The organism is Nocardia sp. NPDC003693 (assembly GCF_053981095.1).
The window spans coordinates 1-57,671 of sequence record NZ_JBSFNO010000038.1 but is presented as its reverse complement, the minus strand read 5'-3'; the positions used below and the strand labels follow the sequence as shown (position 1 = coordinate 57,671).

The following is a 57,671-nucleotide window of genomic DNA, read 5'->3' as shown; positions in this document are numbered from 1 at the left end:
CCGCCCTTGAGATTGAACATGGCGACCACGTAGGGGCGGACGCGCCCCGGGACCACGCTGTTCTCCCATACCCGCTGGGTCCGGTCGAACTGCAGGGCGCGGGTGGCTCTCCCCTGCGGCCATTCCCAGCCCAGCCCGCGGCTCGCGGCGCCCGCCGCCGACTGCGCCCGATCCTCGGGCACCACATCGCCACGCAACTCCACCAACTCGACACCCTTCATCACCCGCGACCGTCTCGACGGTCGGCTCAGCCTAGACAGCCGGGCCGTTTTCGGGGGCGTACGACACGGATTCGATCTCGGTGGCTCCGGACACCCCGCGCGTTTCCCCGGCGAGTCCTCGGCGGCCGATCACGAACCCGGTGTTTGGATGGGACCGATAGGTATGCGGTACAGGACAATCCGAGAGGATCCGAACATGCGTCGTACCCGCTTCACCGGTCGTCTCGTCGCAACGCTGCTGGTAGCGGCGGCATTCGCCGGATTCAACAGCGGTGTCACCACCGCCGAGCCGACACTGGATTGGACCGTCGCCGTATCGCGACTACAGGTCGCGGCCGCCGGGAATCCCGCCGCCGAACAGGCGGTACGGGATCTGATCGCGTCCGGGCAGCGTGTCACCGAGGTGGCGCTACCCGCACAGCCCTTCCAGATTCCGGCCGAGTCCGACATCGGGCGCGGCGGCGGGCCGGGCGCCTACGGCTCCGGAATCGCGCTCGGGCTGGACGGCTTCCGGGTCGGTTTCTTCGGCGGGCCGGGCACGATCTCGCCGAATCAGGGCGGAGCCAAGCTCGAGGTGATGTGGTTCAACCTGTCCAACGGCCGCAGCGGCACCACCGTCCTGACCGAACACCAGGATGTGCCGGTGGACACCACCATTCGCACCGCGGTCCTCGATCCCGGCCCCGGCCTGATCGTCGCGGCGGTGTACGGCAGCCTCTGGCACCGCTGGCCGGTGCCGGTGAGCGACGCCAATCCCGATGGCTTCCAGTACCAGAAGGGCACCATCTCGATTCCGTCGTTCGGCGCGGTCTACAACTGAGTGGTCCGGGCGGTCCACCCAGGTGGGCCGCCCGGGACGGCTACTTGATGATCCTGGTGATCTGGCCCGCGCCCACAGTGCGACCGCCCTCGCGGATGGCGAACTTGAGTCCGACCTCCATCGCGATCGGCTGGATCAGCACCACCGACATGGTGACGTTGTCACCCGGGAGCACCATCTCCACCTCCTCGGGCAGGGTCACCACCCCCGTCACATCGGTTGTGCGGAAATAGAATTGCGGGCGGTAGTTGTCGAAGAAGGGCGTATGCCTGCCGCCCTCCTCCTTGGACAGGATGTACGCCTGACCTTCGAACTCGGTGTGCGGGGTCACCGAACCGGGTTTGATGACGCACTGGCCGCGCTCCACGTCCTCGCGCCGGATACCGCGCAGCAGCAGGCCGACATTCTCCCCCGCCTGGCCCTCGTCCAGGAGTTTGCGGAACATCTCGATACCCGTCACCGTGGTTCGCGTTGTCCTGGGGCGGATTCCGACGATCTCGACCTCGGCGTTGACCTTCAGGATGCCCCGCTCGATCCGGCCGGTGACCACGGTGCCGCGCCCGGTGATGGTGAAGACGTCCTCGATCGGCATGAGGAAGGACTTGTCCACCTCGCGCTCGGGCGTCTCGATCCAGTCGTCCACCGCTTCGAGCAGATTCACGATGGCCGCGCCCCAGGGGCCGGAGGGCTCCATCAGCGCCTGGTAGGCCGAGACGCGCACCACCGGGGTGTTGTCGCCGTCGAAGTTGTACTCGCTCAGCAGTTCCGAGACTTCCAGCTCGACCAGCTCGAGAATCTCGTCGTCCTCGACCATGTCGCATTTGTTGAGGGCCACCACCATTTTCGGCACCCCGACCTGACGAGCCAGGATGACGTGCTCCTTGGTCTGGGGCATCGGGCCGTCGGTCGCGGCGACCACCAGGATCGCGCCGTCCATCTGCGCGGCGCCGGTGATCATGTTCTTCACGTAGTCCGCGTGCCCGGGACAGTCGACGTGCGCGTAATGCCGTGCCGCCGTCTGATATTCGACGTGCGCGATCGAGATGGTGATGCCGCGCTGGCGCTCCTCCGGGGCCTTGTCGATGGCGTCGAAGGGCGTGAAGGGATTCATGGCCGGGTTCTGGTGGTGGAGGACCTGGGTGATGGCGGCGGTCAGGGTGGTTTTGCCATGATCGATATGGCCGATGGTGCCGACATTGACATGGGGCTTGGTGCGCTGGAATTTCGCCTTCGCCACTGGAGTCCTCCTGTGCGATCCGGGGCGGGCGTGGCGGCGGGAGACCGCGTGGAATGCCCGACGGCGGTGTCTTTTCCAGGGTATTTGCCCGAACCCGCGCGGGAGCCGGGAACACCGTCAATCCGGTGTCGATCCCTGTTGACGTGGCATTTTCCCGATCCGGGCCGGCGGCGGGCCGCCATTGGAATTCGGTTAGCGCGTCATTGGTCGCACGGGGTTATCTGGTGGCGGGAATCATCGCCACGCACAACCGTTTATACCTGACCCCGGGGCCGAATCCTGCCGACGTTCCGGGTCACCGGTCGGCGCTCCGCCCTCCGTCTGCCCACGGGCGGCGGGGCGCCGGCCATCCGCACGGCATCGGATCGCACGGCGCAGGCCGGGGTCGCCCGGTGCGGCACAGCGGCTCAGTCCAGCGTGAGGTACTGGGGCGGAACCGAATCCACCAGCCACACACCGTTTCCGGTGACGAAGAACTCGTGCCCGTCCCGTCGCATGGCGACGGTGTCCACCCGCAGAATCGCGGGCCTGCCGTGCCTGCCGCCGACCTGACGCGCGGTGTCCAGATCCAGGGACAGGTGCACATCGTGCCGGTTCATGGGCCGCAGCCCCTGCGTCAGGATCAGCCCGACACTGCGCTCGCCGGTCCCGTGGTAGAGCACCGGCGGCGGTTCGGCGGGCTCGTATCCCAGCTCGACGGGAATCGAATGTCCCTGCCGGGCCCGAATTCTCAGTCCCGTCTCGTCGAACTCGAAGCGTTTCTTGTTGTTCTGTTCCACCACGGCGTCGAGCTGGGCGCGGGTGAAACCCTTACCGTGCGCGGCCGCCTGCCGCAGGAACGCCGCCACCGGCACCCAGCCCGCCGAATCCGGCGTCAGGCCGATGGCCTCGGGGTGGTGGCGTAGCCAGTTCGACATCCGCTTGGACAGTCGTGTGATCTCTTTCTCGTTCATTCGTGCCAACCGTGGCGTATCGCGCGGCCGGGCGCAAACCGATTTCCGGCGCGATTCCCGATCAGCTCGAGCCGAAGTACCAGGCCCGGGGCCCGAACCGGACGACCTGCCGCGACCCCCGCATCGCCGTCGGGAGCCGAGGCGCGCCGGACGGGTGAGCGTCGCTCACGCGCGCTAACGTGGGCGGCATGACAGCTGTTGCAGATCGTTCGCTCGGACCGGAACTGGCACGTACCGAGAGCATCGGCGAGGCCGATGTACTCGTCGTCGGACTCACCTCCTCCGATGACGGGCCCGCGATCGCCCCGGCGGACGCGTTCGGTGATGTGCTGGATGCGGACACCCGGGCGGCGCTGCTGACCGCACTGCGGGCGGTCGGCGCGAAGGGCAAGGCGGAGGAGCTCACTCGTGTTCCCGCACCCGCCGGCCTGACGGTGGACAGTGTGCTCGCGGTCGGGCTCGGGGCCGCCGACAAGATCGACGCCGAACAGATCCGCAAATCCGCGGGCGCGGCCGGGCGCGCGCTGACCGGCGTCGGCACCGCCGTCACCACGCTCTCGGGCCTGGATATCGGCGCCGCCGCCGAGGGCTTCTACCTGGGCGCGTACCAGTTCTCGGCCTTCAAGTCCGGCAAGTCCGCGCCCAAGGCCGGCGATCAGCCGATCCAGCGGGTCGAATTCCTGGTCCCGGACGCCGGTTTCGGCGACGAGGCGCTGTTCCGCGCCCGGTCGGTGGCCGAAGCCGTCGCCACCGCACGGGATTTCGTGAACACCCCGCCGAGCGATCTGTTCCCCGCCGAATTCGCCAACCGCGCAGCCGAGTTGGCCAAGGCCGCCGGACTGCAGGTCGAGGTCCTGGACGAGAAGGAACTCGCGGACAAGGGCTACGGCGGCATCATCGGGGTCGGCAAGGGGTCGTCCCGCCCGCCGCGCCTGGTGCGCATCACCTACGCGGGCGGTGACCCGAAGGTCGCGCTGATCGGCAAGGGCATCACCTTCGACACCGGCGGCATCTCCATCAAGCCCGCCCAGGGCATGGAGAACATGACCTCGGACATGGGCGGTGCGGCGGCGGTCATCGCGACCGTGCTGCTGGCGGCCCGGCTGAGCCTGCCGCTGACCGTCACCGCGACCGTGCCCATGGCCGAGAACATGCCCTCGGCTACCGCGCAGCGACCTGGCGACGTGCTGGTGCAGTACGGCGGCACCACCGTCGAGGTCATCAACACCGACGCCGAGGGCCGGTTGATCCTGGCGGACGCCATCGTGCGCGCGAGCGAGGACGAGCCGGACTACATCATCGACGTCGCGACGCTCACCGGCGCGCAGATGGTGGCCCTGGGCACCCGCACCCCGGGCGTCATGGGCACCGACGAGTTCCGCGACCGGGTCGCCGCGATCTCCCGGGGCGTCGGCGAAAACGGCTGGGCCATGCCCCTTCCCGCCGAGCTTCGGGGTGACCTCAACTCCCGCGTCGCCGATCTCGCCAACGTGGCGCCGCATCGCTGGGGCGGCATGCTCTCGGCGGCGCTGTTCCTCAAGGAGTTCGTGCCCGAGGGCGTGCAGTGGGCGCATCTCGACGTCGCGGGCCCGGCGTACAACACCGGCGGGCCGTTCGGCTACATCGGCAAGGGTGGTACGGGCGTACCGGTTCGCACCCTGATCGCGACCCTCGAAAGCATCGCCGCGGAGTAGCTGGCCGGAGCGCGGGGCCGTTGTACGCGGCCCCGCATATTCGGACATTTACCCCATGTCGGGCCTCGATTGCCGAGTCTGGCGACACCCGCGCCCGCCGCCCGAGCCTGCCCGTAGGGCAAACCCGGAGCGAACCATCGCAAGGGTCGGGCAACGGGTGTGACCCATACGGCGAACCCATCCTCTTCGTGCTCACAGCCGGTTTTCGGACCCTGACAGGTCCGCTGAACGGCCGCCCTGTGACACGCCGCACCCGAACGAGTGCAAGGATGGGGAACCGGAACAACAACCTAATGATCTACGGGGCAGCCGAATGGTCGGCTGCCATACGGGCTTCCGCCGCGACCCGCGTCCGGACGGCCCGCCGGAGATAACTGTTTAACCCGACGAGCAGTCAGAGGAGTCAACGGACATGGCCTTCTCCGTCCAGATGCCAGCTCTTGGTGAGAGCGTCACCGAGGGCACTGTGACCAGGTGGCTGAAGCAGGAAGGAGACACGGTCGAGGTCGACGAGCCGTTGCTCGAAGTCTCCACCGACAAGGTCGACACCGAAATCCCGTCTCCCACCGCGGGCGTGCTGGTCAAGATCTCCGCCCAGGAAGACGACGTGGTCGAGGTCGGCGGCGAACTCGGCCTGATCGGTGAGGCCGGAGAGGCTCCGGCTCCCGCCGCTGCCCCCGCCGAAGCTCCTGCCCCGGCCCCCGAGCCGGAAGCCCCCGCACCCGCCCCGCAGCCCGAGGCCGCCGCCCCGGCGCCCGCCGCCGAGCCCGCGCCGGCCGCCGCTGCCGCCGGATCCGGCACCCCTGTGAAGATGCCCGAACTCGGCGAATCCGTCACCGAGGGCACCGTCACCCGCTGGCTCAAGCAGGTCGGCGACACCGTGGCGATCGACGAGCCGCTGCTCGAGGTCTCCACCGACAAGGTCGACACCGAGATCCCCTCGCCGGTCGCGGGCACGCTGCTCGAGATCTCCGCGCAGGAGGACGACGTCATCGCCGTCGGCGGTCAGCTCGGCGTAATCGGAAGCGGCGCACCGGCTTCCGCGCCCGCACCGGCTCCCGCCCCGGCCCCGGCTCCCGAGCCCAAGCCCGAACCGGCGCCGGCCCCCGCGGCCGCCGCACCGGCTCCCGCGCCCGCTCCGGCTCCGGCGCCCGCCCCGGCCGCCAAGCCCGCCCCGGTCCCCGCCGCCGCCACCCCGGCCGACGAGCCCTCCTCCAACGGCGGTCCGTACGTGACCCCGCTGGTGCGCAAGCTCGCCGCCGAGAACGGCGTCGACCTGGCCACCCTGAAGGGCTCCGGCGTCGGCGGTCGCATCCGCAAGCAGGATGTGCTGGCCGCCGCGGAAGCGAAGAAGGCTCCGGCTCCGGCCGCGCCCGCCGCCGCACCGGCCGCCGCCCCCGCGGCAGCCAAGACCCCCGATCGCAACCTGGCCAACCTGCCCGGCACCGTGCAGAAGGCCAACCGCATCCGGCAGATCACCGCGACCAAGACGCTCGAGTCCCTGCGGACCACGGCGCAGCTCACCCAGGTGCACGAGGCCGACCTCACCAAGGTCGCCGCACTGCGGAACAAGGCCAAGGAGGCGTTCAAGGCGCGCGAGGGTGTGAACATCACCTTCCTGCCGTTCTTCGCCAAGGCCGCCATCGAGGCGCTCGGCGTGCACCCGAACGTCAACGCCTCGTACAACGACGAGACCAAGGAGATCACCTACCACTCGGTGGTCAACCTGGGCATCGCGGTCGACACCGAGCAGGGCCTGCTCTCGCCGGTCATCCACAACGCCAACGACCTGTCCCTCGCGGGGCTGGCGCGGGCCATCGCGGATATCGCCAACCGCGCGCGCAACGGCGGCCTGAAGCCGGACGAGCTGTCCGGCGGCACCTTCACGATCACGAACATCGGGTCCCAGGGCGCGCTGTTCGACACCCCGATCCTGATGCCGCAGCAGGCGGCGATGCTCGGTACCGGCGCAATCGTCAAGCGCCCCATGGTGATCACCGACAGCGGCAGCGAGTTCATCGGCATTCGCTCGATGGCCTACCTGCCCCTGACCTACGATCACCGCCTGATCGACGGCGCCGACGCGGGCCGCTTCCTCACCACCATCCGGCACCGGCTGGAAGAGGCGGCTTTCGAGGGCGACCTCGGGCTGTAGGGCGCTATCGGCATGAAGGTCGTGGTCGCCGGGTCCTCCGGATTGATCGGGACGGCGCTCGTCGCGGCACTGCGCCGCGACGGGCACGAGGTGACCCGCCTCGTGCGCCGTCCCGCCCATGCCCGCGATGAATATCGCTGGGACCCGGCGCGCGGCGAACTCGACGCCAAGGCGCTACGCGGGGCCGACGCCGTGGTGAATCTCTGCGGCGCCGGCATCGGGGCGCGGCGCTGGAACGGCGGCTACAAGCAGGAGCTGCGCGACAGCCGCATCGTGCCCACCGACGTACTCTCCTCCGCGGTCGCCGCCGCGGGCGTGCCGACGCTGGTCAACGCCAGCGGCGTGCACTACTACGGCGGCGGCTCGGGCGACCGGGTGATGACCGAAACCTCCCCCGCGGGAACCGGATTCCTGGCCGGGCTGTGCCGTGACTGGGAGGCGGCCACCGCACCGGCCGCGGCCGCCGGAACCCGGGTGGTGTGCCTGCGCAGCGCGGTCGTGCTGGCCCGGCACGGCGGCATGCTCGGAATGCTGTATCCGCTCTACTTTCTGGGGCTGGGCGGCCGTCTCGGCAATGGGCGGCAATACGTTCCGTGGATCTCGCTCGACGACGAAATCGGCGCGATCCTGTTCGCGCTCGGCGATGAATCGGTATCCGGCCCCGTGAATATGGTGGGTCCCGCCCCGGTCACCAACGCCGAATTCACCCGCGCGGTGGGGCGCGCGCTGCATCGTCCCACTCCCCTGCCGGTACCCGCGTTCGCGTTGCGCCTGGCCGTCGGGGAATTCGCCGACGAAGGAATCCTGCACGGGCCCAGGGCCATTCCCACCGTCCTCGAAGCGGCGGGATATCAATTCCGGCATCCGACGATCGGCGCCGCGTTGAATGCCGTCACCGGCGGCCGGGACTGAATAAATCATCGCGCGAACGCAATTAGCGAAAGGGTGTTCGGCGCGGCCCCGGTATGTCATGCTTGATCTTGTAGTGATCGGCCCTGACCACTGACAACGGTGGGGCAGCAGAGAGAATCGGCGATCCCGATTGCCGAGTAACCCCCTGTCTGGCTCGTACCGGATGCGGGCCAGCGAAGAAATGCTGGGGTCACATCATGATCAAGACAATCATTGCCGAATTCATCGTCGCGGTAGGTCTCGTAGTCGCCGGAAACATGGTCGACCAGGTCGAGGATCCTGTTCGCTGCACACTGCACATCATCGACCCGGGCGGCCTCATGGCATGCATGGACAAGTGACCGGCACCGAGGCGCGGATCACAGCGGGAGCGTCGCTACCGTTGGCCCGGTGAGCAGTGAACCGTTCGTGCTCGCGCCCGCCGAGTTGCTGGTGCGCGACGCCCGCGTGAGTGATCTTCCGGAGATCCTGGCGATCCACAACACCGCGATCGCCGAAACCACCGCCATCTGGGATACCGAACTCGCCGATCTGGCGGAACGGGAAGCCTGGTTCGCGGCCCGGACGGCGGCGGAGTGCCCGATCCTGGTCGCCGAGATCGACGGCGCGATCGCCGGATATGCCAGCTACGGCCAGTTCCGGCCGAAGTCGGGGTACCGGTACTCGGTCGAGAACTCGGTCTACGTGGCCGATCGGTTCCACCGGCGCGGGGTGGCCAAGGCCCTGATGACCGAACTGCTGGTCCGGGCCGAGCGCGGGGGCGTGCACGCGATGATCGCGGTCATCGAATCCTCCAACCTCACCTCGGTCGCCCTGCACGAGAAGTTCGGGTTCCGGATCGTCGGGCAGATGCCCGAGGTGGGCCACAAGTTCGGCCGGTGGATGGACCTGACGCTGATGCAATTGCTGCTCGACGATGGCGTAACGTCGCTCTCGTGAGCGATAGCACGACGGCTACCGCACCGGTGCCCACCGCACCGGTACGCGGCGCCTCGGCCCGCTTCGACAGCACACCCCTGCTGGTCGAGGATCTGGGCCTGATCGAGTACACGAAAGCCTGGGACGTGCAGCGCGCCATCGCCGGCGAACGCGCCGAGGGCCGCGGCCAGGACCGGCTGCTACTGCTCGAGCATCCCTTCGTCTTCACCGCCGGGCGGCGCACCGAGGCCGCCGATCTGCCCGTGGACGGCAGCCCGGTCATCGAGGTCGATCGCGGCGGCAAGATCACCTGGCACGGTCCCGGGCAACTGGTGGGCTACCCCATCATTCGGCTCGCCGAACCGGTCGACGTGGTCAAGTACGTGCGCAGGCTCGAAGAGGCGTTGATCACCGTGTGCGCCGGGCTCGGACTGGAAACCGGTCGGGTGGAAGGACGTTCGGGCGTCTGGCTGCCCGCCTCGGACTTCCTGCCCGAGCGCAAGGTCGCCGCGATCGGCGTGCGCGTGCAGCGCGGGGTCACCCTGCACGGGATCTCGCTCAACTGCAACTCCGCCCTCGACGGATTCCAGGCCATCGTGCCGTGCGGGATTCGCGACGCCGGCGTCACCACCCTGAGCCGGGAACTGGGCCGCGAGGTCACCGTCGCGGAGGTGCGGCCGCTGGTCGCCGACGCCATCGCGCGGGCGCTGGACGGCGATTTGCCCGTTACCGAGCACACCCTGGACCGCCCGGCCGCCCCGGGGCCTGCCGAAGCGAAATGATCGCGAGCGTAGGGTGACAAGGGTGACCTCCGTCGACACCCCGACATCGAACACCCCGTCCGCGCCGGAACCGTCTGCGCCGCGTCCGGGATCCGCCGCCGCGACCTCCCCCACCGCGGGCGGGCGCAAGCTGCTCCGCATCGAAGCGCGCAACGCCGAGACCCCGATCGAGCGCAAACCGAAGTGGATTCGCACCAAGGCCACCATGGGCCCGGAGTACACCGAGCTCAAGGGTCTGGTGAAACGCGAAGGGCTGCACACGGTCTGCGAGGAAGCGGGCTGCCCCAACATCTTCGAGTGCTGGGAAGACCGCGAGGCCACCTTCCTGATCGGCGGCGAACAGTGCACGCGGCGCTGCGATTTCTGCCAGATCGACACCGGCAAGCCCGCCGCCCTCGATCGCGACGAACCGCGCCGGGTGGCCGAGAGCGTGCAGGCCATGGGGCTGCGCTACTCCACCATCACCGGCGTCGCGCGCGATGATCTCGACGACGGCGGCGCGTGGCTGTACGCGGAAACCGTGCGCGCCATCAAGCAACTCAACCCGAGCACCGGCGTCGAGTTGCTCATCCCCGACTTCAACGCCGAGCCCGATCAGCTCGCCGAGGTGTTCGCCACCCGGCCCGAGGTGCTCGCGCACAACCTCGAGACGGTGCCGCGCATCTTCAAGCGCATCCGCCCGGCCTTCCGGTACGAGCGCTCGCTCGCGGTGATCACCGCGGCGCGCGAGGCCGGCCTGGTCACCAAGTCGAATCTGATTCTCGGCATGGGCGAGACGCCCGACGAGGTCACCCGGGCCATGGCCGACCTGCACGAGGCCGGTTGCGACATCCTCACCATCACCCAGTACCTGCGGCCCTCGCCGCGGCATCATCCGGTCGATCGGTGGGTCAAGCCGGAGGAGTTCGTCGAGCATTCCGACGCGGCCAACGCCATGGGCTTCGCGGGCGTGATGGCCGGGCCGCTGGTGCGTTCGTCGTACCGCGCCGGACGGCTCTACGCGCAGGCCATGCGGCATCACGGGCGTGAGATCGCGCCGGAGATGGCGCATCTGGCCGACGAGGGCACCGCCTCGCAGGAGGCGACCAGCGTGCTCGCGCGCTACGGCTCATAGCCGCCTCTCCGCGCATTCGGGCCGGACTCGGGTATCACCGCCGTTCCGTCGGCGACCGGCGGTGAGTTGGTCGGGGTAATCGTCCGATTCGTGGACGGGACCGCCCCGGCGGTGGGAAGCTCGAAGTACCGCACTTCGACCCCGGAGCGAGCCATATGGTCGAGCGAACAACGGCGTCGGCAGGCGCCAATGGAAAATCGGTGACGGCACAACGGCCGGACGAGATACGCAATGTCGCACTCGTCGGGCACAGCGGCTCGGGCAAGACCACGCTGGTCGAAGCCCTGGCGGTCGCCACGGGGGCGGTGGTGCGGGCGGGGCGGGTCGAGGACGGCACCTCGGTCTCGGACTACGACGACATCGAGCAGCGACAACATCGCTCCGTGCAATTGTCGGTGGTGCCCATGGCGTGGGACGGGAGAAAGATCAATCTCCTGGACACCCCCGGCTACGCGGATTTCGTGGGAGAACTCAGGGCCGGTCTGCGCGGAGCGGACGCGGCCCTTTTCGTGCTCTCGGCGGCCGCCGGGGTGGAGGGCGTGAGCGGTTCGACACTGGCGCTGTGGGAGGAATGCGCGGGGGTGGAGATGCCGCGCGCGATCGTGCTCACCCATTTGGATACCGCGCGAGCCGATTTCGAGGAGATGACCGAGACCTGCCGGGACATCCTGGGCGGCGGGATCTCCGAAAGTATTCTGCCGCTGCATCTTCCCGTATACGGGGACAGGGGCGCGGACGGGCATCGGCCGGTGATCGGCCTGATCGATCTGCTGACCCAGCACGTGTACGACTACTCGGCCGGATCGCACACCGAGACACCGGCTTCGGACGAACAGCTCGCGCTCATGGCGGCGGCGCGGGATCGGCTCATCGAGGGAATCATCGCCGCGAGCGAGGACGAGACCCTGATGGACCGGTACATCGGCGGTGAGGAGATCGACCTCGAGACGCTGGTGACCGATCTGGAGAAGGCGGTCGCGCGAGGCAGTTTCCATCCGGTGCTGATCGCGGCGCCGCCGCCCGAAGGTGCGCGGCAGGGGTTGGGGACGGTCGAGATCCTCGATCTCATCACGCGCGGATTCCCCACGCCCGCAGAGCATCCGCTGTCGGCCGTCGGAGCCAACGGGCGACCCGCGGCGCTGGTGTGCGATCCCGACGCACCGTTGGCCGCGGAGATCATCCGCACCGCGTCGGACCCGTACGTCGGGCGCATGTCGGTGGTGCGGGTGTTCTCCGGGACGCTGCGGGCCGATGACACCGTGCACCTGTGCGGGCATCGCGCGGGCGGGCCGGGGACCCTCGATCACGATTCCGACGAGCGGATCGGGGCGGTGTCGGCGCCGTTCGGCAAACAGCAGCGCCCGCTCGGGCACGCCATCGCCGGCGACATCGTGTGCGTCACCAAACTGTCCCGGGCCGAGACCGGGGATACGTTGTCCGCCAAGCACTCTCCGCTGCTCATCGAACCGTGGCCGATGCCGGATCCGTTACTGCCGGTCGCGATTCGCGCGCACGGCAAGGCGGACGAGGACAAACTCTCGCTCGGGCTGGCCCGGCTCGTCGCCGAGGATCCCACCGTGCGGCTGGAGCAGAACCCCGACACCCGCCAGCTCGTGCTGTGGTGCCTGGGCGAGGCGCACCGGGACGTGGCGCTCGAGCGACTGCGGGCGCGGTTCGGGGTGCAGGTCGATGTCACCGATCATCTGGTGGCGCTGCGCGAGACGTTCGCCACCACCGCCGTCGGGCGCGGGCGGCACGTGAAACAGTCCGGCGGGCACGGGCAGTACGCGATCTGCGAGATCGAGGTCGCGCCGCTGCCCAACGGATCCGGTATCGAATTCGTGGACAAGGTCGTGGGCGGAGTCGTACCGCGCCAATTCATTCCGTCGGTGGAGAAGGGGGTGCGGGCGCAGGCCGCGCGGGGAATCAGCGCGGGGTACCCGCTCGTCGACGTCCGGGTGACGCTGTTCGAGGGGAAAGCGCACTCGGTGGATTCCTCCGACGCCGCGTTCCAGACGGCGGGCGGATTGGCGCTGCGCGAAGCGGCGGCCGCGGCGCGGCTCGAACTGCTCGAGCCGGTGGCCGAAGTGCGCGTGGTGGTTTCGGACGAGTACGTCGGGCAGGTGCTCGGTGATCTGTCGAGCCGGCGCGGGCGCGTGCTCGGGACCGAGCCGGTCGGATCGGGCCGGACCGCCATTCGCGGTGAGGTGCCGGAACTGGAGTTGCGTCGCTACGCCGTGGACCTGCGTTCGCTGGCCCACGGCGCGGCGACGTTCACCCGCACCTACAGTCGGCACGAATCCATGCCCGCGCCGCTGGCCGATGCCATGCGCGCGCAGCACACCTGCTAGGGCGCGCACGGCCGCACGCGTTGGGTGACTAACGCTCGCAGGCGATTCCGTCGTCGTCGCGATCGAGGGCGGAGCGGTAGCCCGGCTCACCGCGCAGGATCGGCGCGGCGCCCGCGTCGCGGGCCGCGGCGCAGTTCTTGTAGTAGACCTCTTCGGCCTGCGCGGACTTGGTGCCCATCAGCAGCGCGGCGACAACGATGGCGATGACGCCGAACCAGGTCAGAAACTTCTTCACTCTTCTTCTTCCACAGTCGATTCCGAATTCGAGGAGTAGTGGAACCACCCCCGCCGAGGCACCTTACCCCTCGACCACGACACCGAAGCCGGATGCCAATTCGCCCAGCCCGGCGGGGTATCCCTGGCCGACCGCGCGCAGCCGCCACACGTCGGCGCGCTGATAGATCTCGGCCAGCAGCAGGGTGCGTTCCTCGGTGGCGGCGTCCAGGGTGGCGCGGGCCAGCACACCGGCTTCGGGCCCGCCGCTGACCTCGATCTCGATCGCGCCGACCGCCCCGAACCGCGCCTCCGGGTCGTCGAGGGCGACGGCGAACACCACGCGGCGGCAGTGGTCGGGCAGGTCGTCGACGGTGAGGGTGATCGACTGCTCCCCCGGCGCGTCCACGGTCAGCACCGCGCCCGCGGTCTCGGGCTGGTTGTAGAACACGAAATCCGCGTCCCCCGTGACCTTCTCGTCCCGATCGAGCAGAAAGGCGACCAGGTCCACTTCCCAGCGCCCGTCCTGCTTCCAGGCCGCCCGCACCGTCCACGTGGTCCCGTGTCGCCCACCGGCCAGGTCCATCACCTGGCCCCGCGTCAGCTGTGCGCCCATATTCAACTGTGGCACAGCGGGTTCCCGCTTCTCGTCCATTCGCCTCGCACCCAGCACTTCCGGCCCGCACACGGGCAACCCCAACGCCCGGACCCGCTCGAACCGCGGGTCCTGTTCGGCCCCGTCCAACACGAGCACGTCGGTGACGCTCGCGGAGATGTCGACCGCGACCGACCCCCCGCATTCGACCACGCGGGCGGTGGTGTCCGCCCGCCGGGTGTGGGTTCCCCCGAGGATGAGGAAGCGCCGCCCGGTGAGCGGGCCGCGGGGCGCCGAGTCGGGAGCCCTCGTAGCACCTGCCACGCATTCGGGCGTCGGCGGTGGTTCGGTTGTCTCGGTATGGCTCGATTCCGACGCGGCGACGGGCAGGGGCTCCTCGGTGTGAGACGGCGCGGACCGGGATGGCGACGGCGTGGGAGCCGGGTCGCCGGGCGCGCTCTTCGGCAGGCCCGGGCCGATGTCGGCCAACAGGGCGAGGAATTCGGCTTCGGTGATCATCGGCGTGCCATGTTCGGCGGCGGCGCGGGTCTTTCGGCTCCGGGCGTTCGGATCGTTGGTCACCAGCAGGCTGGTGCGGCGACTGACCGCGGTGGTCACGTCCAGGCCCGCGGCCTCCGCGCGGGCGAGCAGCTCCGCGCGATCGATCGCCGTATCGCCGGTGAACGCGACCTTCATGCCCTGGATCAGGCGGTTGTCGAACCGGCCGGGATAGCTGAACGAGCAGGGAATCTTGCGGGTGGTGCGCTCGATCGGGAAACGGCTCGGGCGGTCGGCGCCACCGGTGCGCGGGCGGATCAAGGGCAGTGCCACACCCAGTCGGCCCGCGTCGGCCATGAGACCGTGCAGCACGCCCGCCAGGACCCGGGTGTCGTCGAGGGCATCGTGCGCTCGACGCTGCGGTACCCCGTAGTGGGCGGCGAGGGTGCCCAGCTTGAAGTTCTCCGTGGGCGGGGAGATACGGCGAGCGAAGGCGAGGGTGCACAGCTGTCGCTCGACCGGGAGCACCGCACCCGCGCGGGTGAACTCCTCCGCCAGGAACCCGTGGTCGAATGTCGCGTTGTGCGCGACCATGACCCGCCCGTGCAACAGCTCCGCCAGGCGCGCCCGCACCGCATCGAATCGCGGTGCGCCCCGCAGCTTCTCGCGCGTCAGCCCGTGAATCCGCACCGGCCCCGGGTCGCAGCCCGGGTCGAGCAGGGTGTGGAACTCCTCCACGATGCGACCGTCGTCGGCCAATGTCAGCGCCGCCACCGACAGCACCCGATCCCGGGCGCGATGCAGGCCCGAGGTCTCCACATCCACGAGCGTGAACGAACCGAATCCGGTGGTGGATTCGCAGGTTGTGTCGCGTGTGATCGGATTCCCCCTCGACTCGAATGTGACTCGCGCGCTGGAGAAATCACGCTTCGAGCGCTCGCCGTTACGACACGGCGTGCACACCCGATGACACGCCGCAGGACCCGGGCGACTGCGGCCCCTGGAGTACAGGTCAGCTGTGGCAGCGGAGGCAGGGTGGGGGCCGTCACGCAAAGGGACGATCGAGGAGCGGCAGGACGTGGGTGCGGGGGCCGGCAAGTGGCTCAGAACCGGGCAATTGGGTTGGGGGTGGATTTGGGGGGTGCGGGGGCGGGATTCGGATCAATGGGGCGGGGCGCGCTGGATCCCGTCGCGAACCAGCGCATACCGGGCCACTATCCTGGGGGGCATGGCAGCAGGTAAGGGCGGCAACGCTCCGTCGAAGGAAGCGAAGGCCGCGGCTAAGGCGGCGCGCAAACAGGCGTCGAAGGAGCGTCGCCAGCAGCTGTGGCAGGCGTTCCAGATGCAGCGCAAGGAAGACAAGGCGCTGCTGCCGCTGATGATCGGCGCGCTGGTCGGCGTCACCGCGCTGTTCCTGGTGATCGGACTGGTCTTCGACCTGGGCTGGTTCCTGCTGCCGATCGGCATCCTTCTCGGCGCGCTCGCGGCGTTCATCCTGTTCGGGCGGCGGGTGCAGAAGAACGTGTACGCCAAGGCCGAGGGGCAGGCGGGCGCGGCCGCGTGGGTCCTGGACAACCTGCAGGGCAAGTGGCGGGTGACCCCGGGCGTGGCGGCCACCACCCAGCTCGACGCGGTGCATCGCGTGGTCGGCCTACCCGGCGTGGTGCTCGTCGCCGAGGGCTCGCCCTCGCGGGTGAAGTCGCTGCTGGCGCAGGAGAAGAAGAAGGTCGCGCGGCTGGTCGGCGACACGCCGATCTACGACGTGATCATCGGCACCGAGGGCGACCAGATTCCGCTCAAGGATCTGCAGCGCTACCTGACCAAGCTGCCGCGCAACATCGACGCCAAGCGCATCGACGTCATCGAGGGCCGCTTGTCCGCGCTGGCCACCCGCGGCGGACCGGCGCTGCCGAAGGGTCCGCTGCCGGGCGGGGCGAAGATGAAGGGCGTGCAGCGCTCGATTCGCCGCCGCTGACACCACACTTCCCACGAGGCCCGCGTCCGGATCCGGACGCGGGCCTTTTGCTGTCCGCACAACTCGATCTCCGTGCGTGCGAAACCCGACTCCGAAACGGAGTCGACCGCCCGGTTCCGGTAGCCGAAACGGAGCGCCGGTAACCGGCCGATCCGATGCCCTACCCCCTCCGCCCGCGTCCCGTCCGGGCGCGGGCTTCGCCGTCTCGCACCGCAAAACCGGTGCTCAGCACCTATTCGCTTGGCCTCCTTCGATTCTCGGGAAAAAAATTCACGAGATCGGGAATGCCTTCGGCTCGGCTAACCTTCTAACTATCGATAGCCGGTTAGAACGCCTGACCGGCACCGACCGAAGGACGACGCCATGACCACCGTGCAGCACCACACCGTCGAGATTCAGGGCCGCGAGATCTTCTACCGGGAGGCCGGCGACCCGGCGAATCCCACCATCGTGCTGTTGCACGGATTCCCCAGCAGCTCGGCCATGTTCCGCAACCTGCTGCGCGACCTCGGCGACGCCTACCACCTGATCGCACCCGACCACCTGGGCTTCGGGCAGTCCGCCATGCCGGCGGTCGACGAGTTCGAGTACAGCTTCGACGCGCTGACCGCGATCACCGAGGAACTGCTCGACACCCTCGGCCTCGACCGGTTCGCGCTGTACATCCAGGACTACGGCGCGCCGATCGGGCTGCGCATCGCCGCCCGCCATCCCGAACGGGTCACCGCGCTCATCTCCCAGAGCGGCAACGCGTATCTCGAAGGCTTCACGCCCTTCTGGGACGTGCTGTTCGCCCACGCGAAGGACCGCGCCGCCAACGAGTCCGCCGTCCGCGAACTGCTCGAGCGTCCCGCCACCGAATGGCAGTACACGCACGGTGTTCCGGCCGACCGCCTGGCGCTCGTCAGCCCCGACACCTGGACCCTGGATCAGGCGTACCTGGATCGCCCGGGCAACAAGGAGATCCAGCTCCAGCTGTTCTGGGACTACCAGTTCAACCTCGACGGCTACCCGGCCTTCCAGAAGTACTTCGCCGAGCACCGGCCGCCGACCCTGATCACCTGGGGCGCGAACGACGAGATCTTCGGCGCCGACGGCGCCCGCGCCTACCTGCGCGATCTCCCCGACGCGGAGGTGCACCTGCTGGACGCGGGCCATTTCGCGCTGGAGACGCACGGCGCGGAGATCGCGGCGCTCATCCGCGACTTCCTGGGTCGCACGCTGGGGTGACGGCTGCCGGGCGTGCTGTTCCGCGTGGGGGCCGCCCGCGCGGGCTCAGCAGGCTGGGCGCTGCGGCGGCACAGGGCATCTCCGCCGCCGAGCGCACCGGTCGCGGACCGATCTCCGCTCGACCACGTGCAACCTCGGCGCGCGGCGGTTCGTGTTCGATCGCGGGGAGCGAGGCTCGGCGGGCACGGGCCGGGGCGTGGTGATCGTGGTGAGTGCGGCGGGCGCGCCCGGGAATCTGGCGCCCGAATTCGCCCGATCGACGCTGAATCACCAGGTTTCCCGAGCCGCCGACCTACTCATCCGGCACGGGCAGGCACAGTGACGCGCCCTCGCCCAGGTCCAGCCAGCGGCCCGCGGGGGTGACCGTCAACCGCAGCACCACCGCCGAGCAGTGCGAGCAGCGCGCCACCGCGCCGGGGCAGTTCATGAACACCAGGGCACGAGCCAGGGGTTCGACGGCGCCGCAGCAGCCGCAGCGGCAGCCGTGGGCGACGGGGTCGACGGTGAAGATCTCGGCGAGCAGCCCGGCCAGGACGTTGCCGTCCAGGTGGCCGGGTGCGGAGGTCGCGTCTGCGGACATGGTCAGCTCCCCGTCGGTCCGAAGCGTTCGGTTCTGATCGCGGCCGGATCGTGCCCGGCGGAAACCAGTGCGGTGGCGGCGAATTCGACGAACGGCGTCGGGCCGCAGACGTAGCAGGTGGTGTCCGAGGCGGGCGGCAGCGCGTGCGCGGCGATCTCCGCGGCGGTCAGCCGGGCCGGGACCCGAGGATCGCCCGGCGGCGCGGTGCGGGTGTAGGCCAGGAACAGCTCGATCCCCTCCGTGGCGCCGGAGTCCTGGTCCGCGGAAGCGAAGGGCGCGCGCTCGCGCAGTGGGGTCAGCTCGTCCCGGTAGTAGAGATCGTCGGGGGTGCGCAGGGAGTACAGCAGCCGAAAAGCACTGGGGTTCGGCGAGTTTCGACGGGCGCGCAGCATCGCTGCCAGCGGGACGATGCCCGAGCCGCCCGCGATGAGCGTCGCCGGTCCCCCGGCCTCGGGATCCCAGACGAACCAGCCGCCGACCGGTCCCCGGACCTCGACGAGCGCGCCGACCGGGAAGATGTCCACGAGATAGCCGGACACCTCGCCGTTGGGCACGCGCTGAATGGTCACCTCGATCTCGTCACCGCGGGCCGGCGCGGCGAGCGAGTAGCTGCGCTCGGCCCGGTAGCCGTCGGGCGCGGTGAGCCGGATATCGAGGTGCTGGCCCGGAAGATGCCCGGGCCAGCCCGGAACCCGCAGGGTCAGGGTGCGCGCGGTGTCGGTCTCGAGGCGGTCGGCGATGAGTTCGGCGGGCTGCCAGCGCATCAGTCGTCCCGGTAGCGCTGTTCGCGCCAGGGGTCGCCGTAGCTGTGATAGCCGGCTGTTTCCCAGAAGCCGGGCTCGTCGTAGTCGTGCAGGCGAATGGACCTGACCCACTTCGCGGATTTCCAGAAGTACAGGTGCGGGACCAGCAGCCGGGCCGGGCCACCGTGCTCGGGATCCAGATCCGCGCCGTCGAAGGTGTGCACGATCCACGCTTTGCCGTCGGTCAGATCCTCGAGCGGCAGGTTGGTGGTGTAGCCGCCGTAGCTGGTGATGTACGCGAATTCGGCGTCGGTGACGACGTTTTCGAGCAGCGTGTCCAGGCTCACGCCCTGCCAGACGGTGTCGAGCTTGGACCAGCGGGTGACGCAGTGGATGTCGACGTGCGGGCGCTGCTGGGCCAGCGACATGAATTGCGGCCAGCTCCAACTGTATTGGCGGCCGGTCTCGTTGGTGATGGAGAACTGCCAGCGGTCCAGATCGACGGACGGGGTGGGGCCCGCCGACAGGACCGGGAAGTCCTCGGTCAGGTACTGGCCGGGCGGCAGGCGATCGTCCTGCGGGCGCGGGCGTCCCTGAAATCCTGGCGAGAAGGTACTCATGCGATCCCTCCGGACTGCCGTCGGTGGCACTGCACGCTGGGCCTGGTACTCGGACAGACTACGCCCGGAAGGTCCGGAATTCCGGATGAACCGGACCTAACGGTCGCTCAGTACGAGGGTGCGGCCGCTCGCTCGGCGCGAGTCACGGTCGCCGATGCGGCCCACGGTCACCCGGCTCGAATCAGCGCACATGCCTGCCGAGGAAGGCGACCACCTCGGGCGTGATCGTCCGCCAGTACTCCTCGGTGTGCCCGCCGGGGCTGATGCGGCCCACCTCCAGCGGTGCGGCGCCGATGAACTGCCGGCAGCCCTCGACGAACTTGTCGCGGTCACCCACCCAGACGCCGGTCGGGGCCGGACCCTGCTTGTCGATGTTGCGCAGCGGGTCCAGCGCCGTCCACTCCTCGTGACTGCTGAAGGCGTTGCGCTTGCTCATCTCGTCCCAGGAGGTGATCAGACCCGGTGAGATCGCGGCGATCGCGTTGGCCGGGCGGCCCCGCTCGTTGCGCCGGCGACCGTACAGCAGCGAGCCGAAACCACCCATGGAGATGCCGGTGCACGCGAACGGCTCGCCCACCGGACCACCGAGACGGCGCTCGCTGAGCCAGTGCGGAACCTCGTCGGTGAGCATGCGCATCGGGTCGTCGTTCACGTTGCGCTGATGCCAGTAGCTGTCGCCGCCGTCCACGGCGAGAAAGCCGAAGGCCGGGACCAGTCGCGCGGCGACGGCGACCGCCAGCACCTCGGCGAGCCCGCCGACCGCGGCGCTGCGGGCATTGCCGTGCAAACCGTGTAGCAGCAACGACATCGGCAGGCCCTCGTGCGGAACGCCGGGCGGGAGGATGGCGACCACGTCCACGTCGCGCCCGCGCGCGGCCGAGTACAGGCGCTCGGTGCGGATCAGCGGGTCGATGCCGAACACGGTATGCGCCACGTCGTTGTCCGGGGCGGCCTGCACGCCGGTGCCCACCGCGGCGGCGGCCGTCGCCACGCCGAGTAGTCCCGCTGTCGCCAGGATGGAACGCCTGCTGAACCTGCGCGCGACACGCCGGTCGGCAGCCTCATGGCTCGTCGAGCCCATCGAATCCTCCATCAGCACATCAACAGCTATCTGCCGTGGCGCGCGCTCGAGCAGCACTCCACGGCAGATGCTCTGCACCATACCGACCCAAAACAACACACGGTGAACGCTTGGCTACGTACAGAGGTCCCCCTGAACACCACTTTTCGGCCTCGACCGGGAGTTATGGCGCAAACACCGCAATTCTAATCTGCGAGCACCGAATGGACCCGCAGGTCAAGCAGGTGTCAGGGAAAAGATCGAAGGAATTCAGCTGCGGCTCAGGCTGGTTCAGCGACTGTAGACCAAGCCGGTGCCCGTGGCCCGGTCGTGCATGCCGCGGCCGTTGGCATCGGTGAACAGGGCCGGGATCACGAAAATCAGGATGAGCTGACGCACGAGCGCGCGGATGAAACCCACCGGGGCGTCGGCGTCGACGCGGGACACGCGGATGCGTAGGAAGTACTGGCCGGGCGTGAAGCCGAACAGCGTCACCCCTAGCAGGCCGATGCCGAACCAGACGAAGATGTTGTAGTTCACCAGCTCGCCCGCGATGAGCGTGAAGCGCGAGGGGATCTCCTGATCGGGATAGTTGCTGATGAACTTCGCGACCAGCGCGTCGCCGTTGGGGCGAACGATGATGGCGGTCAGGCCCAGGGCGATGAACCAGTCCAGGATGAACGCGGGCACGCGCCGGACCATCGGGGCGAGCGCGCCCACGCCGGACTTGGGCAGACCGAGGTCCTTGCCCTGGTAATCACCGGGGGCCTCGTCGCGGGGTTCGCCGTTCGGGCCGGACAGCCAGGAGCCGGTGATGCGTGACATGCCCCCACCTTATTCGGCCCGCGAGGGCCGCCGAACACCCCCGGTGCCCGCGCATCCCATCGAGCGAGACACGTCACGCGCGCGGCGCCCCGAGATGCGGGACGCGGCGATCGGTGCGAGGCTACGAAACACAGGGGTACACCGGCGTGACCGGAAAGTAACCGGGGCGAGGCGCGTGCGGTGAGGATTCTCACGGCGACCGGCCGCGACACGATGAGACCCCTGTCTTTTGGGGCCCTTACCTGCGCTTCGACCGAGGTCGGTGGCAGGATATCGGTGCTGGTCGAACGCCACACGGCGGTCGGTCTAGGCGAATTCCACCCCGTGGGAGACCGCCGAACACCCGCCCAGCTGTACGTGTAACACTGGCGAAACACAGCCTTGATTGCGGGGAAACACCGCGTCCATACCGTCTGGTCGCGACGAACCCATGCAGTTGAACTGGCTGGGAACCGATCCGTAAGGAGTACTAAGTGGCGTTCAGCACGGCCGACGAGGTCATCAAGTACATCAAGGAGGAGGAGGTCGAGTACGTCGATATTCGTTTCACCGACCTCCCCGGTGTGCAGCAGCACTTCTCGATCCCGGCGAAGGCCTTCACGGCCGATCTGGCTGAAGAGGGTCTCGCGTTCGACGGCTCGTCCGTGCGCGGCTTCCAGTCGATCGACGAGTCGGACATGCTGCTGCTCCCCGACTTCAGCACCGCCCGGCTGGATCCGTTCCGTGCCGCGAAGACTGTCAACCTGAACTTCTTCGTCCACGACCCGTTCACCCGCGAGGCCTACTCCCGCGACCCGCGCAACATCGCGCGCAAGGCCGAGGAGTACTTGAAGTCGACCGGCATCGCCGACACCTGCTACATCGGTGCCGAGGCCGAGTTCTACATCTTCGACTCGATCCGCTACGACTCGGGCATGAACGGCTCGTTCTACGAGATCGATTCGGTGTCCGGCTCCTGGAACACCGGCAAGGAATTCAACCTCGACGGCACCCGTAACCGTGGTTACAAGGTCCGCAACAAGGGTGGTTACTTCCCGGTCGCCCCGTACGACCACTACGTGGACCTGCGCGACAAGATCTCGACCAACCTGCAGAACGCGGGCTTCGAGCTCGAGCGCGGCCACCACGAGGTCGGTACCGCCGGTCAGGCCGAGATCAACTACCGCTTCAACACGCTGCTGGGCGCCGCTGACGACCTGCAGCTGTTCAAGTACATCGTGAAGAACACCGCGTGGCAGGAAGGCAAGTCCGTCACGTTCATGCCGAAGCCGCTGTTCGGCGACAACGGCTCGGGCATGCACGCCCACATGTCGCTGTGGAAGGACGGCAAGCCGCTGTTCCACGACGAGGCCGGCTACGCGGGCCTGTCGGATCTGGCGCGTCACTACATCGGCGGCATCCTGCACCACGCCCCGTCGCTGCTGGCGTTCACCAACCCGACCGTCAACTCGTACCACCGTCTGGTGCCGGGCTACGAGGCCCCCATCAACCTGGTGTACTCGCAGCGCAACCGCTCGGCCGCGGTTCGCATCCCGATCACCGGCTCGAACCCGAAGGCCAAGCGCATCGAGTTCCGCGCGCCGGACTCCTCGGGCAACCCGTACCTGGCCTTCGCCGCCATGATGATGGCCGGCCTGGACGGCATCAAGAAGAAGATCGAGCCCCTCGCTCCGGTCGACAAGGACCTCTACGAGCTTCCCCCCGAGGAGGCCAAGAACATCCCGCAGGCCCCCACCTCGCTGGCGTCGGTCATCGACAAGCTCGAGGAAGATCACGAGTACCTCACCGAGGGCGGCGTGTTCACCGAGGACCTGATCGAGACCTGGATCGACATCAAGCGCAACCAGGAGATCGCCCCGGTCAACCTGCGCCCGCACCCGTACGAGTTCGAGCTCTACTACGACGTCTAAATCGTCTGTGTAGCACACGGTCTCGTGAGGCCCCATCCGCTCCGGCGGGTGGGGCCTCGCCCGTTTTCCGGGTGTCGCAGGGGACAGATTCGCCCGTAGCCTCGGCTCCATGCACGAGACGCTGACGGAGCACGCCCGCTGCTTGTTCCGGGACGAACACGGCCCGACGCCGCGATGTGAACGGGAGCATCGCGAGCACTACTTCGTCGAGGAACTGACCTTCGCCGCCGCCGACGAGATCGTCGGAATGCTCCACGAGCTGTGCCCGCAAATCGTGGACGGGCACCTGCCGGTCTGGGCTCGAAACCTGGCCTACCGGCTCGCGATCCTGCAGCGACCGAATGATTCTGCGCTGCTACGCGAAGCGGCCGACAGTCTGTATCTGCACGGACCCGATTGGGACGAGGTGGCCGCAGACCTGCGCCGCCGCGCTGATCAATTGGATGCCGCCGATTGACGGTATTCCTCCACAGAGGATGGCCGGTATGAGGAAAGAGGAAAAGACAAGTCCCCGGGCACCCGAGCGATCAGCGGCATGAGCGCGCATCGGCTGAGGCGTTGGCAAGGCCGATCAAAGCTCGGTCGGCTCGACCCGGTTCTGCGTCTCAGGGGGCAGGCGCACAGTGCCTTTCGCAATGTCCACTCCGAATGGATCAGCACCGCTGTCGAGCTGCTCACCACGCAGTTCGCGGCTTCGAATCTCCTGCTGCGTGTGCTGGCTCGATGGAGCGAACAGAGCTTGCATCTCTCCGAAAAGGCCCGCCACCCCGCCGGAGCCGAACTTTCCGCGAGGAGCGACCCAGCCTCGAACCTCGGCCAACACGAACAACCGGTCCAGCACCACTGCGAATACAACGATGCCTACTACCATCCACACCAACGGCATATCCACCCCTTGACGTCCGCAGCCTCGACGGTACCCCGCCCCTGCCGACCGGTGTCGCCACCCGGAACATCCGCGGCCCTGCGCTGGCTCGACGAACGCATGGCGGGGCAGCCCGCGCCGGACGGCTGCTCGACGCGCACGGTGACCTCGATGGCCGTCGACGGCGCCTGACACGAAAACCACCGTGTAGCAACCACTCTCACGACGCCCCATCCGCTCCGGCGGGTGGGGCTTCGTCCGTTTCCGGCCTCGAATCAGGCAGTCGCTTCGTTTCAGAACCGCAGGCTTGACGGTTACAGTCCGTATACTTATAGTTACGCGCTGTATAGTTAGAGTGACGGCAGTCACGCAAGCAGCACGAAGGACGCCATGGCGACCAGCAGGACCGTTCCACCGCAGGAACCCACCGGAAGCTCGGAGGGCGCGGCGGCCGGCGTGCCCACGTACGCGTGGCGACTCGTCGCCCTGCTCGCGGTGGCGAACGTGTTGAACTTCTACGACCGAGCCCTCCCGACGATCGTCGCCGAGGACATCAAGGCCGAATTCGCGCTCAGTGACACCCAACTCGGTGTGCTGATGAGCGGGTTCACGGTCGTGTACGCGCTGGCGGGAATCTGGCTGGGGCGCATGGCCGATCGGCGGTCGCGGCGGGTGATCATGGCGGGCGGACTCGTGGTGTGGAGCCTGCTCACCGCGGCCAGCGGCGGAGCGTGGAGCTTCGCGGCGCTGCTGATCTTCCGGCTCGGGGTCGGGGTCGGGGAAGCGTCGTACGCCCCGGCCGCCAACGCCACCGTGTTCGACATGTTCCCGGTCGACAAGCGTTCCAAGGCAACGGCGATGCTGCAGCTCGGGCTGCCGCTGGGCCTGCTGCTGGCGTTCTTCACCACCGGCCCGCTGGTTGAGGCGTCCGACTCCTGGCGCACGCCTTTCTATTTCGCCGCGATCCCCGGGCTGGTGGTCGCCGCGCTGCTGCTCGTCGTCCCGATGCCCGAGCGCGCGTCCGCCACCGCACAGCAGCTCGCGGCCGAACGCGGCGGCCGGGCGCTGCGGGACCTGCTGCGTATCCCGACGATGTGGTGGCTGATCCTGGCCGGCATCGGCCTGCAGATCAGCACCTATTCGGTGGCCACCTTCCTGGTTCCGTTGCTGCAGCGCTACTTCGGGCTGAGCCTGTCCGAGGCCGGGACCGGCGCCGGTCTCGTGATGGGCGTCGCGGGCCTGGCCGGTCTGCTGATCGCGGGACCGATCGCGGACCGGGCACGGCGGCGCTCGTCGGCCGCCCGGCTCGCGGTGGCCGCCATCGGCATGGCGGTCGCGGCCCCGCTCGCGTGGGCGGCTTTCGGCCTGTCGCCGCGCAGCGCGGTCGCCTTCGTCCTGCTGCTGTCGCTCGCGTCGGTCCTGATCAACATGGTGCAGCCGGTCGCGTTGCCCGCGGTCTCGGAGATCGTCGAGGCGCGCCGGCGCGCCTCAGCTGTAGCGATCTACTTCGGCGCGTTCTATCTTCTCGGCGGCGCGTTCGGCCCGGTCCTGACCGGTGCGCTGTCGGAGCATTTCGCCGACCGCGCCACCGCCACCGCCGAGATCACCGCGTCGGCCTTCGGCCTGCACGCGAGCATGGGGTGGCTGATTCCCCTGTCCTGCTTGACCTGTGCGCTCGGCGTCGCCGGCGCCATGACGACCATCGAGCGCGATCGCCGCAGGGCCGCGCAAAGGGAGGCAACCGCATGACGAACCGTCACTCCGTCCGATTCGCTGTGGCGCGAACGGGTTTCACGGCCGCCCTCGCGGTCGCGCTGACCGGCGTCGCCGCCGCGCACGCGACTCCCGAGCCGCAGGGCTACGACCGCACCGCGGTCTTCCACGGAGACGCGGGCGCGGTGAGCTACCAGGTGCACGTTCCGCCCGCGCACTCCCCCGGCCGCGCCCTGCCCCTGGTGGTCGCGGTGCACGGCTGCGGCATGACGGGTTTCACGCTGAACTCGATGAAGGACATGACCGACCTCAACGCGCTGGCCGACCGCGAGGGCTTCCTGGTGGTCTACCCGTCCCAGGATCTGGCGCGCGGCCTGCGCCTGAACTGCTGGAACGGCGACGACGCCGCCCATCAGCGCCGGGGCGAGGGCGAGCCGGCGCTGATCGCGGGCCTCACCGAACGGGTGATCGCGGAGTACGGCGCCGACCGCTCCCGCGTGCACGTGCTCGGCGCGTCGTCCGGCGCCGGCGTCGCGGTGATCATGGCGGTCACCTACCCCGATGTCTACGCCTCCGCGATGTCGATGGCCGGCGCCGAGTACAAGATCAACGAAGCGGGCCGGGACGCGGCGGGCAAACTCGACCCGGTGCATCTCGGGCCCGTCGACACCGCGCAGCGGGCCTTCGCCGAGATGGGACCACGAGCGCGCGCGGTTCCGCTCATGGTGGTTCAGGGCGACCAGGACACCACCGTGCCACCGCATTTCGCCACGCGCCTGGTCACGCACTGGGCGGCGATCGACGATCTCGCGATGACCGGCGGGCTCGACGGCCCGGTCGATGACATCCCGGAGTCGGTCGAGCAGGTCGACAACCCGGACCAGCATCCGTACACGTACTCGAAGTACCACGCGCAGGGCGCGGACACCTCGCTGATCGACTACGTCCTGGTGTCCGGCATGGCCCATCGCTGGCCCGGCACCGGTTCCGGTCCGCTCGTCGACAACGCGGGCCCCGATCTCGCGGCCCTGTGGTGGGATTGGGCGAAGACCCGGAGCATGCCGTGATCACGGGCATCGCGGGCGCGCCGGCGTCGGGCAGACTGACCGGCGTGGACACTCCGGCACCCCAGCGACGCACCCGCATGTCCCGCGAAGCCCGCGCGGCCCAGCTGCTCGACATCGCCGAGCATCTGTTCGCCACCCGCGGCTTCGAGGGCACCTCGATCGAGGACATCGCCCGCGAGGCGGGGGTGACGCGCCCGATCGTCTACTCGCACTACCAGAGCAAGGATGTGATCCTGCTCGAGTGCGCGCGCCGCGCTCGCGCGGAGCTGGAGTCCCGTATCCGCGAGCCCGAGGTACTCATCGAGGCGGGCGCGGGCATCGAGGCGGTGATGCAGCGCGCGGGCGAGATCCTGTTCGAGCTGCTCGAGCGCGACCCGCGCCGCTGGATGGCGCTGTTCAATCCCAGCGCGGCGCTCACCCCCGAGCTCGCCGAGCAGCTGACCGAACTGCGCCGCAAGACCATCGAGCGCATCGCCGAGATGGTCGCGCACTTCTCCGGCGGCACCGCGATCGACACCCCGTTCGCCTACGCGATCAGCGGCGTCGGTGAACAGCTCGGGCGGTGGTGGATCGCCAATCCCGAGGTACCCAAGGACCACGTCGTCGCGCTCTACCGCGACTTCATCACCGGCGGCCTGGCCAATCGGCTGGGTACGGAACGGAGTGAGAAATGACCACCACCGCAACGACATTCGGCGAGGTACTCGCCGAACACGCGGCGGCGCGGCCGGATTCCCCGGCCGTCACCTGTGGCGCGGACACCCGCACCTGGGCCGAGCTGGACCGCGACAGCAACCGGCTGGCCCGCACGTGGACTCGGTTGGGCGTCACCCCCGGCGCCTACGTCTCGATCATGCTCGAGAATTCCCCCGCGTTCATGACCGCGGCGTTCGCGGCCTGGAAACTCGGCGCCGTGCCGCAGCCCCTGTCCGCGCGGATCACGCCGGCGGAGCTGGATGCCATTCTCGCGGTGGTGGATCCGGCCGGCGTGGTGGGACTGCCCGACGGCCTCGGCCCGGACGCCGCGAACCGGGTCCGGTTGCCGGCGGTCGCCGACCCGGCCGACTCGGCGGACCCGCTGCCGCTGCGCATCTCCCCCGCGTGGAAGGCTCCCGCCTCGGGCGGCAGCACCGGCCGGCCCAAGGTGGTCGTGGCGGGCAACGCCGCGGTGCTCGGCGAGGTCATCGGATTCGCCGACGTGCTGGGCATTCCCGGCGAGGGTGTGGTGGCGGTTCCCGGGCCGCTGCATCACAACGCGCCGTTCATGTTCGCGGCGCTGGCGCTGCTGCGCGGCTCGCACGTGGTGCTGCAGGGCCGCTTCGACGCGCGAAACCTGCTGGCCGACATCGTCTCCCATCGAGTGCAGTGGCTCTACGCGGTGCCCACGATGATGCAGCGCGTTTGGCGGCTCGATCCGGAGGTGCGCGACGCCTACGACCTGTCCACGCTGGATCTGGTGGTGCACATGGCCGCGCCGTGTCCGGCCTGGCTCAAGCGGGCCTGGATCGACTGGCTCGGTGGCGAGCGGATTCTCGAGATCTACGCGGGTACCGAGGCGCAGGCGGCCACCGCGATCACCGGTGACGAGTGGCTCGAGCATCCGGGCTCGGTCGGGCGCGCGGTGCTCGGGGAGATCACGGTGCTCGGTCCCGGCGGCGAACCGCTGCGGCCCGGCGAGGTGGGTGAGGTGTGGGTCCGCCGGGGTGCGGGAGCTCCGGCCTCCTACACCTATCTCGGTGGCGATGCCCGGGCCCGCGCGGGCGGCTGGGAGTCGCTCGGCGATCTCGGCAGTCTCGACGAGGACGGCTACCTCTACCTCACCGATCGCAACACCGATCTCGTGCTCGTGGGCGGTTCCAACGTCTATCCCGCCGAGGTCGAGGCGGCCCTGGCCGAGCATCCCGATATCGCCGACGCGTGCGTGATCGGCCTGCCGCACGAGGACCTCGGCGCGGCGCCGCACGCGATCGTGCAGGCGTCGGCGGCGCTCGACTTCGACTCCGTCCTGGCGTTTCTGCGGGAGCGGCTCTCGCCCTACAAACTGCCGCGGAGCCTGGAGATCGTCGACCACCCGCTGCGCGACGACGCCGGGAAGGTGCGCCGCTCCGCCTTGCGCGCCCAGCGGCTCGACCGGGCGGACGGTGCCGTCGGCGATCGGTGACGCTACGGAATCGACGGTCCTATCGCCGTCAAGGGTGCCTGGCGGCAATTAGGGGCAGATGTCCGATACCGCCGGGTAAGCGGCGCTGGCAGCATTGCCGACTTCATCCCTGCAATGTGAGGAGTCGGTACTGATGAGAAATCTCCGGAATTCCGTGTCGGCCGCGATCGCGCTGAGCGCGGCCGGTGTGGTGCTCGGGGCACCGCAGGCGTCGGCCGAGATCGGTGCGCGCGTGGTGATCGCGGGCGGTGGGCTCAGCAACGGGTTCGGAACGGGCTGCACGTACCAGGTGGTGGCGACCGGCAACACCGGCGCGGGCATGGAATTCTTCGACAACGGCGTCCGGTTCGCCGCGACCGAGGGCAGCGACGCCCCGAAAACCCACGTGGCCAACTGGATTCCGGCCACCGTCGGAACCCATGCCATCGAGGTCACCCAGGGCGGCGAGTCGAAGGTCATCATGCTGACGGTCGGCACCGGAATCAACGGCGGCAGTTCCTGCCTGGTCATCTAGCCGGCAGCGGGCGCCCTCGCCGATTCAGCCCCGCGGTGCGGGGTTGATCGTGTCGCCGTCCCAGCTGAGGTCGGAATCCTCGGCGATCTCGAAGGCTTCGAATCCGTTGTCGGCCAGGACCGCGTCGATCAGCGCCCGGTCTCCCGCGACGATCGTGAAATCGAAGTCGATCTCGGTGGCCACGACCCAGGCGTGATCGGCGGGCCAGAGCAATTGCGGTGTGACCCCGGGGAAGTCCGGCGTCCAGCCCAGGCCCGCGGTGAAAACCCAGGCGGGGTCGGCGAGTTCGGCGAGGCCGGTGTCGAACAGCAGGAAATCACGGCCGGGCCAGCGCAGGAACGGCCCGGCCGTGGCCGCCCGCTCCACCTCCGGTGCGACCGAGGCGGCGAGTTCGGCCGCGACGCGCGTGCGCTCGTCGTCGAGGTCGCGAGGATCACCGTCGGTGGCGACGACCAGGAGCGTGCCGCCGGCGGAATCGAACTGGCCGAAGCCGTTCCAGACCCCGGCGGTCACCTCGTCCGGCGTCGCGGTGGCGGCGCGGAGATGGACGGTGAGCGCGGCGAGCAGGCTCGGGTCGAACCAGCCTTCCTCGCTCTGCCCCACCGACCAGCCGTCGGCGAACGACATCGCCGCCTCGTCCTCACCGTCGGTCAGGTTGCGCCACTGCACCAGCGGATGCATGACCCCGCCGTTGCGCGCGGCGACTTCGGCCCACGGCCAGCGCGCCTCCTCCACGATCGCGGGCATACCCCACTCGTCGATGACCGTGCCGTCGCGACGGGTCGCCTCCACCGGGTGCAGGATGCGCGCGTACGCCTCGAAACCGGTGCCGGCGACGCTCCCCGGCCCGTTCTCGCCGACCCGTGCCAGGAGCCGGTCGCCGCGCGCGACGTCGGTGGTGAGTTTCACTCCACCAGCCTAGGCAGCGATGGGCGGCGACGCCCCGGCCGCGCGTCAGGAGGCGGCACGGCGGATGTACAGCGACTGGGTGGCCCGGGCCACGAGTGTGCCGGTGGCGGAGCGGATTTCGGTGACATGGGTGGTGATCGACTTCTCGCCGCCCGCGGTGGCCGCGCGAATCGCGTCGAGCTCCGGCGCGGGCAGGGTCATGGTGGCGGTGAGGGTGCCGTGGCCGGGTGCGAGGAAGTCGATGGAGCCGGTGGTGTTCCAGATGCGATAGCCGGGCCCGAGCTGACGACCGGCCATGACCGCGTAGAACGGGTCGGTCATGGCGAAGAGGGTGCCGCCGAAGGCGGAGCGGTTCACGTTGCAGTTCCAGGGGCGGACGCGGTGGGTGACGCGCACCCAGGTCCAGTCGGGAGCCACCTCGCGGACGCGGACCCCGGCGAACAGGAACGGCGGATACGAGCTCATGAACAACGGGAACAGCTTCGGGCCGACGGGTATCGACCGCGCGCCGCGCGGGGCGGGCGCACGCTCGGTGCCGGGACGGGAATCCGGTGGGGTCGACACAGCGGCAACGCCTTTCGGGTGACTGGGCAGGCGGTTCAGCGTAGCGCCGGGGTGGCGCGCGGCGCGGTGCCCAGGAACGACGGGACGCAGGTGACCCGATTCCATTGCGGCCGTGCCACATCCACGTCGGCGGTCAGGTTCGCGGGCGCGGGTCCGACGATCGCGTGGGCGTTGGTGCCGATGATGCCGAACGAGCTCACCCCGGCGAGCGGTCCGGACTCCGCCGGGGACCACACCGCGCTCTGCCCGGAGATCCGGATATCGGCGCCCTCCAGGTCGATGCGCGGGTTCAGAGTCCTGAAGTTCGCCACCGGCGGCACGGTGCGCTCCCGCAGGCACAGCAGCGCCTTGAGCACGCCGACCACGCCCGAGGCCGCCTCCAGGTGACCGAGATTGGCCTTGGCGGACCCGACATGTAGTGCCCTGCCGCCGTTTCGAGCCCCGAGCGCGGCGACGATCGCGTTCACCTCGATGGGATCCCCGAGCGCGGTGCCGGTGCCGTGCGCTTCCACGAGCCCGATGTCCGCGGCCGTGCGGCCCGCGTCGGCCAGCGCGGTCTCGATCACCCGGCGCTGCGCGTCGGCGTTGGGCGCGGTGAAGCCCGAGGAGCGGCCGTCCTGATTGATCGCGGTGCCGTGCAGCACGCCGAGCACCCGGTCGTTGTCGCGTTCGGCGTCGGCGAGCCGTTTCAGCACGATCATGGCGCAGCCTTCGCCGCGCACGTAGCCGTTGGCGCGCGCATCGAATGTCTTGCAGAGCCCGTCGGGCGCGAGGGATCCGGTGTGGTTGATCGCCCGGGTCGACCCCGGGGACAGCACCAGATTGACCCCGCCGGCCAGTGCGATATCGGATTCGCCGCGCCGCAGCGATCCGACGGCGTGATGGATCGCCACCAGCGAGGAGGAGCACGCGCTGTCGAATGCCACGGCGGGGCCGGTGAATCCGAAGGTGTAGGCGATGCGCCCGGCGGCGAAGCTGTGCCCGTTGCCCAGCGCCCAGTGCGCGTCGGTCTGCTGGCGGGCCCAGTCGGCGTAGTCGTGGCGGCCGGTGATGCCGACGAACACCGAGACGATCTCCGCGCGCGCCCGGGCGGGGTCGATGCCCGCGTGCGCCATGGCTTCCCAGGACACCTCGAGCAGCAGCCGGTGCTGCGGGTCGATGGCCTGTGCCGCGCGCGGGCTGATGCCGAAGAACTCCGGGTCGAAGTCGAGGGCGTCGTCGATGAAGCTGCCCCGCGACGGGAGCATGTCCCACTCGTCCTCGAAGGGCCAGCGCCGGTGAAAGGGCATGTCGGCGATGAGGTTGCGGCCCTGGGACAGGACGTCCCAGTAGCCGTCGAGGTCGTCGACGCCGGCGCCGAGCCGCAGCCCGGCGCCGACGATGGCGATCGGGCCGCTCGAATCCCGTTCCGCCAGTTGGGCGCGCAGCTGTTTGATGGTCTGGGTGGCGCGGCGCAGCGCGGCGCCTTCGGCCGCGCGTGGGCTGGGGTTGTCCATGAGTGTTCTCCTGATGTCCGGTGCCGTCAGGCGGTGCCCGCCTCGACCTCGGACAGCGCGCGGTCGAGTCGTTCGCCGATCGCGCCCGCCAGGGTCTCGGTGGTTCCGTAGGTCCACAGCAGCGTGGGTGAAAGCCGCAGCACGAACGCCGATTCCAGGCGGTTGCGCAGTTCCAGGCTCATGAGCGAGTCGAGTCCGAGGGCCTTGAACGGGGTGCTCGCGTCGAGTTCGGCCGTCGGCATGCGCAGTACGCGCGCGGCGACCTCGACTATCTTGTCCCGCACCAGGATCTGCCGGTCGTCGCTCGTCGCGGCGGACCAGGCGGCCTGGAACTCGCCGCCGGTCCGGCCGGGCCGCCCGTCCCGCGCGCTCGCGCGCAGTCCCTGCCAGCTCGCCTGCGCGGCGGCGTCGGGGTGGGCGTCGAACCATTGGCGCGGGTCGAAGGACAGGTACCCGACCACGTCGCGGTCCTCGGTCAGGAAGGCGGTCAGCGCGGCCCAGGCCGCGTCGGCGCCGAAGCCGCCCATGCCCTGTTCGGCCAGGCGCGCGCCCCGATTCTCCTGGGCGGCGGCCAGGCCGATCTCGGCGAAGGGGCCCCACTGGACGCTCAGTCCGGGCTGTCCGGCATGGCGCCGGGCCCGGGCCAGGGCGTCCAGGTAGGCGTTGGCCGCGGCGTAGGCGGCCTGTCCCGGATTGCCGATCAGCGCGGCGGCCGAGGAGAACAGCACGAACAGGTCCAGGGGGTCGGACGCGGTGAGGGCGTCCAGGTGGCGGGCGCCGTCGATCTTGGGGCGCAGCACCCGTTCGAGCTGATCGGGCCGCAGGCCCAGGATCGTCGCGTCGTCCAGGATTCCCGCCGCGTGGAAGATCCCGCGTACCGGGGGCAGTTCGGCGCGGATGCAATCCAGCGCGGCGGCAAGGGATTCCCCGTCCGAGACGTCGGCCCGATAGCTGTGAATCCCGGGCTCACCGGTGGTGTCCGGTGCGTTGCGGCCGATCAGCGCGACCGCCCCGGCGCCGGCGGCGCGCAGGTGGGCGGCCAGGCTGCGGCCCAGCGCGCCGTGGCCGCCGGTGATCACGTAGGTGCCGTGCGCGCGGAAACGGCCGTCCGGCAGGGGTTCCGGGGCGATCTCGGCCACCGTTTCGGGTGCGGTGAGCACCAGTTTGCCGATGTGGGCGCCCCGGGTCATGCGCGCGAGAACGGCTGCGGCGTCGGCGAAGATGTACGCGGTGACCGGCAGCGGGGCGAGGGCGCCCGAGCTGATCCGATCCCAGGCCGCGCCGAAGACCGCGGCGAAGCGTTCGGGTCGCCGCGCCATCAATCCCGTGAGATCGACCGCGGCGAAGGTGATTCCCTTCGCGAAGGCGTGCAGGCCGATGCGGCGGTCGGCGTAGATGTCCTTCTTGCCGACCTCGATGAAGCGGCCGTCCTCGGCGAGCAGCGCCATGCCCAGATCGATGGCGGCGCCGGTGAGGGAGTTGAGCAGCACGTCCACCCCGTGCGGGCCGGTCACCTCGCGGACCCGGTCCGCCCAGCTCAGGTCGCGGGAGTCGAAGACGTGCTCGAGGCCGAGTTCGCGGCGCAGGTACGCGCGGCGTTCGGGGGTGCCGGCGGTGGCGATGATCCGGGCCCCGATACCGCGGGCGACGCCGATGGCGGCCAGCCCCAATCCGCCGGTGCCGGAGTGGATGAGCACGGTCTCGCCCGGTGCGAGCCGGGCCAGGGTGACCAGGGCGTACCAGGCGGTGGTGGTGACCATCGGCTGGGCCGCGGCGATCTCGGTGGCCATCCCGGCGGGGATCGGCCGCGTGTGGTCGGCGCGCACGGTGAGGTGCGAGGCGATCGCGCCGAATCCGCAGCCCACCACGCGATCTCCCACGGCACGGCCGGTGACCTCGGGTCCGACCGCGCGGATGACGCCGGCGCATTCGAGCCCGAGCAGGTCCGGTGCGGCCGAATCGTCGGGGTAGGTGCCGGCGGCCTTCATGGCGTCGATGAAATTCAGTGCCGCGGCGTCGATTTCGATCAGCACCTCCCCCGCCCCGGGTTGCCGCACGTCCAGCGGCCGGTACCGCAGACCGTCCCAGAATCCGCCCGCGGTCCGGGCGAGCCGGAACGGTTGGGCGGGCGTGCGCCACGGGCGCGCGGCCACGGCCGGTTCGAGGCGCTCGCCCCGCTCGAGGTGTGCGACCAAGCGCTGGTCGGGGCGCAGCACGACCTGGTCCGCGCCGGTGCGCGCGAGGAGTTCGGCGGCGCAGTCGTCGAACCGCGGTTCCAGGTCGCGCTCGGGGGCCAGGTCGATGAGCTCGGCGGACAGTTCGGGGTGCTCGCGCCGGAGCACGCGCACGAATCCCCAGTAGAGCGCGCCGCCCGGGTCCGGTCGGTCGCCCGCGTCGGCGGCCTGGGCCCCGGTGGTCACCACGACCAAGCGCGGCGGCGTGGATGTCGTTCGGACACAGGCGCGTACGAGGTCGGCGAGCTCCGCCAGGCCCCCCCGCTGCGCGGCCAGGCCCTGCTGTTCGGCGGGGGCGAGGTAGACGACGGTGAGATCTAATTCGGTGGCGACCGGGGCCGCACCGGCGGTGGCGGTGGTCGGGGCGGAGACGATCCGTGCGCCTGCGCGGCGCAGGGCGGCCGTCAGAACGGCGGCCTGCGGCGCGGAACCGGTGACCGCGAACACCTCGGTGGGGGCGGCGGAGGCCGGGCGAGGGGTGGGGCGCAGGGTCAGGGTGAACTCGCGGTCGTAAGGGCGGGTCTGCGTGGGATCGGGGGCGATCTCGACGAGTTCCAGGCCGAGCAGGCGGGCCAGGGGCTCGTGGTTCGGGGCGTAGAGGTGGATGTCGGCGGTGGTGTCCGAGCGGCGGATCGCGAACACGTGGGCGGCATCGATGAAGCCGGACGGTTCGGCATCAAGCACCAATTCGCCTATGCCGGCGGGGAGCACGGTGGTCTCGCCGTCGAACAGCGTCAGGGCGGTCTGCATGGCGCAGTCCAGCAGGACGGGGTGCAGTTCGCCGGGATGGGACTGGGCGCGGGCGCGATCGCTCAGGGCTATCTCGGCCAGCGCCACGTGTTCCCCGTCCGTTCGCAGGTGGCGCAGTGCGCGCACGCCTTGGAAATCGGGGCCGTAGTCGAGGCCGCGGCGGGCGCAGGCGGCGTAGAAGTCGGCGGGGTCGATGATCTCCGCGTGGTCGGGATCGGCCGCGGGGTAGTGGCGGGGTGAGGTGGGCCGGTCGAGGGTGTGCAGGGCGCGGCCGCGCGCGTGCACGGTCCAGCCGCCGGTGTCGGTGGTCAGTGAGGCGATCTCGAAGCTCACGCCGGTCGAGAAGTCTTGGCGCAGAGTTATTTCGGCGCGAGCCGGGGCGGTCCCGAGCACGAGCTTCTCGATGAATCGCACCCCCGACAGTGCGACCGGTCGGGTGCCGAGGTGGGTGCCCGTCGTAGCGATCGCGAGGGCTGCCAGCATCGCGCCGGGGGTCACCACCGCTTCCCCGACCCGGTGATCGGCCAGCCACGGCAGGGCGTTCCGGTCGATGGTGACCGTGGCCTGCCACGCGGTGGCGTCGATGACGCTGGGATACACCGGAACTCGCAGCGGATCGGTGGCGGGCGTGGTCGCCGAGGCACCCTCGGTGAACCAATGTGACTGCCCCGCGAGGGGATACGGCGGCAGGGTGATGCCGGATCCGACGACCGTACTCGGGCCCGGTCGCAGTCCGGCGACGAAGGCGCGGGCGCGGCTGCGCGTCATCTCCGCGACCGGGTCGCGGTCGCGGTGGCACGACGGCAGCGCGACGGGCGGGACAGCGCGCTCGGCGGCGAGCTGTTCCACGGCGGGCAGCAGCACCGGGTGCGGACTGATCTCGATCACATGGGTGACGCCCGACTCGAACACCGCCGTCATGGCGTCGGCGAAAAGCACCGGCTCGCAGAGGTTCTCGACCCAGTAGTCACCACCGAGGTCCTGCGCCGCGACGGGCCGGACCAGGACCGTGGACATCATCTCGATCGCACCCGGCCGGGGTGTCACGCCGCCGAGTTCGGCCAGCAGCGGCGGGCGCAGTGCCGCCATCCCCGGGCTGTGCGAGGCGTAGTCGACGGTGACCATCCGGCAGAACACGCCGTCCGCGCCGAGTATCTCGGCCAGCGCCTCGATGGCGTCGGCGTCGCCCGACAGCACGCACGAGGTCGGCCCGTTGTGCACCGCCAGCGCCACGTCGTCCTCGAAACCCGCGATGGCTCCGGCGATCTCGTCGACCGGCAGCTCCACGGCCAGCATCCGCCCGGTACCGGCGACCGAGCGCAGCAGCGCGCTGCGCCGGGCGACGATCAGCGCCGCGTCGTCGATGTCGAGCAGCCCCGCGACGGTGGCCGCCGCGATCTCACCCTGACTGTGCCCGATCACCACGTCGGGCACGATGCCCTCGCGCCGCCACATGGCCGCGATCCCGAGCGAGAGCACCCACAGCACCGGCTGCACCCGGTCGACCCGGTCGAGCCACCCCGGCCCCGCCGCGCCCGACACGACCGCGACGGGGTCCCAGTCCACGTACGGCCGCAACGCGGCCGCGCACGCGTCGACGGCGCCGGTGAACGCCGGATCCCGCCCGTACAGCGCGGCTCCCAGCCCGTGCCACTGACTCCCCTGCCCCGGAAACACGAACGCCGTACGCCCGCCCTCGCGGGCCCGCCCGCTCACCACCCCGGCCGTCTCGCCCCCCGGATCGTCCGCGTATCCACGCAGCGCCCCCGCGACCTCCCCCGCGTCCGTGCCGAGCACGGCGACCCGCAGCGCCAGGTCCGGCCCCTGCCGCACGAGCGCGGCCCGGACCTCGTCCAGCCGCTCGGGCGCGGAGTCCACCAGGTCCGCGATGTCCCGGCAGCGCTGCCGCAGCGCCTCGGCCGAGTGCCCCGACACCGCCACGAATCCCCCGGCCGGTGAAGTCGCGGGGATCGGTTCGGCCCGGTCCGCCGGTCGGGCGGAACGCGGGTTGTCCGCGCCGCGGAGGACGACGTGGGCGTTCGTGCCGCCCCAGCCGAAGGAGTTCACGCCGACCAGGGCATCGGGGCCGGTCTCGAACGCGGTGTGTTCCCGGGTGATTCGCAGGTTCAGGGTGTCGAAGGGGATCTCCGGGTTGGGGGGATCGGCGTGCAGGGTGGGTGGGATGCGGCCGTGTTCCAGGCACAGGACGGCTTTGACCAGGCCCGCTATGCCCGCTGCGGCTTCGAGGTGGCCTATGTTCGTCTTGATCGAGCCGATCGGGAGGGGGGCCGCTTGGTCGCGGCTCGCGCCGAGTATCTCGCCCAGCGCCCGCGCCTCGATGGGATCGCCACGGCGCGTGCCGGTTCCGTGCGCTTCCAGGTAGGCGAGCCTGCCGGGGTCCAGGGTTCCGGGTGGGTAGGCGCGGCGGAGCAGGTCGCGCTGGCCGTCGAGGCTGGGCGTGACCAGGCTGCGGCCGCCGCCGTCGTTGTTCACCACGGTGTGCTCGATGACGGCCCGCACCCGGTCGCCGGCGCGGAGCGCCGCGGACAGGGGTTTCAGATAGAGCGCCACCACGCCCTCACCGCGCACGAAGCCGTCCGCGTCCGCGCCGAACGCCGCGCACCTGCCGCGCTCGGACAGGCCGCCGAAGTGAGTGAGACCTATCGAGACATCCGGCGCCAGAATCAGATTCACGCCACCGACCACCGCCGCGTCGATGTCGCCGGACCGGATCGCCCGGACCGCCAGGTCGAGTCCGACCAGCGCGGAGGAGCACCCGGTCTCGACGGTCAGGCTGGGCCCGGTCAGTCCGAGGAAGTACGACACCCGCGCGGCGATGATGTCCAGCGCCGTGCCGACCGCACTGTGCTGACTCGCGCCCAGACCGAGTTCCTTGCGCAGGATCTGGTAGTCGTGCCAGGAGGCCCCGATGTAGACCCCGGTCCGGCTCCCGCGTAGCGAGCCCGTCGGCACCCGCCCGTCTTCCAATGCCCGCCAAGTCATTTCGAGCATCAGCCGCTGCTGCGGGTCGATGTCGGCGGCCTCGCGCGGGGATATTCCGAAGAACGCCGCGTCGAACAGGTCCACACCCTCGAGGAACCCGCCGACGGCCTGGATCCGTTTGTCACGGTCCAGGGGCGCGTCGGCGTCCCACCGTTGCGGCGGCACCGGCCCGATGGCCGTGCCGCCCGCGTTCAGCAGCTCCCACAGCGCGCCGATGTCCGCGGCGCCGGGAAACCGGCCCGACATGCCGACGATGGCAACGGGTTCGCTCGAGTATGTGTTCATCGGATGTCTCCGCCCCTTCGATTCACCGTTCCGCGCGCGCACCCGAGTGCGTGAAACGCACCGCGCCGCACCACAGCAGCGACTTCTCCAGCGGCCCGATCGCGTGTTCCGGGGTCCACGCCGAGCCGCGCAGTACCGGCTGCGATCGCTTGGCCAGCGCGGCGGCCCGGAACACCGACGCCGCCGAGTCGACCGTCCACCCCCGGAAGAAGTCCAGGGGCGCGGCGAATTGCCAGCGGGCGGAAGCGAGTTTGCGCCCGAGCGTCAGATTGACCATGCGCAGCATGCCCGGCGACCAGTGATCCATGGCCCACCAGCGGATGTCGGGGCGGCGCAGCGCGTCGCGCAGGGTGGCCACCTCGGCCGGCGGCAGGTACGGCAGCAGGCCCTCGGTGAGCACCAGGGTGTTCCGCGCGCCCGCGGTCGCCTCGTCCAGGAACGCGGTCAGGGCGGCGGTGTCGGTGACGTCCAGCGCGCGGGTGACGCGCCGGCAGTTCGGCGTCTCCGACGCGAGCACCGACTCCTTGTAGCCCAGCAGATCGGGCAGATCCGCCTCGTACCAGTCCAATTCGGCGGGCAGCTCGAGCCGGAACGGCCGGGTGTCCAGACCCGCGGCCAGGTTCACGACCCGATCGCAGCCCGCCGCGATCGAATCCAGGATCAGATCGTCGATGAGTTTGGTCCGGACCACCGTGGGCCACATGCTCGGCCCGGTGGCCGTCATCGTGACGCCCTCGGGCCCGGCGAGTTTCGCCGCGAGCCGATCCCGGTACAGGGCGTCCGGGCGTTCGGACTCGATCGCCCGGTACGCCGCCACCCAGCGGGCGGTATCGGAGACATCGCGGATCGACGGCTCGGTCATGACTGGCTCCCGTCCCGCGCGGACCCCCGGCCCGTCGCGATGCTCGTGGTGAAGCTGTAGTGCTCGATCGGGAAGTGCCCGGCGCGCCACCACGCGGTCAGCGCGGTCGTCGGCCGGAAGACCGGCGAGTCGCCGTGCTGATCGAGAAAGGTCGAGGTGGTGCAGGCGCCGGTGAGGAACACCGAGGTGGACTGGCGCTCGCGCATGTCCGCCACGAACGCGGCGTGCGGTTCGGGCCGGATCTCGACGCAGGTCGCGCCGCGCGCGTACATCTCGCGGATGCACCGCACGGCGTGCCGGGTCGAGTTCTCGATCATCGGGAAGTACAGCGAGGTGAAGGAATACGTGGTGCCCAGGACCGCGAAGCTGTTGGGCCAGCCGGGCAGCGTGACCCCCTCGTAGGCCCCCGAACGATTCGTCTCGTAGTAGTCGGCCAGATCCACGCCATCGCGCCCGACGATGGGGAACGGCGGGTTGGCGCCCCGGCCGAACACCTCGAAACCGGTTGCCAGTACCAGGGTGTCGAGCTCGCGGTGCTCGCCGTCGGCGGTCAGGATTCCGGTCTCGGTGATCCGCGCGATGGGGTCGGTCACCAGTTCGACGTTGTCCCGGGCGAAGGTCCGGTGGTAGTCGCTCGAAATCGACGGCCGCTTGCAGCCGTAGCGGTAGTCCGGCGTCAACTGCGCGCGTACCCGTTCGTCGCTCACCTGTTTGCGCATGGCGTTCAGTGACAGGCGCTCGATCAGCGTCACCGTGGCGGGCAACTTGCGCCGGAACGCGAAATAGGCGATCGCCTCGTGCATCACGTCGATCTGGAACCGGATCACCCGCAGGATGAACGGCAGGAGGCGGAACAGCCACCGCAGCGCCCGCGGCACCGGCAGGTCCACCTTGGGCACCACCCAGACGGCGCTGCGCTGGAACACGTGCAGCCGCTTCGCCCGCGCGGCCACCGGCGGAATGAGCTGTACCGCCGAGGATCCGGTGCCGATCACCCCGACGCTCGCGGCGTCGAGATCGTGCTCGTGATTCCAGCGCGCGGTGTGGATCACCGTGCCCGCGAACGAATCCAGGCCCTCGATGTCCGGTGTCCGCGGCTGCACGAGCGGGCCGTGCGCCACGATGACGAAGCGCGCCCGCAGCGGACCCGCGTCGGTGGCGATGTCCCACATGTGCTCGCGCTCGTCGAACACGAGCCCGCTCACCTCGGTGTGCAGCCGCAGGTGCGGGCGCAGCCCGTACTTGTCGACGCAGCTCTCGGCGTAGGCCTGGATCTCCGCGCCGGTGGGATAGGTGCGCGTGCTGAGCAGGTTCGGCTCGAAGGAGAAGGCGTAGCTGCACATCGGGATGTCGACCGCGACATCGGGATAGGTGTTGGCGGCCCAGGCGCCGCCGACGCGGTCCGCCCGTTCGAGGATGACGAAGTCCTCGATCCCGGCGTCGCGCAGCCGGATTCCGGCGCCGATGCCGCCGAATCCCGCGCCGATCACGGCGACTTCCACGCGCCGGGGTTCGGCCTCGCTCATTGTCCGGTCTCCTGATAGCTGTTGTGCGGCAGCGGTTCCCGGGCGCCGGTGTGGACGAGCCGCACGGCCCCGCACCACAGCCGGGACCGCCCGATCGGCCCGATCCCGGTGTCGGGCAGCAGGGCCGAGCCGCGCAGCGCCAGCGGCGAGCGCCGCCAGCGCGCCCCGGCGCGGAACGTGGAGTGCGCCGCGTCCACGGACCAGCCCTCGAAGAAGTCGAGCCCGGCCGCGAAATGCCAGCGCGCGGCGCCCAATCGGCGGCCCAGGGTGCGGTTGACCCCGTACCGCACCCCCGGTGACCAGTGATCCATCAGCCACCAGCGGATCGGCGCCCGGCGCAGCCGCTCGGACAGCGTCGCGACCTGCTCGGGTCGCAGGTACGGCAGCAGTCCCTCGGTCAGCACCAGCGCGTGTTCGGCCCCGGCGGTGGCCTCCGCCAGGAAGTCGGTCAGGGCCGCGGTGTCGGTCACGTCGAGCTGTGCCGCGACGCGCCGGCAGTTCGGCTGCTCCGCGGCCAGCACCGACTGCTTGTAATCGCTCAGCGCGGGCAGATCCGCTTCGTACCAGTCGATCTCGGCCGGAATCGGCAGCCGGTATGGGCGGGTGTCGAGCCCGGCGGCGAGGTTGACGACCCGGTCGCAGCCCCGGGCCAGCGTGTCCAGGATGAGATCGTCCAGGAGCTTGGTCCGGACCACCGTCGGCCACATGGTGGTTTCGGCCGCCATGGCCGCGCCCCGGGGTCCCGCCAGCGCGGCCGCGAGCGGATCGCGGAACAGCGCGTCGGGCCGGGCGGATTCGAGCGCCCGGAACCCCGCCACCCAGCGGGCGGTGTCCGAGACGTCACGCATGAGCGATTCGGTCATGAGGCCGTGGTTTTTTCGATCGAGGTGAAGGAGTAGTCGTCGATCGGTGAGTGCCTGGTGCGCCACGCCGCCTCGACGGTGCTGGTGGGCCGGAACAGCGGCACGTCGCCGTTCTCGTCGAAGTACCAGCTGTACGTGCGTTCGCAGTGCGATCGGTAGAACAGCGTCTTCTTCTGGCGTTCGATCATCTCCGACACGTACGCGCGGTACGGGTCGGGCTTGATCTCCACGGCGGTCGCGCCCCGGCGCCGGGCCTCCAGGATGCAGCGCACGACGTGATCGACGCTGCTCTCGATGGTGACGAAGAAGGCCCCGGTCATGGCGTAGAGGCCGGGCACGGTGAAGTTGTTCGGCATCTGCGGCAGGGTCAGGCCCTCGTACTGGCCTTTGCGGTTGGACACGATGAGCGAGCGCAGGTCCTGCCCGTCACGGCCGGTGGTCTTGAAGCGCGGCAGGTTCGTCTCGTCGAGGGTCTCGAAACCCGTTGCCAGGATGAGGGTATCGAACTCGTGGTGCACGCCGTCGACGGTGCGCAGACCCGTTTCGGTGATCTCGGCGATGTCGGCGGTCACGAGATCGACGTTGTCGCGGGCGAACGCCTTGTAGTAGGTGCTCGACATCGACAGGAACTTGCACCCGAACCGGTAGTTCGGGGTGAGCTTGGCCCGGATCTCGGGATCCGGAACCCACATCCGCAGTGCCAGTTTGATGATCGATTCCAGGAAGGTCACCGACGCCGGGATCTTGTAGCGGAACACGGCGTTGTACAGGACTTCGAGCCAGAACACCGCGATCCAGCGCGGGATGAACATCATGAACGGCAGGATCCGGTAGCCGAAGCGCAGCAGCGCCGGGAGCGGGAAATCCGGTTTGGGCAGCACCCAGATCGGCGTGCGCTGGAAGACGCTCACCCGCCGGGCGATCTTCGCCATCGCCGGAATGACCTGCACGGCAGAGGATCCGGTACCGATGACCCCCACCCGCGTATCGGTCATGTCGTGCGTGTGATCCCAGCGCGCGCTGTGGATCACCCGGCCGTTGAACCGGTCGAGACCCTCGATGTCCGGGTACTTCGGCCGGCCGAGCCCGCCGTACGCCACGATGATGAAGCGGGCGTGGATGGGCCCCTGGGTGGTGTCCAGCCGCCAGTGGTGCTCGGCGTCGTCCCAGGTGGCCGCCAGGACCTCGGTGTTCAGCCGCAGGTGCGGCCGCACGCCGTACCGGTCGACGCACCGATCCGCGTACGCCTTGATCTCGTGCCCGCGGGCGTAGGCGTACTCCCAGTTCGGATTCCGCTCGAAGGAGAAGCTGTAGCCCCAGACCGGAATGTCCACGGCCACATCGGGATAGGTGTTCCAGTACCACACCCCGCCGATGTCCTCGGCCTGCTCGACGATCGCGAAGTTCGTGATCCCGGCCTGGCGGAGTTTGATACCGGCGCAGATGCCGGAGAATCCGGCGCCGATGACTGCTACCTCGAGCAGGGCGTCTTTGTCGGTCATGAGCGTCTCCTGACGAACTCTCGGACACGGAGGGTGAGGGCCCGCCCGCGCGCGGCGATGCGGCGGGTTCGGGGGCGCGGGGGTGCCGTCGCCACCGCGGTGTCGACGGCCGATTCGGGCGTCATGAACATCGCGGCGGCGTAGTCCGCGAAGAGGTCGGCGGTCGCGAAGTCCTTGCGGGCCAGTAGTTCGTCCATCACCGCGCCGAGCAGTTCGGGATCGGCGCGCTCGGCGACCTCGCCCATGACCTTCGGGTTCATGAACGGCGCGGCGTCCGCGACCGCCGCCGCGTCGATGCCGGAGAGCAGCGTCATGGATCGTTCGGTCCGGTTGTCCAGCAGCTGCGCGCTGAGCGAGCGCCCGAGCAGCCGCGGCGGCAGCACCGTGGTGGCCAGCGGCACCGCCACCCGCAGCGGGGCGAGCCGGCCGATCCGCGTCAGCCGCGCGTACTCGACGGCGTAGCGCTCGTGCAGATACGCCACCACCAGGTCGCGCAGATCCGAAAGGTCCTGTGCGTCCAGCTGTTCGAGATAGTCGAGGCGGTCGGGCTCCACGTGCAGGGCCTCGGCCAGTTTGCCGAGCTGGATCCGGTTCGCGCGGTCGCTCACGGGCGCCGCCCGAGCAGGACCGCGCCCAGGAGCGCGCGCACGGGGCGGGGGCGGGCGGAATTCTTGGCCGCCAGCTCCCGGCGGGCCAGCCCGCGGTCCCGCACCGGCGCGGTGCGCAGCAGCGCCAGCAGGTCGGCGCACTGCTGCTGGGAGAGCGCCGCGAGGGCGGGAAGTCGCGCCCCGAGTTCCCCTTCCAGGGCTCCCCGGGGGTCCGTCGTCGAATTCATCGTGATAGCCGTCCTTTGTCGCCGGGTGCGTGGCGAGCGAGCGAAACCGCCAATCGCAGTGCGCGATCCACGGTCCGCCGCCCGATCGATTCGGTGCGCGCGGAGGTGCCGGGGGCGGGCAGGATTCGGCACAGCAGCGGATCGGGCAGTCCGCGCCGGCGCCACTCGCGCGGATAGCCGATGGAGACCTCCTCGAACCGCACCCCGTCGTAGTGGTCGGTGCGGCGCAGATGCAGGTGCCCGTAGACCACGCAGGCCACGTTGTACCGGCGATGCCAGTCCGCGGTGAGATCGGTGCCGCACCACATCGCGAACTCCGACCGGAGCAGTCGATCCGTCGGATTTCGCACCAGGGGAAAGTGATTGATCAGCACCAGCGGCACCGCCGGGTCCACGCCGTCCAGCCGCTCGCGGGTGTAGCGCACGCGCTCGGCGCACCACTGCTCCCGCGAGTCGTAGGGATCGTGCGCGAGCAGGTGCTCGTCGGTGGCCAGGGTGCCCCTGGCTTCGGCGAGCGCCAGACCCGCTGCCTTGGTGTCGATTCCGCGCGGCAGGAAGGAGTAGTCGTAGAGCAGGAACAGCGGGGCCAGCACCGCCGACCCGCCCGCGCCCTCCCACACCGGGTAGGGATCCTCCGGTGTCACCACATCCAGCTCGCGGCAGACCTCGACCAGGCGGCGGTACTTGCCCTCACCGCGCAGATGCCCGGGATCGAGTGCGGTGGTCCACAGTTCGTGGTTTCCCGGCACCCAGATCACCTTGTCGAACCGCTCGCGCAGGGTCGAGAGCGCCCAGCGGACGGCATCGGTCTTCTCCGCCACGTCACCGGCCACGATCAGCCAGTCCCCCGGCGTGTGCGGCCGGATCCGCTCGACCACCTCGCGATTGCCGAGGTGGCTCACGTGCAGATCACTGACCGCCAGCACGCCGGGTTCCACGCCGCTCACGCGGGATCCGTCGCCGCTCACGCGGAACCCTCTGCCGCTCCCACCGCCGCGCCGAGCCTGCCCATGGATCCGCTCAGCCGGGCCATCAGCTCCGCGGGCACCGGTCCACCGTCGTGGATGGCGGACAGGCGTTCGAGCAGCATCTCGACCTCGGCGATGATCGGGTCGGCGAGCTCGGCGTCCTGCGGGGTGATCTGGTCCAGCACGTGCCGGGCCAGCAAGCTCACCGTGGGGTACTGGAAGATCACCGAGTTGGCGAGCTTGACGCCCGTCATGGCCCGCAGGTGCGTACCGAGTTCGATCGAGCTGAGCGAGTCGATGCCCATCTCGGTGAACTCCCGATCCGGTTGCACCGCATCGGGTGAGGAGTACCCCAGCACCATCGAGATCGGCGTCTTCAGCAGCTCGACGACCGTCTCGTGCTGTTCGGCCGGACTGAGGCCGGCCAGCCGCTTGGCCAGCTGCGTCGGATCCCCGAGCTGCTGGGTGGCGCGCGGGCGGGCGTGCAGCAGCGCCCGGAAGAACGGCGGCAGTTCGGCCACCGACTGGGCCACCCGCAACAGCGACAGGTCCATGCCGATGGGCAGCACGTACGGCGCTCCGGTCCGCAGCGCGGAATCGAACAGGCCCAGCGCCTCCCCGGTCGGAATCGGCGTGATGCCCATGCGGCCGAGGCGGGCGCGGTCCTTCTCGTCCATGCCGCCGGTGTTGGAGGTGTCCTCGGCCCACCAGCCCCACGCCATCGCGGTGGCGGGCAGCCCCCGGTGGTAGCGATGCCGGGCCAGGCTGTCCAGGAACACGTTGGCCGCGCCGTAGTTGGCCTGGCCGGGTGCGCCGAAAGTGCCTGCCGCCGAGGAGAACAGGACGAACATCGACAGATCCAGGTGCTGGGTCAGCTCGTGCAGGTACCACGCGCCGTTGGCCTTGGCGGGTAGCACCGCGTCCAGGTGATCGGTGGTGAGCGCGGCGAAGGTCGCGTCGGCGAGGGTGGCCGCGAGGTGCACGACCGCGCCGATCGGATGCGCGGCGGGCACGCCGGCGATCACCGCGGCCAGCGCGTCGCGGTCGCCCGCGTCGCAGGCCGCCACGCTCACCCGGGCCCCGGCCGCGCCCAGTTCGGCGATCAGCTCGTCGACGCCGCCGGCGGTGGCGCCGCTGCGGCTGGTGAGCAGCAGGTTCCTGGCGCCGTACGCGGTGACCAGGTGCCGGGCGATGATGCCGCCGATCTTGCCCGTACCACCGGTGATCAGCACGGTGCTCTCCGGATCGAAGGCCGTCGGCCAGGTGAGCACCACCTTGCCCACGTGCCGCGCCTCACCGAGGTGCCGCAGGGCCGCGGCGGCGTGCCGCACGTCGAATCGGGTCAGCGGCAACGGCGCCAGCGCACCGGAGGTGAACAGCGCGGACAGCTCGGACAGCAGGCCGCCCACCACGTTCGGGTCCAGTGCCCCGAGTTCGAAGGACGTGTAGGACACCCCGTGCTCGGTGCGGATCGCCGCCGGATCGTGCACCGCGTCGCGGGCGATCTCCACGAAACGTCCCGTGTCCGAAAGCAGGCCGAGCGAGTCCAGGGTGAAGGCGTCGGGCAGCAGGTTCAGCACGATGTCCATGCCGCGTTCGCTCGTGAACCGTTCCGCGAACGCGCCGGACCGGGAATCGGCGAGATGATCCTCGGCGAAACCCATGCCCCGCAGCACATCCCACTTGGGCTTGCTCGCCGTGGCGAACACCTCGAGACCGAGGTGCTCGGCCACGTTGACCGCGGCCGTGCCCACCCCGCCGGTCGCGGCGTGCACCAGCACCCGTTCCCCGGAACGGGCGGCGGCGACATCGCGCAGGCCGTGCAGGGCGGTCAGGTACGCCACCGGCGCGGCGGCCGCCTGCGCGAACGACCAGGCCGGGGGCACCGGGGCGAGCAGCCGGTGATCGGCGGCCGCGGTCGCGGCGATCTCGTCGAACAGACCGAATACCCGGTCACCCGTGGCGAATCCGGTCACGCCCGCGCCGACCGCGCGCACGATGCCCGCGGCCTCGTGCACGAGCCGGGCCGGGGTGCCGGTGCCGGCGGCGACACCGGTCAGCGCGACGGGGAACGACAGTCCCGCGGCCCGCTGTTCGACCAGGACCGTGCCGGGCGCGAGGTCCGCGCCGGTGTCGCCGTCGGCGACCTCGGCCAGCGCCACGTCCTCGAGATTCCCCGAGGCCGGGATGTCGAGCCGCCACGGCCCGGACAGCCGCGCGCCCGCGGTGGCGGCGGCGTCCAGACCGGAACGGATTCGCCTGCCGAAGAATTCGCCGCGCCGCAGCGCGAGTTCGGGTTCGTCGGTCTGCAGCGCGGTGGCGAGCTGATCCAGGCCGATGCCGGCCTCGTCGAGATCGAGTTGCAGGATCCGGTCCTGGTGCTCGGACTGCGCGCTGCGCACCAGCGCCCAGACCGTGGCCCCGGCCAGATCGGTGACATCCTCCGCCGCCGCGACCGCCTGCACGCCGCGGCTCAGCACGACGAGCTTGGTCTCGGCGAAACGCTCGTCGGCCAGCCAGGTTTGGATCGTGCCGAGCATGTCGGCGAGTTCCGCGCGCACGGCCGCGCTCGGGTGCGCGCCGGGCTCGGTGCCCGCCGAGGCCGCGACCCGGGACAGCACCACCACCTTCGGTGGTTCAGCGCCCTCGGCATCCATTGCGGCGTAGAAGGTTTCGAGATCCGGATAGGTCGACGGCGCCGGATCGCCGTGCACGCCCAGCGGCTGCTTCCCGACGATGGCCCACTCCCCCGGACGGCCGGAGTACCGCGCCCGCTGCACCGGAACGCTCAGCCAATCGACGCCGAACAGCGAGTCCTGACGCCCGGACAGACCACGGGTGGCGAGTTTGGTGGTCGAGATGGTGCGCACCTGCAGCGTGCCCGCCGCGACGATGCGGCCGGTGCTGTCGCCCAGCACCCAGCGCAGCCGGTCGGTGCCCGCGGGCGTCAGCTTCACGCGCAGCGCTTTCGCGCCCACCGCGCGCAGTTCCACGCGCTCCCAGGCGAACGGGAGCCGGATCGCGCCCGCTTCGGACGGAATCAGCGCCGCCGCGGCGGAACCGGTCTGCATGGCCGCGTCCAGCAGCGCCGGATGCAGGCCGTACTTGTCCGCGTCGGCCACCGCGTCCGGCAGCGCGACCTCGGCGAAGATGTCGTCGCCGCGGCGCCAGACCGCCTTCATGCCCTGGAATACCGGGCCGTACTGGTAGCCGAGCGCGGCCAGGGTCTCGTAGGCGGGACCGGGCTCCATGGCCTGGACCGCGCCGACCGGCGGCCAGAGCTCGAGGCCCTGGGTGTCGGCGTCCTCGGTTCGCTTCACCGCGGTCAGATGCCCGTCCGCGTGCAGGCTCCACTGGCTCTGGCCGGGCGCGCCGTCCTTGTCCTCGGGCCGGGAGTAGATGGCCACCGACCGCCGCCCGGGTTTGACGAGTTCACCCACCACGACCTGCAGGTGGATCGCGCCGTCGGCGGGCAGGGTGACCGGGGTGTACATGGTCAGCTTCTCGACCTGCGGCGCGCCGAGCCGGTCGCCGGCGTGCAACGCCAGTTCCAGCAGCAGCGCGCCGGGCAGCAGCACGTTGCCGTGCAGGGCGTGGTCGGCGATCCAGGCGTGGGTGGCCAGCGCGATCCGGGTGCTGAACTGGAAGCGGTCGGCGCCGGGCAGTTCCACGACCGCACCGAGCAGCGGGTGCCCGGCCTCGGCCAGGCCGAGCCCGCTCGGCTTGCCGCCGCCGGTGCCCGACACACTGGCCAGCCAGTACTTCTGCCGTTGGAAAGCGTAGGTGGGCAACGGAATCGAGCGCGCCGAGCCGGCGGGGTAGATGGCCTGCCAGTTCGGCGAGACACCCTGCACGTGCGCCTCGGACACCGAGGTCAGCAGCCGCCGGATGCCGGCGTCCTCCCGCTTGAGCGATCCGGTGATGAGGCAGGATTCGGCGAAACCGCCGAGTGATTCGTGCATCGCGGCGGTCAGGACCGGATTCACGCTCATCTCGATGAAGGCGTTGTAGCCGGATTCGAACGCGGACTGGAAACCGCCTTCGAAGTTCACCGCCTCGCGCAGGTTGCCGAACCAGTAGTCCGGGCCGAGCGCCGCGGTGTCCAGCACGTCGCCGGTCACGGTCGAGAAGAAGACGATGTCGCTCGCGCGCGCGGTGACCGGGGCGACGGCGGCCTCGAGTTGCTCGCGCAACACGTCGACGTGGCAGGTGTGCGCGGCGTAGTCGACCGGAACCTGCCTGGCCCGCACGGCATCTCGCTCACAGCGCGCGAGTACCTCGGCGACGCTGTCCGCCCCGCCCGCGACCACGGTGGTGGACGGGGAATTGACGGCGGCGACGTAGATGTCGTCGATACCGGCCAGCAGCTCGCGCACCCGGGCGACCGGGGCGTTGATCGAGGCCATGCCGCCGGTACCGGCCAGCTCGCGCAGCGGCTTGCTGCGCAGGGTCACGATGCGCGCGGCGTCGGCCAGCGACAGCGCGCCCGCCACGTACGCGGCGGCGACCTCGCCCTGCGAATGCCCGAGGACGGCGTCCGGCTCGATGCCCAGCGAACGCCACAGTCCCGCAAGGGAAACCATCGTCGCGAAGAGCGCGGGCTGTACCACGTCGACGCGTTCGATCGATGGCGCGCCCGGCGCCTCGTTCAGCACGTCGGTCAGCGACCAGTCGACGAATTCCGAGAGCGCCGCCTCGCACTCGGCGATGAGCCCGGCGAAGACCGGGGATTCGGCCATGAGCTGCGCGGCCATACCGGCGTACTGCGCGCCCTGGCCGGGGAAGACGAAGACGACCTGGCGCTCGGCGGCCTGGCCGCGGATGGGCCCGACCGGCGCGCCGTCGGCGACCGCCGCCAGCCCCGCCAGCAGATCGACGCGGTTGCCGCCGAGCACCACGGCGCGATGATCGAAGGTGGCGCGGGTGGTGGCGAGCGCGTGACCCACTTCGCGGGAGGTGAACTCCGGGTTCGCCTTGACGTGCTCGGCGAGCTGGGCGGCCTGTTCGGCCAGCGCCTCGGGGGTCTTGCCGGAGATCGGCCAGATGGCAAGCGGCACTTGCTGTCCGGGCTCGGCAGGTGCGATCGGCTGGGCCGGGGGCGCCTGCTCGAGGATCACGTGGGCGTTGGTGCCGCTGATCCCGAAGGAGGAGACACCCGCCCGGCGCGGACCCGGGCGATCGGGCCACGGCACGCTCGCGGTGACGAGATCGACCGTCCCGGCGGACCAGTCGACGGCCGTGGTCGGGGCGCTGACGTTCACCGTCGGCGGCACCACCCCGTGCCGCATCGCCTGGATCATCTTGATCACGCCGGCGATGCCCGCGGCGGCCTGGGTGTGGCCGAAGTTGCCCTTGATCGACCCCAGCAGCAACGGCTCGGCGGCCGAATGATCGCGCCCGTAGGTGTCGAACAGCGCTTCGAGTTCGATGGGATCGCCCACGGGCGTACCGGTTCCGTGCCCCTCGACCACGTCGATGTCGGTGGGCGTGAGATCGGCCGCGGCCAGGGCGGCCCGGATGAGCTTGCCCTGCGCGGCGGCGCTGGGCACGGTCAGTCCCTTGGTCGCCCCGTCCTGGTTCACGGCCGCGCCGCGCTGAATGGCGAGCACCTCGTGACCCAGGCGCCGGGCATCGGAGAGCCGCTCCAGGATGAGCACGGCCACGCCCTCGGACATGCAGAATCCGTCGGCGTCGGCCGAATAGGGCTTGCTGCGACCGGCTTTGGAGATGGCGCCGTGCTGGCCGAGGGCGAAGAAGCCGGTCAGCGTCGACATGATCGAGACGCCGCCGACCAGGGCCAGCGAGCACTCGCCGGCGTTCAGGGCCTGCCCGGCCAGGTGCATGGCCACCAGCGACGACGAGCAGGCGGTGTCGATGCTCATCGTCGGGCCCTGCAGGCCCAGGATGTAGGACACCCGGCCCGAGAGCACGCTCTGGCTCACGCCCATGGCGACGTAGCCGGGATCCAGGTCCTTCTGGCCCGGGATCAGGTAGGCGTAGTCCCCGCCCATGGCGCCGATGTAGACCCCGGTGTCGCTGTCCTGCAGGGTCGTCGGGTCGATTCCCGCGGATTCCAGTGCTTGCCAGCTGGTTTCGAGCACCATCCGCTGTTGCGGATCCATTGCCTTGGCCTCGCGGGGGCTGATTCCGAAGAACTCGGGATCGAACTCGCCCGGCTCGTCGATGAACCCGCCCATCGGCGCCATCGCGGCGGCCACCTCGGGCGATGCCATATCCGCGAGCTCGGTCATCGACCGATCGGCGGGAAACTTGCTGGATGCATGCTGGCCATCGATCAGGAAGCGCCACAGCGCCTCGGGCGAATCGATGCCACCGGGAAAACGGCACGCCATACCGACGACCGCGATCGGATCGTCAACGAGAACGTGATCAGTCACGACTGCCCCCATGCGGGTAGAGATGTCCCGTTCGGGTTAAAGAACGGGATTCAGAATTGATGAATTTCCAGCGCCCCTGCGGCGACCCAAAGCGCTTCTGCCAGATGGCTATTGCGCCGACGAGCAGGAACGTACCGCATCCCATGGAGGCCTGCAACAGGATCTCGGCGAATCTGAAGTAAACGCTACTCGGAATCACTTGCAAATCGCGGCGCGATGGTGAGAAGCTCCCTGCCACGTCTCGGCCGACACGGCCCGGGCGCCGGGTGCGTGCGTCCGTTCACGTACCGGCGAGTAGGTATGCGGCAGATTTGCTGACGCGTCTCTTCAGGAGGGGTAATGGCCGAATTCGAGGTCTCGAGAGCGCTGGAAGCCAGTCCGATGCAGCTGTATTCGATCATCGCGAACACATCGACGTGGCAGGACTGGTTCCTGATGCACGACGGCTTCCTCGAGCAGCCGCCCGAGCGCATGGCCGTGAATTCCACACTGGTGCAGAACATTCGCATGCTGGGGATGTCGCACAAACTCGAACTGACCATCACCGCGTTCAAACCGCCGATGCAACTGACCCTGTCCGGGCGCAGTGAGATCGGGCTGGTCTGCGAATTCACCTTCGGCATCGAACGACGCCCGGGTGGTTCGCAGCTCACCATCGCCGGCAATTTCACCGGCTCGATGCTCAACGCTCAGCTCGAGCAGGTGATCGAGCGGGACGCGCATTCCCAGCTGACGAATTCCATGCGCAAGCTGGCGACGTTGTCGCAGGTAGACGCCTGATGGCGGCTACGGCGCCGCTGCTCGAACTGGCGAATGTGGTGCGGGAGTATCGCATCGGCGGTGAGACCGTCCGGGCGCTGGACGGCGTGAGTCTGACCATCTCGGCGGGGCAATTCGTCTCGGTGGTCGGGCCGTCGGGAGCGGGCAAGAGCACCCTGCTGCATGTACTCGGCGCCCTCGATGTACCGACATCGGGGTCGATTCGATTCCGGGGCAGCGAGATCGGCGCCTTCGGTGACGACGAGCAGTCCGAATTCCGGCGGCACCATGTCGGATTCGTCTTCCAATTCTTCAATCTGCTGCCGACGCTGTCCGCCTGGGAGAACGTGGCCGTGCCGAAGCTGCTGGACGGCAAGGGATTACGTGCATCCAAGGGGCGGGCGCTGGAATTGCTGGAACTCGTCGGCCTCGGCAATCGGGCCGAACACCGCCCCGCCGAGCTATCCGGCGGGCAGATGCAGCGGGTGGCGCTGGCCCGGGCTCTGATCATGGATCCACCGCTGATCCTGGCCGACGAGCCGACCGGCAACCTGGATTCGAAGACCGGCGCCGCCATCATGGCCCTGCTCGCCGACATCGCGCACGGCGATCACGCCGTGGTCATGGTCACACACAACGCGGAGGCCGCGAGCACCACCGACCGCGTACTCACCCTCGGCGACGGCCGGATAGTGCGTGACGCGGCCGGATCCGCCGAACCCGCTGTGCACGAACCGGTTACGGCGTCGGCGGTGCACCCGTGACGGCACTGCTGGATCGCTGGCGGCTGTTCAGCGTGCGGGAGTTCGCCGTGCATCGGGGGCGGACCATCGCCTCGACCACCGTGATGGCGGTATCGGCGGCCTTCCTGGTCGCGGTGTTCGGCATCTTCGGATCGCTGTCCGGATCGGTGAACCAGCTGATCGACAGCCTGGCGGGCAAGGCGACGCTGGAGATTTCCGGCGTCACCGATTCCGGCCTGCCCGCCGCGATCCGCGCGGATGTCGCCGCGGTGCCCGGGGTGGCGCACGCGGTGCCGATGCTGCGCACCAAGGTGCCCAGCGCGTCGGGCCCCATGCTGCTGCTCGGCGCCGATCTGAGCGCGGCGGCCCTGGAAAGCGATCTGCAGGAGGCGGTGGAGCGACACCTGGGCACACTGATGACCACCGCCAACGGCGCCCTGGTCGGGCCCGGGGTCGGCGTCGCGGCGGGCGAGCGCTTCCGGATCGGGGCCGGCGAGGTCACCGTCGCGGCGGTGCTGTCCGGCCCGAAACTGGAGCAGCTCAACGCCGGTCACTACGTACTGACCTCGCTGGCGGTCGCACAGCAGATCACCAATCGCAGCGGCCAGCTCGACTCGGTCCTCATCGTTCCCGCGCCCGAGGAGGATTCGGCCGAACTGCGGACCGCGGTCGAGGCCGCCGTGGCGGATCGGGCGCTGGTCGCGGAACCGAGCGTGCGGGCGGTGCAGACCGGCGGCGCGCTGCGCATGCTGCGCTACATGACCCTGATGGGCGCGGCGCTGGCGTTCATCGTGGCGGCCTTCCTCATCTACACCGCCATGAGCATGGCGATCGTCCAACGGCGACCGGTCATCTCGATGTTGCGGGCGGTCGGCGGGCGGCGGTCGACCATCGTCACCGATCTGCTCGTGGAAGCCGCCGTGATCGGCGCGATAGGCGGCGCGGCCGGGTCGGCGCTGGGCGTGCTGCTCGGCCGCGCCGCGATCGACACGCTGCCGATGGCGCTCATGCAGTCGATCGAGGCGCGCACGACGTATTCCCTTCCCCTCTACGCGATTCCGATCGCGATCGTCGCCGCCGCCGGAACCTCCATGGTGGCCTCGGGAGTCGCGGCGTACCAGGTGTACAAGGTGTCGCCGGTCGAGGCGCTCGCTCCGGTCGGAGCCGGCGTCGCGGACCGGGTTCCGTTGCTGCTGCGCCTGTTCGCGGCGTGGGCGGCGATCGTCAACGTGACCGTCGCGATCGTGCTGGTGCGCCTGCACCTGGACGCCTTCGTCTGGTCGGGTGTGGCGCTGTGCCTGTTCTTCGGGGCCGGCCTCATGCTGTGTTTCGCGCTGACCGGATCGCTGGTCGCGGCCACCTCATGGGTCGCGCGCCGCTTCGGGCGGGCGGGTGAGCTCGCCGCGACCTCGCTCGAACGGGCGCCGCGCCGGGTGTGGGCCACCCTCATGACGGTGTTCATGGCCGTGGCCGTGACGGTGACCATCACCGGCGCGAACAACGATCTGCTCGGCGCGATCCGCGGCTCGCTGGGCTCGACCGGCACGGTCGAGGTCTGGGTGAGCTCGCACCCGCCCGACGAGTTCCCGACCGGCCCCGCGCTGCCCGCCGACCTGGCCGCGCGGGTCGCCGCCGCACCCGGGGTCGCGAGCGTCATCGAGGGCCAGGTCGCCTACGCGACCATCGGCGACGAGAAGGTGATCCTGTACGGGCTCGCCGCCGGCACGGTCAATCCGATGTACGAGGAACTCGACGACGCACTCCGGGCGGACGTCGTCGCCGGACGCGGCATCGTGGTGTCCCGGGACATGGCGCGCGGCCTCGGCGTCGACGCCGGCGACGAACTGTCGATCGATACCCCGCGCGGCCCGCAGCGCACCCGCGTGGTGGGCGTCGTGTCCTACTTCTCGGCGATGACGGGCACGGTCGGGATGGGCCTGGACCAGATGCGGCAGTGGTTCGACCGGCCCGGTTCGACCATCCTGCAGATCGAGGGCGTGCCCGGCGCGGACGGGGATCGGTTGCTCGAGACGGTCGCGGGATTGTCACCGCCCGGACTCCAGGTCTATTCCGGCGCAACGTCATTGGCCAACGTGGAGAGTTCTGCCCGGCAGGGCATGGCGGTGTCGAACGCGGTGTGGATGATCATCGTCCTGATCGCGGCGGTCGCCCTGCTCAATACCCTGACGCTGTCGGTGCTCGAACGCCGCCGCGAGATCGGGGTGTTGCGCGCCATGGGCGCGAGCCGCCGCCGCACCCTGCGCATGGTGCTCGCCGAGGCCGCCGGGATCGGCGTGGTCGGCGGGGTGCTCGGGCTGGGGTTCGGCCTGGCGAGTCAGTACTTCTTCGATGCCCTCACCCCGAACATCATGAATCTCGAGGTGTCCTACCGGCCGAGCCCGCTGGCGCTCGCCTTCGCGGCCGGGGCCGTGGGACTGAGCCTGCTCGGCTCGATTCCACCCGCCGTGCGGGCCGCCCGGCTCAATATCATCGATGCGGTGAGCATCGAATGAAGCAGAGGGAAATCATGTTTCTTCGCAGGTCTTTTCGAGTCCGCGCCCTGATCGCCGCGGCGGTCCTGTGCGCGGTGACCGGCACGCTGTCCGCGTGCGGGGATTCCGGTGACTCCACCGCGCCGGTCAGCCGGTCCAGTGCCGCGCCGGTCACCGACCAGCCGCCCATCCCGCTGCCCGGCGTCGCCGATCTCAATGTCGGCCTGACGCTGGCGCTGGACCCGAATTCGCCGCGGGCACAGGCCGTGGACGTGGTTCAGGGTTCGGATGTCGATCCCGAACTCGTCACCAAGATGGCCCGGGCCGGGGTGAGCAACGGCGTGCAGATCACCGTGACCGGGGTGCGGTACGCGGGCAACGGCATCATGGAGGCCACCGCGAAGCTGTCCTTGAACGGCAAGCCCGTCGAGGGCGACGCCGTCATCCCCTTCGTCGCGGAGAACGGCCGCTGGAAACTACAGCTGGCGTGGGCCTGCCAGATGCTGACGAACACCGGGGCCACCTCGCCGGCCTGCACCTGAGAAACTCGACCGCGGCGCCGGACGTGAATCGCCGACTCCGGTATATTCTATACCTGTTCGGAATATGCTGAGCCATAGTGTTTTTCGAAACATCCCGCGATTTTCTCCGGCGCCAGAGTCAATCTCGATGAGTGATCGCCGAGTCCCGCTGAGCGAAGCCTTTACCCGGTATCGGCCGACAGCTGGTAAGCCGCTCATACTGTCTCGCGGGTGAGATATTTTTCTGATTCACGAGCGAGAAAGTCGCTCGGCACAATGATATTCGCGTTGTTCGTCGCCGTCGGCATGGCCCTGGTCTGGGTGGGCGGCACGGCCGCCGGCGCGCCGGCCGCAGGGGGTCCGGCGCGCATCGATCTGCAGGGCGCGGCGAACGTCCGGGATCTGGGCGGCTACCGCACCTACGACGGCGCGAAGGTCAAGGCGGGCAAGATCATCCGCGCCGACGCGCTCGCCAAACTGACCGACGCCGATGTACAGAAGCTGGGCACGCTGCGGTTGCAGACCGTGATCGACCTGCGGGTGCCCAGCGAGGTACAGGCCATGGGCGCGGACCGGCTGCCGAACGGGGTTCCGCTGGTGGCGCGGCCCATCCAGGACAACGGCATGTTCGCCAAGATGTACCAGGCCATTTCGTCCCGGGATCCGGTGCAGCAGCAGGCGCTGCTGGGCGACGGTAAGGCCGAGACGATCATGCGGGACATGTACCGCAGCTTCTTCGACCCCGATTCGCTGGCGAAGTTCGGCCAGACCGTGAAGGATCTGTCCACCACCGGAACCGCCACCCTGTTCCACTGCACCGCGGGCAAGGATCGCACCGGCTGGCTGTCCTACGTGGTGCTGCGTGCGGTCGGCGTGCCGGAATCGGTGGCGCGGCAGGACTATCTGCTGTCGAACCAGTATCGGGCCGCGGCCGACGCCGCACTGCGGGCGCAGCTGAAGCAGGGCGGCATCATGCAGAACCCGGACCTGCTGATCCCGCTGCAGGAGGTGCGCACCGAGTACCTCGACATCGCGGTGGCGCAGATCGACGAGCGGTTCGGCGACTTCGGCGACTTCCTCACCGAGGGCCTCGGGCTCGACGCCTGGACCATCGTGAAACTGCGGAAGAACCTGGTGTCCTGACCGGAATCCCGGCCGAAGGGCCCTCGCGCGCCGCGGCGCGGGCACGTACTCACCGCCCGTCATCCCCGCGATCACGTTCAGGCGGTTCCAGG

46 protein-coding genes (1 of these 46 running past the window's edge) are annotated in these 57,671 nt (G+C 69.9%); 23 read left to right on the top strand and 23 right to left on the bottom strand.

Going from position 1 to position 57,671, the window contains the following annotated elements; genetic code table 11:
- Positions 1-20, bottom strand: partial view of a ParA family protein gene (locus tag ACWDOP_RS31205; RefSeq protein WP_456347934.1) — the 5' end (the start) only. It extends 814 nt beyond the left edge of the window; only the first 20 of its 834 coding nucleotides appear in the window; its start codon is at positions 18-20; its stop codon lies beyond the left edge, outside the window.
- 397 nt (positions 21-417) lie between these two features.
- Here ACWDOP_RS31205 and ACWDOP_RS31200 point away from each other — a divergent pair, with 397 nt between their 5' ends.
- Complete coding sequence (locus ACWDOP_RS31200) at positions 418-1,041, top strand: hypothetical protein (protein ID WP_456347916.1); 624 nt, start codon at positions 418-420, stop codon at positions 1,039-1,041.
- Positions 1,042-1,081: 40 nt separating this feature from the next.
- On the opposite strand, the gene tuf is transcribed toward ACWDOP_RS31200, so the two are convergent.
- Positions 1,082-2,278 carry an elongation factor Tu gene (tuf, locus tag ACWDOP_RS31195; RefSeq protein WP_454201058.1) on the bottom strand — a complete coding sequence of 399 codons (1,197 nt, stop codon included), beginning with the start codon at positions 2,276-2,278 and terminating at the stop codon, positions 1,082-1,084.
- A gap of 407 nt (positions 2,279-2,685) precedes the next feature.
- Positions 2,686-3,231 (bottom strand): RNA 2'-phosphotransferase, encoded by a 546-nt coding sequence (locus ACWDOP_RS31190; RefSeq protein WP_456347915.1) that lies wholly within the window; start codon positions 3,229-3,231, stop codon positions 2,686-2,688.
- 188 nt (positions 3,232-3,419) lie between these two features.
- Here ACWDOP_RS31190 and ACWDOP_RS31185 point away from each other — a divergent pair, with 188 nt between their 5' ends.
- The 8 genes from ACWDOP_RS31185 (at position 3,420) to ACWDOP_RS31150 (ending at position 13,157) form a co-directional block, all read left to right on the top strand.
- A complete protein-coding gene (locus ACWDOP_RS31185) occupies positions 3,420-4,925 on the top strand; it encodes a leucyl aminopeptidase (protein ID WP_456347914.1) in 1,506 nt (501 codons plus the stop codon).
- A gap of 412 nt (positions 4,926-5,337) precedes the next feature.
- Complete coding sequence (sucB, locus tag ACWDOP_RS31180; protein ID WP_456347913.1) at positions 5,338-7,080, top strand: 2-oxoglutarate dehydrogenase, E2 component, dihydrolipoamide succinyltransferase; 1,743 nt, start codon at positions 5,338-5,340, stop codon at positions 7,078-7,080.
- 12 nt (positions 7,081-7,092) lie between these two features.
- Positions 7,093-7,992, top strand: coding sequence for a TIGR01777 family oxidoreductase (locus ACWDOP_RS31175; protein ID WP_456347912.1), 900 nt, complete (start codon positions 7,093-7,095; stop codon positions 7,990-7,992).
- Positions 7,993-8,189: 197 nt separating this feature from the next.
- Complete coding sequence (locus ACWDOP_RS31170; protein ID WP_454201063.1) at positions 8,190-8,333, top strand: hypothetical protein; 144 nt, start codon at positions 8,190-8,192, stop codon at positions 8,331-8,333.
- Between the two features lie 85 nt (positions 8,334-8,418).
- Positions 8,419-8,931, top strand: coding sequence for an N-acetyltransferase family protein (locus ACWDOP_RS31165; RefSeq protein ID WP_456347933.1), 513 nt, complete (start codon positions 8,419-8,421; stop codon positions 8,929-8,931).
- A 26-nt stretch (positions 8,932-8,957) separates the two neighbouring features.
- Positions 8,958-9,692 (top strand): lipoyl(octanoyl) transferase LipB, encoded by a 735-nt coding sequence (gene lipB, locus ACWDOP_RS31160; protein ID WP_456347932.1) that lies wholly within the window; start codon positions 8,958-8,960, stop codon positions 9,690-9,692.
- Positions 9,693-9,714: 22 nt separating this feature from the next.
- Entirely contained in the window at positions 9,715-10,806 is a 1,092-nt protein-coding gene (gene lipA, locus ACWDOP_RS31155; protein WP_454201064.1) for a lipoyl synthase, read from the top strand.
- Positions 10,807-10,961: 155 nt separating this feature from the next.
- Positions 10,962-13,157, top strand: coding sequence for an elongation factor G-like protein EF-G2 (locus tag ACWDOP_RS31150; protein ID WP_456347911.1), 2,196 nt, complete (start codon positions 10,962-10,964; stop codon positions 13,155-13,157).
- A gap of 28 nt (positions 13,158-13,185) precedes the next feature.
- Here the strand turns inward: ACWDOP_RS31150 and ACWDOP_RS31145 are convergent, their stop codons facing one another.
- Positions 13,186-13,392 carry an excalibur calcium-binding domain-containing protein gene (locus ACWDOP_RS31145; RefSeq protein ID WP_454201066.1) on the bottom strand — a complete coding sequence of 69 codons (207 nt, stop codon included), beginning with the start codon at positions 13,390-13,392 and terminating at the stop codon, positions 13,186-13,188.
- 63 nt (positions 13,393-13,455) lie between these two features.
- The gene (locus tag ACWDOP_RS31140) at positions 13,456-15,288 is read right to left on the bottom strand and encodes a TerD family protein (RefSeq protein ID WP_456347910.1); all 1,833 of its coding nucleotides are present in this window, start codon (positions 15,286-15,288) and stop codon (positions 13,456-13,458) included.
- Between the two features lie 403 nt (positions 15,289-15,691).
- On the opposite strand from ACWDOP_RS31140, the gene ACWDOP_RS31135 reads away from it, so the two are divergent.
- Together ACWDOP_RS31135 and ACWDOP_RS31130 are read left to right on the top strand one after the other, a co-directional pair.
- Entirely contained in the window at positions 15,692-16,438 is a 747-nt protein-coding gene (locus tag ACWDOP_RS31135; protein ID WP_456347909.1) for a DUF4191 domain-containing protein, read from the top strand.
- Between the two features lie 363 nt (positions 16,439-16,801).
- Positions 16,802-17,668, top strand: coding sequence for an alpha/beta fold hydrolase (locus ACWDOP_RS31130; protein ID WP_456347908.1), 867 nt, complete (start codon positions 16,802-16,804; stop codon positions 17,666-17,668).
- Between the two features lie 292 nt (positions 17,669-17,960).
- Here ACWDOP_RS31130 and ACWDOP_RS31125 read toward each other — a convergent pair whose 3' ends face one another.
- From ACWDOP_RS31125 to ACWDOP_RS31105, 5 genes are all read right to left on the bottom strand, one after another.
- A complete protein-coding gene (locus ACWDOP_RS31125) occupies positions 17,961-18,248 on the bottom strand; it encodes a DUF6510 family protein (RefSeq protein ID WP_456347907.1) in 288 nt (95 codons plus the stop codon).
- A gap of 2 nt (positions 18,249-18,250) precedes the next feature.
- Positions 18,251-19,012, bottom strand: coding sequence for a ferredoxin reductase (locus ACWDOP_RS31120; RefSeq protein WP_456347906.1), 762 nt, complete (start codon positions 19,010-19,012; stop codon positions 18,251-18,253).
- A complete protein-coding gene (locus tag ACWDOP_RS31115; RefSeq protein WP_454201072.1) occupies positions 19,012-19,611 on the bottom strand; it encodes a sulfite oxidase-like oxidoreductase in 600 nt (199 codons plus the stop codon). The genes ACWDOP_RS31120 and ACWDOP_RS31115 overlap by 1 nt, the downstream gene beginning before the upstream one ends.
- Positions 19,612-19,792: 181 nt before the next feature.
- Entirely contained in the window at positions 19,793-20,791 is a 999-nt protein-coding gene (locus tag ACWDOP_RS31110) for an alpha/beta hydrolase (RefSeq protein WP_456347905.1), read from the bottom strand.
- A gap of 171 nt (positions 20,792-20,962) precedes the next feature.
- Positions 20,963-21,496 (bottom strand): RDD family protein, encoded by a 534-nt coding sequence (locus ACWDOP_RS31105; protein ID WP_456347904.1) that lies wholly within the window; start codon positions 21,494-21,496, stop codon positions 20,963-20,965.
- Positions 21,497-21,969: 473 nt separating this feature from the next.
- Between ACWDOP_RS31105 and glnA the strand changes: the two genes are divergently transcribed.
- Together glnA and ACWDOP_RS31095 are read left to right on the top strand one after the other, a co-directional pair.
- Positions 21,970-23,406 carry a type I glutamate--ammonia ligase gene (gene glnA / locus ACWDOP_RS31100; protein ID WP_454201075.1) on the top strand — a complete coding sequence of 479 codons (1,437 nt, stop codon included), beginning with the start codon at positions 21,970-21,972 and terminating at the stop codon, positions 23,404-23,406.
- Positions 23,407-23,515: 109 nt separating this feature from the next.
- A complete protein-coding gene (locus ACWDOP_RS31095) occupies positions 23,516-23,863 on the top strand; it encodes a hypothetical protein (protein WP_456347903.1) in 348 nt (115 codons plus the stop codon).
- A gap of 114 nt (positions 23,864-23,977) precedes the next feature.
- Here ACWDOP_RS31095 and ACWDOP_RS31090 read toward each other — a convergent pair whose 3' ends face one another.
- Complete coding sequence (locus tag ACWDOP_RS31090; protein WP_456347902.1) at positions 23,978-24,292, bottom strand: DUF6191 domain-containing protein; 315 nt, start codon at positions 24,290-24,292, stop codon at positions 23,978-23,980.
- Positions 24,293-24,661: 369 nt separating this feature from the next.
- Between ACWDOP_RS31090 and ACWDOP_RS31085 the strand changes: the two genes are divergently transcribed.
- From ACWDOP_RS31085 to ACWDOP_RS31065, 5 genes are all read left to right on the top strand, one after another.
- Complete coding sequence (locus ACWDOP_RS31085) at positions 24,662-26,020, top strand: MFS transporter (RefSeq protein ID WP_456347901.1); 1,359 nt, start codon at positions 24,662-24,664, stop codon at positions 26,018-26,020.
- Positions 26,017-27,051, top strand: a complete 1,035-nt coding sequence (locus ACWDOP_RS31080; protein ID WP_456347900.1) for an extracellular catalytic domain type 1 short-chain-length polyhydroxyalkanoate depolymerase — start codon at positions 26,017-26,019, stop codon at positions 27,049-27,051. The genes ACWDOP_RS31085 and ACWDOP_RS31080 overlap by 4 nt, the downstream gene beginning before the upstream one ends.
- Positions 27,048-27,725, top strand: a complete 678-nt coding sequence (locus tag ACWDOP_RS31075) for a TetR/AcrR family transcriptional regulator (protein WP_456347899.1) — start codon at positions 27,048-27,050, stop codon at positions 27,723-27,725. Before ACWDOP_RS31080 ends, ACWDOP_RS31075 begins: the two co-directional genes overlap by 4 nt.
- Positions 27,722-29,212, top strand: coding sequence for an AMP-binding protein (locus tag ACWDOP_RS31070; protein ID WP_456347898.1), 1,491 nt, complete (start codon positions 27,722-27,724; stop codon positions 29,210-29,212). The genes ACWDOP_RS31075 and ACWDOP_RS31070 overlap by 4 nt, the downstream gene beginning before the upstream one ends.
- A gap of 133 nt (positions 29,213-29,345) precedes the next feature.
- Positions 29,346-29,726, top strand: coding sequence for a hypothetical protein (locus ACWDOP_RS31065; RefSeq protein WP_456347897.1), 381 nt, complete (start codon positions 29,346-29,348; stop codon positions 29,724-29,726).
- A gap of 24 nt (positions 29,727-29,750) precedes the next feature.
- Here ACWDOP_RS31065 and ACWDOP_RS31060 read toward each other — a convergent pair whose 3' ends face one another.
- From ACWDOP_RS31060 to ACWDOP_RS31005, 12 genes are read right to left on the bottom strand one after another with little or no spacing between them, the layout of a single operon-like run.
- Positions 29,751-30,635, bottom strand: a complete 885-nt coding sequence (locus ACWDOP_RS31060) for a hypothetical protein (RefSeq protein WP_456347896.1) — start codon at positions 30,633-30,635, stop codon at positions 29,751-29,753.
- 45 nt (positions 30,636-30,680) lie between these two features.
- Positions 30,681-31,199 carry a DUF4442 domain-containing protein gene (locus ACWDOP_RS31055; protein WP_456347895.1) on the bottom strand — a complete coding sequence of 173 codons (519 nt, stop codon included), beginning with the start codon at positions 31,197-31,199 and terminating at the stop codon, positions 30,681-30,683.
- 35 nt (positions 31,200-31,234) lie between these two features.
- Complete coding sequence (locus ACWDOP_RS31050; protein ID WP_456347894.1) at positions 31,235-32,695, bottom strand: beta-ketoacyl [acyl carrier protein] synthase domain-containing protein; 1,461 nt, start codon at positions 32,693-32,695, stop codon at positions 31,235-31,237.
- Positions 32,696-32,721: 26 nt separating this feature from the next.
- A complete protein-coding gene (locus tag ACWDOP_RS31045) occupies positions 32,722-38,967 on the bottom strand; it encodes an SDR family NAD(P)-dependent oxidoreductase (RefSeq protein ID WP_456347893.1) in 6,246 nt (2,081 codons plus the stop codon).
- A 22-nt stretch (positions 38,968-38,989) separates the two neighbouring features.
- Positions 38,990-39,829, bottom strand: coding sequence for a class I SAM-dependent methyltransferase (locus tag ACWDOP_RS31040; RefSeq protein WP_456347892.1), 840 nt, complete (start codon positions 39,827-39,829; stop codon positions 38,990-38,992).
- Positions 39,826-41,355 carry a flavin-containing monooxygenase gene (locus ACWDOP_RS31035; RefSeq protein WP_456347891.1) on the bottom strand — a complete coding sequence of 510 codons (1,530 nt, stop codon included), beginning with the start codon at positions 41,353-41,355 and terminating at the stop codon, positions 39,826-39,828. Before ACWDOP_RS31035 ends, ACWDOP_RS31040 begins: the two co-directional genes overlap by 4 nt.
- Entirely contained in the window at positions 41,352-42,218 is an 867-nt protein-coding gene (locus ACWDOP_RS31030) for a class I SAM-dependent methyltransferase (RefSeq protein ID WP_456347890.1), read from the bottom strand. Before ACWDOP_RS31030 ends, ACWDOP_RS31035 begins: the two co-directional genes overlap by 4 nt.
- Complete coding sequence (locus ACWDOP_RS31025) at positions 42,215-43,720, bottom strand: flavin-containing monooxygenase (RefSeq protein ID WP_456347889.1); 1,506 nt, start codon at positions 43,718-43,720, stop codon at positions 42,215-42,217. Before ACWDOP_RS31025 ends, ACWDOP_RS31030 begins: the two co-directional genes overlap by 4 nt.
- Complete coding sequence (locus ACWDOP_RS31020; RefSeq protein ID WP_456347888.1) at positions 43,717-44,328, bottom strand: hypothetical protein; 612 nt, start codon at positions 44,326-44,328, stop codon at positions 43,717-43,719. Before ACWDOP_RS31020 ends, ACWDOP_RS31025 begins: the two co-directional genes overlap by 4 nt.
- Positions 44,325-44,555, bottom strand: a complete 231-nt coding sequence (locus ACWDOP_RS31015) for a hypothetical protein (protein WP_456347887.1) — start codon at positions 44,553-44,555, stop codon at positions 44,325-44,327. Before ACWDOP_RS31015 ends, ACWDOP_RS31020 begins: the two co-directional genes overlap by 4 nt.
- Positions 44,552-45,502: a metallophosphoesterase family protein gene (locus ACWDOP_RS31010; protein WP_456347886.1), complete on the bottom strand. Its 951-nt coding sequence runs from the start codon at positions 45,500-45,502 to the stop codon at positions 44,552-44,554. Before ACWDOP_RS31010 ends, ACWDOP_RS31015 begins: the two co-directional genes overlap by 4 nt.
- Positions 45,503-45,519: 17 nt before the next feature.
- Positions 45,520-51,921: a type I polyketide synthase gene (locus tag ACWDOP_RS31005; RefSeq protein WP_456347885.1), complete on the bottom strand. Its 6,402-nt coding sequence runs from the start codon at positions 51,919-51,921 to the stop codon at positions 45,520-45,522.
- Positions 51,922-52,260: 339 nt separating this feature from the next.
- On the opposite strand from ACWDOP_RS31005, the gene ACWDOP_RS31000 reads away from it, so the two are divergent.
- The 5 genes from ACWDOP_RS31000 (at position 52,261) to ACWDOP_RS30980 (ending at position 57,579) form a co-directional block, all read left to right on the top strand.
- Entirely contained in the window at positions 52,261-52,701 is a 441-nt protein-coding gene (locus tag ACWDOP_RS31000) for a type II toxin-antitoxin system Rv0910 family toxin (RefSeq protein ID WP_456347884.1), read from the top strand.
- Positions 52,701-53,444 carry an ABC transporter ATP-binding protein gene (locus tag ACWDOP_RS30995; RefSeq protein WP_456347883.1) on the top strand — a complete coding sequence of 248 codons (744 nt, stop codon included), beginning with the start codon at positions 52,701-52,703 and terminating at the stop codon, positions 53,442-53,444. Before ACWDOP_RS31000 ends, ACWDOP_RS30995 begins: the two co-directional genes overlap by 1 nt.
- A complete protein-coding gene (locus ACWDOP_RS30990; protein WP_456347882.1) occupies positions 53,441-55,936 on the top strand; it encodes an ABC transporter permease in 2,496 nt (831 codons plus the stop codon). Before ACWDOP_RS30995 ends, ACWDOP_RS30990 begins: the two co-directional genes overlap by 4 nt.
- On the top strand, positions 55,933-56,457 hold the full coding sequence (locus ACWDOP_RS30985; protein WP_456347881.1) for a hypothetical protein: 525 nt from the start codon (positions 55,933-55,935) through the stop codon (positions 56,455-56,457). The genes ACWDOP_RS30990 and ACWDOP_RS30985 overlap by 4 nt, the downstream gene beginning before the upstream one ends.
- 255 nt (positions 56,458-56,712) lie before the next feature.
- Entirely contained in the window at positions 56,713-57,579 is an 867-nt protein-coding gene (locus ACWDOP_RS30980) for a tyrosine-protein phosphatase (protein ID WP_456347880.1), read from the top strand.
- Positions 57,580-57,671: the final 92 nt, after the last annotated feature.

What these genes read in the sequence shown, in the direction of transcription:
- ACWDOP_RS31200 (WP_456347916.1), top strand. Translation starts at nt 418, where the DNA reads ATGCGTCGTACCCGCTTCACCGGTCGTCTCGTCGCAACGCTGCTGGTA.
- ACWDOP_RS31190 (WP_456347915.1), bottom strand. Translation starts at nt 3,231, where the DNA reads ATGAACGAGAAAGAGATCACACGACTGTCCAAGCGGATGTCGAACTGG.
- ACWDOP_RS31185 (WP_456347914.1), top strand. Translation starts at nt 3,420, where the DNA reads ATGACAGCTGTTGCAGATCGTTCGCTCGGACCGGAACTGGCACGTACC.
- sucB (WP_456347913.1), top strand. Translation starts at nt 5,338, where the DNA reads ATGGCCTTCTCCGTCCAGATGCCAGCTCTTGGTGAGAGCGTCACCGAG.
- ACWDOP_RS31175 (WP_456347912.1), top strand. Translation starts at nt 7,093, where the DNA reads ATGAAGGTCGTGGTCGCCGGGTCCTCCGGATTGATCGGGACGGCGCTC.
- ACWDOP_RS31170 (WP_454201063.1), top strand. Translation starts at nt 8,190, where the DNA reads ATGATCAAGACAATCATTGCCGAATTCATCGTCGCGGTAGGTCTCGTA.
- ACWDOP_RS31150 (WP_456347911.1), top strand. Translation starts at nt 10,962, where the DNA reads ATGGTCGAGCGAACAACGGCGTCGGCAGGCGCCAATGGAAAATCGGTG.
- ACWDOP_RS31135 (WP_456347909.1), top strand. Translation starts at nt 15,692, where the DNA reads ATGGCAGCAGGTAAGGGCGGCAACGCTCCGTCGAAGGAAGCGAAGGCC.
- ACWDOP_RS31130 (WP_456347908.1), top strand. Translation starts at nt 16,802, where the DNA reads ATGACCACCGTGCAGCACCACACCGTCGAGATTCAGGGCCGCGAGATC.
- ACWDOP_RS31125 (WP_456347907.1), bottom strand. Translation starts at nt 18,248, where the DNA reads ATGTCCGCAGACGCGACCTCCGCACCCGGCCACCTGGACGGCAACGTC.
- ACWDOP_RS31120 (WP_456347906.1), bottom strand. Translation starts at nt 19,012, where the DNA reads ATGCGCTGGCAGCCCGCCGAACTCATCGCCGACCGCCTCGAGACCGAC.
- ACWDOP_RS31115 (WP_454201072.1), bottom strand. Translation starts at nt 19,611, where the DNA reads ATGAGTACCTTCTCGCCAGGATTTCAGGGACGCCCGCGCCCGCAGGAC.
- ACWDOP_RS31105 (WP_456347904.1), bottom strand. Translation starts at nt 21,496, where the DNA reads ATGTCACGCATCACCGGCTCCTGGCTGTCCGGCCCGAACGGCGAACCC.
- ACWDOP_RS31095 (WP_456347903.1), top strand. Translation starts at nt 23,516, where the DNA reads ATGCACGAGACGCTGACGGAGCACGCCCGCTGCTTGTTCCGGGACGAA.
- ACWDOP_RS31090 (WP_456347902.1), bottom strand. Translation starts at nt 24,292, where the DNA reads ATGCCGTTGGTGTGGATGGTAGTAGGCATCGTTGTATTCGCAGTGGTG.
- ACWDOP_RS31085 (WP_456347901.1), top strand. Translation starts at nt 24,662, where the DNA reads ATGGCGACCAGCAGGACCGTTCCACCGCAGGAACCCACCGGAAGCTCG.
- ACWDOP_RS31080 (WP_456347900.1), top strand. Translation starts at nt 26,017, where the DNA reads ATGACGAACCGTCACTCCGTCCGATTCGCTGTGGCGCGAACGGGTTTC.
- ACWDOP_RS31070 (WP_456347898.1), top strand. Translation starts at nt 27,722, where the DNA reads ATGACCACCACCGCAACGACATTCGGCGAGGTACTCGCCGAACACGCG.
- ACWDOP_RS31065 (WP_456347897.1), top strand. Translation starts at nt 29,346, where the DNA reads ATGAGAAATCTCCGGAATTCCGTGTCGGCCGCGATCGCGCTGAGCGCG.
- ACWDOP_RS31050 (WP_456347894.1), bottom strand. Translation starts at nt 32,695, where the DNA reads ATGGACAACCCCAGCCCACGCGCGGCCGAAGGCGCCGCGCTGCGCCGC.
- ACWDOP_RS31045 (WP_456347893.1), bottom strand. Translation starts at nt 38,967, where the DNA reads ATGAACACATACTCGAGCGAACCCGTTGCCATCGTCGGCATGTCGGGC.
- ACWDOP_RS31040 (WP_456347892.1), bottom strand. Translation starts at nt 39,829, where the DNA reads ATGACCGAGCCGTCGATCCGCGATGTCTCCGATACCGCCCGCTGGGTG.
- ACWDOP_RS31035 (WP_456347891.1), bottom strand. Translation starts at nt 41,355, where the DNA reads ATGAGCGAGGCCGAACCCCGGCGCGTGGAAGTCGCCGTGATCGGCGCG.
- ACWDOP_RS31030 (WP_456347890.1), bottom strand. Translation starts at nt 42,218, where the DNA reads ATGACCGAATCGCTCATGCGTGACGTCTCGGACACCGCCCGCTGGGTG.
- ACWDOP_RS31025 (WP_456347889.1), bottom strand. Translation starts at nt 43,720, where the DNA reads ATGACCGACAAAGACGCCCTGCTCGAGGTAGCAGTCATCGGCGCCGGA.
- ACWDOP_RS31015 (WP_456347887.1), bottom strand. Translation starts at nt 44,555, where the DNA reads ATGAATTCGACGACGGACCCCCGGGGAGCCCTGGAAGGGGAACTCGGG.
- ACWDOP_RS31000 (WP_456347884.1), top strand. Translation starts at nt 52,261, where the DNA reads ATGGCCGAATTCGAGGTCTCGAGAGCGCTGGAAGCCAGTCCGATGCAG.
- ACWDOP_RS30995 (WP_456347883.1), top strand. Translation starts at nt 52,701, where the DNA reads ATGGCGGCTACGGCGCCGCTGCTCGAACTGGCGAATGTGGTGCGGGAG.
- ACWDOP_RS30985 (WP_456347881.1), top strand. Translation starts at nt 55,933, where the DNA reads ATGAAGCAGAGGGAAATCATGTTTCTTCGCAGGTCTTTTCGAGTCCGC.
- ACWDOP_RS30980 (WP_456347880.1), top strand. Translation starts at nt 56,713, where the DNA reads ATGATATTCGCGTTGTTCGTCGCCGTCGGCATGGCCCTGGTCTGGGTG.